Here is a 57,065-nt window from a genome sequence, read left to right on the forward strand (position 1 = left end):
CCTTTGCGTGGGCGAAAACGAGATGAAAGAGAATAAAATTTGGTATAAAAATTTAGAAACCAAAGATGAAAAAACGATACATTTAGATAATCTTGAAAAGGAGCTGGGATGAATGATTTTGGACTTAGCATTTGGGGTAATTCAAATTTTGTTATAGAAGATGGCAAAGTCTGTATAAATGCAGCCAGCAAACCAGCGATTATCGACATCGTAAAAGAGATAAGAGACGACGGATATAGAGGGCCACTACTGCTTCGCTTTCCGCACCTTATCCAAAAACAGATCGAGCAGATCCACGCAAGCTTTGCAAAGGCGAAGAAAGAATTTGCCTACAAAGGCAGCTTTAATGCCGTATTTCCACTTAAGGTCAATCAGTATCCTGGCTTTGTAAAAAACCTAGTTCGCCTTGGCAAACCTTATAACTACGGTCTTGAAGCTGGTAGTAAGGCTGAGCTACTTTTAACTATGGCTTACAATAACGAAAAAGCTCCCATAACCGTAAATGGCTTTAAAGATAAGGAGATGATAAATATAGGCTTTATCGCCGCTGAAATGGGGCATAACATCACGCTAACGATCGAGGGTCTAAACGAGCTTGAAGCGATAATCGCCATCGCAAAAGAGCGCTTTAAACCAAAACCAAAGATCGGGCTTAGAGTGAGACTACACTCGACAGGATCGGGACTTTGGGCAAAGAGTGGTGGCATACACTCTAAATTTGGACTAACATCAACCGAACTGATAGAAGCTGTAAAGATGCTAAAAAAGGCAAATTTACTTGAAAACTTCACGATGATACACTTTCACATTGGCTCTCAAATAAGCGAGATACATCCGCTCAAAAAGGCACTCATCGAAGCTGGCAATATCTACGCTGAGCTTAGAAAAATGGGTGCCTCAAATTTAAAAGCTATAAATTTAGGTGGTGGTCTTGCGATAGAATACTCGCAGTTTAAAGAAGAAAGCAGCAGAAACTACACACTAAACGAATATGCAAACGACGTTGTTTATATGCTCAAAACCATAAGCGAGCAAAAAAAGGAGATCGAGCCAGATATTTTTATAGAGTCAGGCCGCTACATCGCCGCTTCTCACGCGCTTTTGGTTGCCCCTGTGCTTGAGCTATTTTCTCAAGAATACACCGAAGAGAAGCTAAATTTAAAGAAAAATAATCCAAATTTAATAACCGAGCTAGTTGATCTTTACAAGTCAATCAAGCCTTCAAACGCCCTAGAATACCTACACGACGCCATTCACCACACCGAGAGCATCCTCACACTTTTTGACCTAGGCTATGTCGATCTGCAAGATAGATCAAACGCAGAGGTGCTTTTAAGGCTCATTAGCAAAAAAGCTGTCGTGATGCTTGGCAACAAGAGCAACTCAAGCGATCTAACTAAAATTCAAAAAGAGGTTCAAGAGAGATACCTGCTAAATTTCTCTATTTTTCAAAGCTTGCCTGACTTTTGGGGGCTAAAGCAAAATTTCCCTATCATGCCACTAGATAGGCTTGATGAGCGCCCTACTCTGCCAGCTTCGATCTGGGACATCACCTGCGATAGCGACGGCGAGATCAGCTATGATGACGAGAAAAACCCACTGCTTTTGCACGACGTGGATGTAGAGAAGGAGGATTATTTCTTGGGATTTTTCCTAGTTGGCGCATATCAAGAGGTGATCGGTATGAAACACAACCTCTTTACCCACCCGACAGAGGCCACGATAGAGCTTTCAAGTGATGGATACAAGATCACAAATTTACTAGAGAGCCAGTCGATCCTTGATATTATGGAGGATATGGACTATGATATTTACGAGATCCAAGACACTCTAAACGAGCGCTTAGTGAAATCAACTCTGATAAACGAAACACAAAAGAAGCAAATTTTGGGCGAACTTTATCTATTTTTAAACGACAATAGCTACTTAAAAACAATCAACTAAAAAGGACGAAAATGCAACTAGCAAACAGAATGCAAACATTAAGCGAATCAATCACAATCGCGATCAGCACAAAAGCCAAAGAGATGAAGGCTGCTGGTATCGATGTGATCTCGCTTTCAGCTGGTGAGCCTGACTTTATGACTCCAAAAAAGATAAGAGAAACTGTAAAAAACGCACTTGATAACGATAGCAAAAGCGGCAAATACACGCCAGTGCCAGGCCTACCTGAGGTGATTGATGCCATTAGAGCAAAGCTAAAAAGAGATAACGGGCTTGACTATAAAGCAAATCAAATCGTCACAAACATCGGCGCAAAACACTCACTTTTTAATGTATTTCAAGCGCTTATCAACCCAGGTGACGAGGTCATAATCCCTTCTCCATACTGGGTGAGCTACCCTGAGATCGTTAAATTTTGTGGCGGTGTGCCTATATTTATCGAGGCGGACGAGAGCACAAATTTTAAAATCACAGCCGAGCAGCTAAAAAAAGCGATCACACCAAAAACCAAAGTCTTTTCGCTAAATCATCCGACAAACCCAACTGGAGCTGTATATACAAAAGAGGAGATCGCGGCATTTGGCGAAGTTTTAAAGGGCACTGACATCATCGTTACAAGTGACGAAATTTATGAAAAAGTGATCTACGGCAAGAAATTTCACGCAGTTGCCTCAGTAAGCGAGGATCTTTTTAAAAGAACGGTTACGATAAATGGACTAAGCAAGTGTGGCGCGATGCCTGGCTGGAGATTTGGCTATATAGCAAGCTCGATGGACTGGCTAATTGCCGGTATCAAAAAGCTTCAAAGCCAAAGCACTAGCAACATCAGCTCGATCGTGCAAATCGGCGCTATCCCGTCACTTCTTGGCGAAACTGATGAAGATATCGAAAATATGAGAAAAGAGTATGAAAGAAGACGCAACGTGGCAGTTGAAATGATAAATGCTATCCCTGGACTAAGTGTCGTAAAGCCTGATGGCGCGTTTTATCTATTTGTAAAATGCAAAGAGGTAGATGGCGACTCACTTAGATTTTGTAAAAAGATGCTTGAAGAGGCGAATGTAGCGACTGTGCCAGGTGTGGGCTTTGGTATGGAGGGATACTTTAGAATTTCTTTTGCAACTGACATCGAGAGCATAAAAAAAGCGATCGAGAGGATCGCGAATTTTGTAAAAAGCTACAAAATTTAATGATCAAATTTAGCGTAAATGGCAAAATTTTCGAGCTTGAAAACGATATAAGCGTTTATGAATTTTTAGCTCAAAATGGCTATGAGCTTAAATTTATAGCCCTTGAGCGAGACGGAGAAATTTTGCCAAAAAAGCTTTGGCGTGAGCACTTAATGAGCGAAGGCAAAGCTTATGAGATCGTCACTTTAGTTGGCGGTGGATGAGGAGAAAATGATAGAGATTGTATTAAACGGCACAAAATTTAAGGTGCCAGTAAAAAGCCTTAGCGAGCTAAAGGAGCTTGCGCTTGGTGATAAAGAGAGTGAAATTTATAAATTTTTAGAGAAATTTAACGCGACAAAGCCAGACATTTTTATCATTGATGGCTTTGCTACAAAAGAAGATAGCGAGCTAAAAGATGGCTCAAACGTCGTATTTATAAGGCGTGGCGTGATGCCTGAGGGTGAGGTTTTACGCGCGATGATCGCTTCACGAAATAGCCCTGAGCTAAATTTAGCCCTAAGCAAAGCGGTGATCGGCGTGGCTGGACTTGGTGGCCTTGGCTCAAATATCGCACTAAGCCTTGCAAGAGTTGGCGTAAAAAAGCTAGTGCTTGCCGACTTTGACGTCGTTGAGCCAAGCAATCTAAACCGCCAGCAGTATTTCGTCCGCCACATCGGCTTAAAAAAGACACAGGCGCTTAAAGAGCTGATAAATGACGTCAATCCCTTTGTCGAGGTCGAGACTCACGATATATTTTTGGACGAAAAAAACGTGGCTAGCGTATTTGGCGAGTGCGAAATTTTATGCGAAGCCTTTGACAACGTTGCTGGCAAGGCGATGATACTAAATGAAGCTGGTGCTAGCCTAAAAGATAAAAAGATCATCGGTGCCTCTGGCATGGCAGGATACTTTAGCTCAAATCTCATAAAAACCATAAAATTTGCCAAAAATGTCTATCTTTGCGGCGACCTCACAAACGAGGCAAAGATCGGTCAAGGGCTAATGGCGCCGCGCGTCGCAGTCTGCGCAAACCACGAGGCAAATTTAGCCATTAGACTGCTTATGGGCTTGGAGGCGTAAGTGCAAAATGATAGTTTGATCCTTGGCGGCAAGGAGTTTCAAAGCCGCTTTATCCTTGGCTCTGGCAAGTACTCGCACGAACTCATCGACTCAGCCATAAACGAGGCTGGAGCGCAGATCCTAACCCTTGCTCTTAGGCGCATAAACGAGAGCAAAGAGCGAAATATACTTGACTTTATCCCAAAAGGCGTGGCGCTTTTGCCAAACACAAGTGGTGCTAGAAACGCCAAAGAGGCCGTTCGTATCGCCCAGCTCGCACGTGAGCTTGGATGCGGGGAGCTTGTTAAGATAGAGATTATAACTGACTCTAAATTTCTCTTTCCAGACAACGCTGAAACCATAAAAGCGTGCGAAGCCTTGGCAAATGACGGCTTTGTGCCAATGCCATACATGTTTCCTGATCTAAATGCCGCAAGAGCGATGCTAAGCGCAGGGGCAAGCTGTATAATGCCTCTAGCTGCGCCCATTGGCTCAAACCAAGGGCTAATTTTTAAAGATATCATTGAAATTTTGATAAACGAGCTTGATACGCAGATCATCGTAGATGCTGGCATCGGCAGGCCTTCACAAGCGTGCGAAGCGATGGAGATGGGAGCGGCTGCGATCATGGCAAACACAGCCATCGCCTCATCTAAAAATATCCCGCTCATGGCAAGAGCTTTTAAAGAGGCGATCATCGCTGGTCGCAACGCCTATCTAGCAGGCCTTGGCGCAAAGAGCAAAAGCGCAAACGCCTCATCTCCGCTCACTGGATTTTTAGACTGATGAAATTTACTAGAACCGACCACATGCAGCTACTACCTCACATGCAGGATGTTGGCAGCGACATTATGGATGAGATTTTAAAAGAGCGAGCAAGCTACAAGCCTGAAATTTACACCGAGGCTGACGTAAAAGCAGCTCTTAATGCAAAGCACTGCTCGCTTGAAAATTTAAAAGCCCTGCTCTCGCCTGCCGCAGCGCCATTTTTAGAGCCAATCGCCCAGCTTGCCCAGGCTAAGACAAGGGCAAATTTTGGCTCAAACATCACGCTTTTTACGCCGCTTTACATAGCAAACTACTGCGATAATCTCTGCGTTTATTGCGGTTTTAACGCTAAAAATAATATAAAAAGGGCAAAGCTAAGCGACGAGGAGATCACAAGAGAGCTAAAAGAAATTTCAAAGAGCGGCTTAGAAGAAATTTTAATTCTAACTGGCGAGAGCGAGACCAACTCAAGTGTCGCTTACATCGCAAATGCCTGCGCTTTGGCAAAGAAATTTTTTAAAGTCGTTGGGGTTGAAATTTACCCGCTAAACTCTGAGGGCTACGCCCTACTTCACAAAAGCGGCGCAGACTACGTGACCGTCTTTCAAGAGACCTACAATCCCACAAAATACGAAAAAATCCACCTTGGTGGCAATAAAAGAATTTTCCCATACCGCTTAAATGCGCAAGAGCGAGCGCTTCTTGGGGGTATGAGAGGGGTTGGCTTTGCCGCACTTCTTGGCATAGATGACTTTAGGCTTGACGCCTTTGCTACGGCACTTCACGCAAGCTTAGTTCAAAAAAAGTATCCGCACGCTGAGATCGCATTTTCATGCCCAAGACTTCGCCCTATCATAAACAACGACCGCATCAACCCGCGTGACGTGGGTGAGCGCGAGCTTTTACAAGTGATCTGTGCTTATAGAATTTTCATGCCAACAGCTAGCATAACGATCTCAACCAGAGAAAAGGCAAAATTTCGTGACAACGCCGTAAAGATCGCCGCAAATAAGATAAGCGCTGGCGTAAAAGTAAGCATCGGCGCTCACGGCGAAGAGAAAAAGGGCGACGAGCAGTTTGAGATAAGTGATAGCAGAAGCGTGGATAAGATCAAGGCTATGATAAAAGCAAACGGACTAGAGCCCTTAATGAGCGAGTATGTCTATGTTTAAAATTCTCTGCGTGGCTGATTTTGAAAGCTACGAGGGTGATGACTTTTTAAAGAGAATTCAGCTGCTTTGCAAGACTGGTGTGGATGAAATTTTGCTTCGTGCAAAGGGGCTAAACGAGACTGATTTTTACGATCTTGCTAGGGTTGTGGCTCAAATTTGTGAAAACTACCGCAAGAAATTTATCATTAATCAATTTTTTGACGTAGCTTGCAAGCTAAAGAGCGACTTTTGGCTCACTTCAGCACAGCTTGACTTTTTTAAAAATCACAGCATTTTTTTAGATGAATTTAGAAAAAAAGCTAAAATTTACGCCCCAGCTCACGACCTAGAGCAGGCTAAAATTTCAGCCTCTATCGCTGATGTGCTGGTTGCTTCTCATATATTTGCCACCTCTTGCAAGCCAAATTTAGAGCCAAGAGGGCTAAATTTTATAAGTGAGTTAAAAAGCTTTGATAAAGAAATTTATGCACTTGGCGGGCTAGACAGCGGGAACTACAAAGAGACCATAAAAGCTGGCGCAAACGGCATTTGCTTTATGAGCCTAGCAATGAACGGCGATATGGAGCTTATAAAAAAGATAGCAGAGAGCAAAAACGGCTAAATTTAGTATAAATTACATAAAATAATACGTAAAATTTTACTCATTTTTGCTAGCGATATATGTTTTTATATCAAATATAAGTAGCGTCACAAGCGATGGCAGCATATAGGAGTTTAGCACTAAAAGCAGCGACTTTGTCAAATTTGACTTTATTAAAGTCTCTATGTCAAGGCTGCTGTTGTAGTTAAAAAAATATAGCAAGGCAAACTCGCCAACAAGAACTATGCGAGAGATCTTTAGCAAGATGTCATTTCCCAGTCTTGCAAATTTATCATCGACCACAAGCGACAAAGTGATCCAGCCAAGCAGCCAAATTGAACAGGCTAAAGCATAAACAGTAATGCTTTCATCAAATTTTTCAAGTAGTAAAAATACCAAAGGTTGCAAAAATACAAGGCTAGCGATAAACCAAAGAAGTGAGCTAAAGGCTAGCAGGCAAATACAGCCAAAGATAGAAATGGCAGAGATAAAGCCAAAAACCTCTAACCCAAGATAGTAGGCCAGCGCATAGGATAAAAAAGAAAAAACAAGCCAAATTTTAATAACAAGTCGCCACCTATTTGCAAAGGCAGTGGCTTTTAAATTTAGGCTATCTGTCAAACTCATTTACGAGATTTTCTTTTGTTTTGGGCGGAAAACTTTCATCACGTTTTCATCAGTCTCGATAAATGCACCACCTATTAGATCGATACAATACGGCACCGCTGGAAAAACTGGCTCCAAGCACTCTTTTATCGCCTTTGGCTGGCCTGGTAAATTTATGATTAGCGCATGACCTCTGATACCTGCTGTTTGACGTGATAGGATCGCTGTTGGGACGTATTTTAAGCTAGTCGCTCTCATTAGCTCGCCAAAGCCTGGCATCATCTTCTCACAAACTGCCTCTGTTGCCTCTGGTGTAACGTCTCTCACTGCCGGTCCTGTGCCACCGGTAGTGAGCACAAGGTCGCAGCCAAGCACGTCCACCATGTACACAAGCCTCTCTTTTATCAGCTCAAACTCATCTGGTATAACCTCGTAAAAGTACTCACGCTCGCTCACTATCCAGCTGTCAAGCACCTCTTTGATCGCTGGACCTGATTTGTCCTCGTATGTGCCTTCGCTTGCACGGTCAGAAAGGGTTAATATGCCTATTTTTGCTTTCACTTTTTCTCCTTTAATAGTTTTCGTTTAAAATTTTTGCCAGCGTTTCTTTATCTACGCTCTCATATGCTAGCAGATATGAGCTTATCTTTGCGATTTGCTCATTTGTGCCTTTTAAAAAGGATGTGATCTCCTCTTTTGCTTGCTTTAAAATTTCTTCTACATCGTTTGGATTTGGCACAAAAGAGCTTCCCATGCCATATTCATAAACCATCTTTGAAGCGATCTCTTTGGCTAAATTTAGATCACTACTTGAGTTTGAAAAGATGTCGTTTTCATCTATCTCAAGCTTGCACATACCAGCGATGAGCACCTTGATACGAGATATCATCTGCGACTTTGACTCGATCTCTTGCTCTGTCGCCATAAACCTATCTTCTATAAGAGAAATTTTTTCAAATTTCACATCAAACCAGTAAGCACTTAGTGCCTTTGCTCCTTGATAGATGGCTTGAATTTTCTTCTCGTTTTCGCTATAGCTTAGCACCTTTTTCTTACCGAGCAAGACCTTGTTTAAAACAGCCTCAAAGTCTCTCATTTTAAGCACGCTCTCGCCGTTTCTTAGGGCATTTATCGCAGCTTCATTTACAAGCGTACTAAGTGCCGCACCTGAAAAGCCAACGCTCATTTTGGCGATATCCTCAGCGGCCACTTCGCAGTTTTTATCTTTTAGATATGTGTTTAAGATCGCCACCCTGTCGTTAAAATCAGGCATAGAAAGAAAAATTCTCCTATCAAAACGCCCTGATCTAAGTAGCGCCTCATCGATCATTTCGATCCTATTTGTAGCAGCTATGACGATGACGCCTGAGTTATCTTCAAAGCCATCCATCTCAGTTAGTAGCTGATTTAGCGTGGCTTCTCGCTCGTCGTTTCTAGTCCCGCCCCTACTCTTACCAACGGCGTCTATCTCGTCGATAAAGATGATTGAGGGCGCATAGGACTTGGCTCTACTAAAAAGCTCTCGCACTCTCTTTGCACCCATACCAACATAAATTTGAACAAAGCTTGCACCATTTTGATAAAAAAATGGCACATTTGCCTCGCCAGCAACTGCCTTTGCCACAAGCGTCTTACCAACGCCTGGAGGGCCTATCATCAGCACACCTTTTGGCATTTTGATACCAAAATTTCTATATTTTTGTGGATTTTTTAGAAAATCAACTATCTCGCTAAGCTCGCTTTTAACCTCACTAATACCAGCTACATCGCTAAATCTCACATTTGAGATGACTGGCATAGTGTTTTGATTTAGCACGCTCTCTATCTCAAATGCGCCCTCTTTTTTGCTAAGCAAGCTCTCCTCTTTTTTCCTGATGCTTCTAAAGATATAAGCGTACCAAAGCACAAAGCAGACAAAGATGATAAATCCCCAGATCATGCCAGGAGTGATGTATTGCTTAGTCTTTTCAACAGGCACTTTTTTGATAAGCTCTTTTAGATCGATGCCCTCTTTTATGATTGAAAAACGATTGTTTTGTGCATAAAGCACGACTTCATCGTCATCGATTACAGCGCGGTCTATAAAATTTCCATCCATTAGCTGCATATATTGCGAATATGTGATATTTCGTGGTTCTTTACTAACGGCAAATAACAGCACGCTGATTAATGCGACAGCTGCGATTATTAGGATATTTTTCTTATTAAATTTAAATTTTTGCATAATTGGCATCTGGCTTAACTTCATATTCGCTTACCTCCACCCACTCTTTTGTTATATCTTTTTGGCTTAAAATTTTAGCTTTGTTGTAAAACTGATCAAAACCTTCGTAAAACTCACTATTTTTTTGCTCGACTAAAATTTTCAAAGCTCCGTTATGCTTTTTTCTAAAATTTTCATTATTTTGCAAAGCTATGCCTTGTAAAATTTTTAGCCTACTTTTTGCCACATCGCCGCTAACATCGCTTTTTAGCGTAGCTGAGTGCGTATCACGCCTTGGCGAATAGACAAAAGCATGCAGATGTGTGATAGGAAATTTCTTAAAATTTTCCACAGCCTCTGCCCAAATTTCCTCACTCTCGCCTGGATGACCCACGATGTAGTCCGTACCAAGCGCAAAGCCAAGTGAGCTTAGCTCATTAAAAAGCTCCAGATCACTAAATGCGTTATTTCGTCTTCGCATTATCTTTAGCATCGCCTCGCTCGTGTGCTGAAGTGCGATGTGCAAATGACGCTCCAGCCACTCTTCTTTTAAAATTTCTCTAAAGCTCTCATCTATCTGGCTTGGCTCAATACTTCCAAGCCGAATACGTCTAATGCCAGAAATTTTACCTAAGTTTGCCAAAAGCTTACCAAGAGAGCTATTTGTATCTTTGCCGTAACTGCCTATATTTGTGCCGGTTAAGACAAGCTCATTATAGCCGTTTTGAGCCAAAATTCTTGCCTCTTTTAATATCATAGCCTCATCCATACTTCTAGCCTTACCACGAACTGAAGGGATGATGCAGTAGCTGCAGCTAAAGTTGCAGCCTTCTTGAATTTTTATAAAAGCCTTTGTGTGATTTTCGTAATTTGTAACTATATTTTTATCGACTGAGTTTAAATTCCCAAGCTCAAAAAATGGTTTTTCTTGCTTTAAAAGCTCATTTAGATCGCTCTTTTTGCTAGCTCCTAGCACACCAAATATACCACTATTAAATAGCTCTTTGCCCTTGCTAACCGCTCCACATCCAGTCAGTACCACCTTTGCCCCACGCCTTTTTACGCCGTTTATGTAGTTTCTGACACCGCTATCAGCAGAATTTGTAACAGTGCATGAGTTTATGACCACAATATCAGCAGCATCTTCATCATTTGTGATCTCGTAGTCCTTGATGTAGCTTTTTAAAAGCTCAGTATCATAGATATTTGTGCGACATCCAAATGTTTTAAAAAATATCTTTTGCATTAAGAATTTTCACTCTCTTGCTCGCTGTGAGCGGTATGATCGCTTGGATTTTCTTTTTTACCTATAAACATGGTTTGTGTTGGATAAGCGATCTTTATATCATCTTGAGCTAAAAATGCTTCTATTATCTCTGCGCTAATAGTACTTCTAAGAGCCAAAGTTGCATAAGAATTTGCCATATACCAGCATGAGACATTTATGCCATAAGGCTCAAAAAATGTATAAATTCTTGGCTCGACGTTTGGATTTTTGATGCTGTATTGACTTCTTAGTTTATTCATCTGGCGTTTTGCGATATCAGTGTAGCCTTTTGAGTATTTTTTAACGACATTTCTTGCTAGATACACAGCTTTTTTATGATTGCTATCAAAGCTTATCACGACATCTATGCCGTCCCAAACGGTCTTCATACCATAATGAGCATAGTTTGCGATGAGATCGGTAAAGATATAGTTATTTGGCACAAAGATAATTCTACCTGCACGGCGGTTCGTCTTATAAGTCGAGTAACTAACATCCTCAAAAACGGTCAGCCTAAGCAAAGAGATATCGATCACATCGCCCACAAATTCACTGCCATCATGAAGCACTCTGATCCTGTCACCCACATGTATAGAGCCACCAAACATGATCACCATCCAGCCAAGCATACTCATAAACATATCTTTCATCGCAATGGCGATACCAGCTGAAGCAAAACCAAGTACCGTTACAAGATAAGTGACATTTTCTATATACGAAAAAAGCAAGATTATGATAATAACAGTGATATTTAAAACGTTTAAAAATTTATTGACCGTGTAAAATCTCTCATTATCGGTAATTGTTCTTTTAACGATAAATTTAGCGATAAATGTTAGCCCGATCGTCAAAAGAATGATGATAGCCGTATAGCCCATACTTAAAAACTGGGCTTTTATATCAGAGGTGGTTAAATTTATAGCCTCATCAGCCCTTTTTTCATAGACATTATAAGTTGTATCAGCGATCTGTTTTGCCGCTTTGAAGTCGCCTATTTCTTGTTTTACCAAGTTTAGGCTTTCTCTATTTTGCTCATTTTCTTCTATCAAATTTAGTCTATTTAGTAAATTTTCTTTTGTTTCAAGCTTTTCTAAAAGCGTATCAAGCTCTTTTATATGCCTTTGATACTCGATCTTATCACTCTTTATCTTTTTGATATACGAAAAGCCAGATATAAGTGCAACAGGACTTGTTATCCTTGGTGGAGTATCCATTTCAGGGGCTGCTAGCATATTTGAAAATGGCGTTTTTTCATACTCTTTTAGTAAATTTATCTGCTCTTTTAGAGTTTGGATTCTCTTTATGATATCGCTGCCTCTTCTTGAGCTTTTGTCCAGTTTCTTTAGTTCATTTTCATTTTTTTCAAGCTCATCAATAAGCCTTTGATAAGTGTTATAGTTAGCATACCTTGTGATCCAGATATTGTTTTTTAGGGAGTTATCTAGATTTGAAATATCTTTTATAAGCTCGTTATTTTGTAAATTTTGCGAGCTATTTTGCTCAAGCGTAACGTTCTCCTCAGCATAAAGGGCAAAGCAAAAAAGTATTAAAACTAGGATCTTTTTCATTTAAATTCTCTTAAAATTTTTAAAACGTCTTCTTTTTTGACGTCATTTTTGATGATCGCACTGCCGATTTTATCTGCAATGATGAAATTTATCTTATCATCTTTTGTCTTTTTATCCATAAAGAATGCCTCGTAAAATGCATATTCATTTTCTATTTTGTAGTTCACTGGAAGGCCAAATTTTACCAAAACCTGTTTGATACCCTCTGCTTCTACCTCGCTCATGAGCCCTAGTCTTACGCTTAAACGATTTGCCATATTCATACCTATTGCCACCGCTTCGCCGTGTAAAAATTCTTTGTAATTTGTCTCATTTTCTATGACGTGAGCAAAGGTATGTCCGTAGTTTAGGATAGCTCTTAGCCCTTTTTCTTTCTCGTCTTGTTCAACCACTTTTGCTTTTAAAATTACAGACTTTTCGACTAGCTTGGCTAAATTTTCATCATCTAAATTTACGATCTTTAGCCAATCAAACATCTCTTTGTCAAAAGTTATCGCCATTTTTAAAGCCTCAGCCACGCCAGCTGCAAATTCTCTCTTTGGCAATGTCTTTAAGAAATTTATCTCGCAAAAAACTGCCTTTGGCTGATAAAATGAGCCTATTAAATTTTTGCCAAATTTGTTATTTACACCCGTTTTTCCGCCAACACTCGCATCGACTTGCGCTAGAAGCGTAGTTGGGATATTTATAAAATTTATCCCTCTTTCATAGATGCTCGCCGCAAAGCCAGTCATATCGCTTATGACGCCACCACCAAAGGCGATTAGCGTAGATGAGCGATCAAACTTACTCACAAAAAGCTGCTCCAAAATTTGCTCTAACGTCTTTAAATTTTTATACTCTTCGCCGTCAGGCACACTTATGATAAATTTCTCATCACACTTCAAAATACTAAGTAGCTTTTCAAGATGAAGCCCCGCTACTTTAGCGTTTGTAACTATGCCAACCTTGCCTTTTAGTTCTAGTCTTTCAAGCTCGTTTATATAAATTTTATAACCTGATGCTTTTTCTTTAAGATTTAAATTTATCTGCATTTTTACTCACTTACTGGCACAAAAAGCTGTGCATTTTGGCTTAGTTTTTTATAAAGCCTATTTAAATTTGTCGATAAAAAGGCAAATGCCCCACCATTTGCCACGCTTTTGCTAAACATCACAAAATGAAGCAAATCTTTTGTATTTTTTAGTTTTACAAGCGGATTTTTAAGATTGTGATTTTCTATCTTTATACGCTTAGAAAATAGCGCGCTAATGCTCTCAAAATGCTCTCTTAACGCTTCATCGTCGCTGTGTTTATTATCAAAATAGTAAAATTTCATCTCCAAATCAAGCTGTGCACAGCAGTCTGTTATCACAGCTGATTGATTCTCCACTTCTTGGCTTTTATCGCCTAGTATCACGCCCTCTTTTATATTTGAGAGCAAAATTTTGCCTGTTTTTAGCACTGGAAGTTTTAGCTCATAAAATACTTTTTTAAATTTAAAAAAGTATTTATCATCGCTTAAGATTAGGCCGATGTCGTGCTTTAACACATCATGTTTTATAGATTTGTTATCACTATTAAAATAATCCATCAAAACAATGATATTTTTCTCTTTTATCGCTTTTAAAGTATCTAAATTTTCACCTAAAGTTGGATTTATCACTCTAAAAAAAAGGCGTTTATTATTTAGTTTTGAATGCAAATACAAGCTATCCTTTATGAGCTTGCTAACACGTTCTTTGTCCATTGAGATCATATCGATCAGCACATAGATGTTGCTACCAAACGGGCTTGGAAACTGCCCACTTTCACGCTTAATCGAGCGGTAAACATTTTGAAGCACATTTGGATCACCAACGATCAGTAATATATCGCTTGGCTGTATCATTACATTTGGCTTTGGCAAGATGATCTCGCTGCCTCGATATATGAGGGCTATTCGCCATTTTTTTTGAGCTACTGAGCTAATGTGACGATACATATAAGAGCTACCTATTGGCACCTTAACTTCCATGATCTCACCCTCACTAAGTCCGATATTATCAGCTAAAACCGGCAAATCTGGTAAATAGTCCATAAGCCTTGATGCTGCAATATCTCTGATATCAACCACGCTTAAGTGTTTATCGCTTGCAAATATTTCTTTACATTTTTCATCAAGCTCCCATGAGCTCATAAAAACAGTCTCGGTCTTTGTGCTGATCTGTCTTAAATTTTCATAAACAGCAACCGCCTCATTTTTATCATCGCAAACTATACAAAACTGACTAAAATAGCCATCACTCACGCTTTTTAGCTTTGAGAGGCTAGTTGGGTCAAACTGGTAAAATGTAAAATTTTCATAATTTGATTTTTGGCTGTAATCCTCACTTGAAACAACGATATAGTGATGCAAATTTGATTTTGTTTCAAGCAGTCTGTTTAAAAAATTTCTTGCGAAAGTTCCATCTGCGATTATTAAAATTTTCTTCATCAATTCTCCGTATTTTAAAGCTCACATTATAACAAAAGGTCTTTAAAATAAGCTATTTTGGCTATAAATTTAAAATTTACAGCCAAGAAAATTTAAGAGATTATTTCAGAGATTAGCGTATCGATTGCTAAATTTGTAGCCTTATTTATCGTATCAAAAATAGTACTTGAGCTTGGATCTGGACAAAAAATTTCTTTCGTGATCATGCCAGATTTTAGCGAAGTGTTTGCATTAAACAGCTCATAAGCTAGTGAAACTTCGGCCTTGTCGCCTCTTATCTGAAGTGAGATGATGCTAACTTTTAGCCTAAGATCTTTTGCATTTGGCGAAAATATCGGCTTTGCAGCGCAGTTTGAATAAAGCCCTTTTACAAGCGATTTATAGACCATTTCGCTTGGCTCAGATACAAATTTAGCATCGCTTAGATATCTGATTTTATTATTTTCAGCTACGATCAAAATTTTTCTAGTATCGACCATATCAAGAGCACTTACATTTTCGATGAAGACATTTTTTAGCTCTTTTTGCTTGTTTTCAGCTGAGCAAGCCTTATTTGAATAGTGAATTTCATACATCGTTGCAACTGGCACATCCGTCTTTAGCGAGCAGCCAAGAAATAAAAGCGTAGCCGCTAGAAAGATTAAATTTCTCATTTTTTATCTCCTTTGTCGTTTGGCACTGGATTTGTAAAGAAAAACTCGTAAGGATTATCTTCAAGCCTTTGAAGCGCGCCTCTAAATTCGCGAAGCGTCTTGTCAAATCCATTTAAAAAATCACTCGCTTCTCTTAATAACGGCCCAACCGTATTTCTAAGATCGTATTCGCCATCTTTAGCCTTTTTGGCGATGAGCTCTTGCAGCGAATTATATCCAGTGATAGCCGAATTTGCCGATACAAAAACTTGGTTTGCATTTGAAATTAGTCTATTTAAATTTTTAACCAATTCTTTTGTATCGGTTTTGTTTAAAGTATCTGTAAAATTTTTCACATTTTTAACGATACTATCAACCTCACTTAGCCCCTCTTCGTCTGTTAAAACTTGTGTAAATTTATCAATATTTTTAAGGACTGACTCTACGTGAGCGATATTTTCAGGCGAGAAAAAGTTATCGACTTTATCAAGTGTCTGATTTATCTTTAAAGTAATGTTTTCAGCGTTGTTTCCAAGCTTTGAAAAGAGGCTCTCTTCAAGCTGCAAGATAGGCTTTTGACCTGATGTAAAGTCTTTTGTGCCACGGCTTATATTTATACTAGCCACACCGCTAATAGCCTGAACTTCAATACTTGCCACGCTATCGGCCTTTATCGGCAGGTCTTCTCTAATTTTCATTGTGATGTTTATAAGAGCATTTTTATCATCAACAAAATTTATATCACTAACACTTCCAGCTGGCACACCGATAAATTTAACCGTAGAATCAACCTTTAATCCACTTGGCAGCTCAGTCGTGTGGATGTAGTACTCTTTAAAATCAACCTTTGTATTATTTTTACTAGTCATCCACCAAATAAATATCGCAAATACTGTAAGGCAAGCCATAAAAAACATGCCAACAATGGTATAAGAATTTCTATTTTCCATCTACTTTTTCCTCATTTTAAATAGCTCTTCAAGTGGGTTGTTTTTAAGATATTCAAGCTCTTTTATATTTCCCTCAAAAGCTATTTTTTTGTTATCTATTATCAAAAATCTATCCAAAATATCAAAAATACTATCAGCATCATGAGTCACCATGACAACAGTCACGCCGATGCTATCACGAAGCTCTTTTATGAGTGCATCCATCTGACGTGAGCTAACAGGATCAAGGCCGCTGTTTGGCTCATCTAAAAATAGTACTCTAGGGCTTAGCACCAAGGCTCTTGCTAGCGCAGCACGCTTTTTCATACCGCCACTTAGCTCGCTTGGATAGAGCATTGATACCTCTTTTTTTAGCCCCACTTTTTGTATCCAAAACATCGCTATCTCATCGATCTGACGCTTGTTAAATTTAGAGTACTCATGAAGCAAAACGCCCACATTGTCAAGGATCGTCATAGAGCTATAAAGCGCTCCAAACTGAAACATCGTTCCACTTTTTAGCTTAATCTCTTGCTGCTCCTCTTGACTACTTTTCCACATATTGACGCCATCAAAAAATATATCACCCTCGCTTGGCTTTTTTAGATATATCATCGTCTTCATAAGCGTCGTTTTCCCAGCACCACTGCCACCTAAAAAGCCGTAAATTTCTGCCTCTTTAACGCTCCAGCTCACATTATCGTGCATTATCTTATCGCCATAACACGTAGTTATGTTTTTTCCAACTATTATCTCGTTCATATCTTTAGCCACATAAAAATTATTGCGAAAAACGCATCAAGCGCAATGACCCAAAATATCGCATTTACAACGCTAACTGTTGTCATTGCTCCAAGGCTTTGGGCGTTTTGGCTCACACCAAATCCCCTCATACACCCAATGATCGCTATTACCGCACCAAAAAATGGAGCTTTTATCATACCAACGGTAAAATGTCTAAGCTCGACCATCTCGCGAAATCTATTTAGATAGTCACTAAAGCTGATATCAAGTATCGTTTGACAAATGATCATCTGCCCCAAAATACTTATCGCATCAGCTATAAAGATAATGACAGGCACACAAAGCACCATGGCGATGATGCGCGGCAAGACCAAGAAGTTAAATGGCTCAAAACCCATCGTCTTCATCGCGTCTATCTCCTCAGTTAGCTTCATAGCACCAATTTGCGCGGTAAAGCTGGAGGCCGACCTGCCTGCCACAACGATAGCAGCGATGAGCGGTGCCACCTCTCTAAGCGTTAGCATACCCATGATCTCTACTATAAATATACTTGCCCCAAAGCTTGCAAGCATCGCACTACCAAGATATGCAAGCACGACGCCTATCAAAAAAGCGGTGAGCGATACGATAAAAACGGCATTTACACCGCCATCTTTTATGTAGTTACTAAATTCTCTAAACCTTAAATTTGCAGGATTAAGGAAAATTTTGACGCTTTTTATCAAAAACTCGCCCAAAAACGAGCCAAACTCAACTAAATTTACAAATCCCTCGCAAATTTTCTCACCGAGGCGTGAGAAAAAATTTAGGCTATTGTGCGGTGGCATATATCTAAAGTCGATCTTTTCGTCATTTAAAAGATCGCCCATCGCCTTTATCTTCTCGTCATTTGTGATGATCTCAAATTTCTTGCCATTTAGCGTGTTTTTTAAAAGGATCAAAACAGCGTAATCAATGCTCTTTAGCTCACTAAAGTCAAATTTAACATTGCCGTTAAGCTTTTGGATTTTTTTAAAAATGCTTTGTAAATTTTTAGCCTCTTTGTAGCTAAATTCGCCTGCAAATTTTATGGTCGCAGTGCCGTTTGCTTCGGTAAAAACGATATCATTTCTCTTTTGCAAAAAGTTCCTTTGCCTTAAAATTTCTGGATTATATTATAAATTTTGTTAAAATAAAAAATCAAAAAAAAATTAAGGACTTAGATGAAATTTGAAGTTATAAAAAAAGATGGCAACGCAAGGCGCGGCATCCTCACAACCGCTCATAGCGTGATACAAACGCCAGTTTTTATGCCTGTTGGCACGGTTGGCGCAGTTAAAAGCTTAGATGCCTTTGATATGAGTGAAATTTTAGACGCAAAGATCATTTTAGCAAACACCTATCATATGTATCTGCGCCCTGGCAGCAAGGTCGTGCGTGAGTTTGGCGGACTGCATGGTTTTTCTAAATTTGATCGCTCGTTTTTAACTGATAGTGGCGGATTTCAGGCGTTTTCACTTAGATCAAACACCAAAAACGACGATGGCGGGATAAAATTTAAAAGCCATATCGACGGCAGTACGCACTATTTCACACCAAGATCCGTCCTTGATACGCAGTATGACCTAGGCAGCGACATCATGATGATACTTGATGATCTAGTCGCCTTGCCTGCTGAGACAAAAAGGATCAATCTAAGCATAAAACGAACGATAAAATGGGCAAAAGAGGCGATTGATTATCACAAATTTATGCAAAGCAAGGGCGTTGGCTTAGAGCAAAATATATTTGGCATCGTTCAAGGTGGCACCGACTATGAGGCACGTAAATTTTGTGCGCAGGCCTTAAATGAGATGCCATTTGATGGCCTTGCGATAGGAGGACTAAGCGTTGGCGAGAGCAATGAGGCGATGTATGACACAGTTGAGGCGGTTATGCCATTTATGGATGAGCTAAGACCGCGCTATCTAATGGGTGTTGGCACGCCTGAAGATCTTGTAGAAAACGTGGAGCGAGGCGTTGATATGTTTGACTGCGTCATGCCAACAAGAAATGCAAGAAACGGCACACTCTTTACTAGCTTTGGCAAGATAAATATAAAATCAGCCAAATTTATAAACGACCACGCACCAATCGACCCGCAGTGTCAGTGCTATACCTGCAAACGCTACTCCAGAGGCTATCTAAACCACCTTTTTAAGGCTAGAGAGCTAACGTTTTTTAGACTAGCAAGTCTTCACAACCTGCATTACTATCTAAATTTAATGAAAGAGATGAGAGAGGCGATAGAAAGAGGCGAATTTGCCAAATTTAAGAAAAATTTTTATGCTAAAAGGGTAAAAAATGAGCTATAAAAGTTCAGTTTGTGGATATTTTTATGGCGATGAATACGACTATATTTTGCTTGTTTCTTTCACGCAAAAGCAAAGCTATAAATTTTTATTTAAAAATGGCAAGATTTATAAAGAAGATCTTAATCACGAATGCGATAAAAACGAGTTTGAAGCGGCCCTTAAAAAACTATGTAATGAATATGCAAACAAAATTTTAGAACATCAAGAAGAACTAAACGAGTATGAAAAAATTTACGCTAGTCGAAAGAACTTTAACAAATTTATCAAAAGACACCACTTTTTAAAATATGAGATTAGAAAATTTCAAAACAAGATATCTCACTTTTATGAGACACTTTCGATTTGTCAAAGTGAGCAACAAAATTTAAAAAAAGAGCTTAAAAATAGTACTCATGAGGCAAATGTTTTTAGAACAATGGCCAATGAGTATGCCTGCAGAATAGATGATATTTATACATTTATACAAAGTATAAAAAATGACAAAATCAATCAAAATATTTACATTTTGACAATGATATCAGCTGTAATGCTACCACTAAATCTGATAACTGGGTTTTTTGGCATGAATACACAAGGCTTGCCATTTAATGAAACTAAAAATGCTACTATAATAGTTGTATCAATAATGCTTGGAGTAATTCTTTGTTGTACTTCTTTTTTGTTTTGGTACACGAATAAGAAAAAGTAGAAAATAAATAAATTTAGTATATATTTTAAATTTTTATAGACTAGTGGTAAAAACAATAAAAATAAATAGATTTTTATTAATATTAAAACGATAAAAATATTTAATAGAAATTAGATTTAAAGAAAAGTTGAAAAGTCCTGAATAGGCTTCAGGACAGATAGTAGAATTATTTTCTAAGTTCGCGGATCTTAGCAGCTTTACCACGAAGATCACGTAGATAGAATAATTTAGCTCTTCTAACACGACCTTTTCTAAGAACTTTTATCTCTTCGATAGAATCACTAAAAATTGGAAAAATTCTCTCAACGCCAACACTATTAGCGCCAATTTTTCTAATGATAAATGTTTCACCAGTACCGCTACCACGTCTAGCTATACAAATGCCTTCAAAATTTTGAATTCTAGTTTTATCGCCTTCGTGAATACGAGTAGCAACACGCAATGTATCTCCTGCACGGAAGTCAGGAATATTTTTACTAGCAATTTGAGCATTTTCAAATGCTTCAATGTATTTATTTCTCATGTTTTTCCTTATTTATGTGGCTTAAGCTTTTGATATAAATCAGGGCGAAAGAACCTTGTTTTGCAGTGAGCCATCTTATTTTTTAAAGTGTGGATTTTAGCATGGTTACCCTTTAAAAACTCTGAAACCACAAAGATCGATCTAAAATTATCAGGCTTTGTAAAAGATGGGGCTTCAAGTAAATTATCCTCAAAACTCTCAACTTCAAGGCTCATATCGTTTCCTAAAACTCCAAGTACATTTCTTGATATTGCATCGCTCATACAAAGCGCAGGAAGCTCTCCACCAGTTAAAACAAAATCACCTATACAAAAAACTTCATCTGCCCAAAGCTCAACAACTCGTTCATCAAGGCCTTCATATCTACTGCAAACAAAACAAATGTGATTTTTTTTAGAAAGCCTCTTTGCATCATTTTGATTAAATTTTTTACCAGCTGGTGTCAAAAATATCACGTGAGTATTTTTATCTTTTGCTTTTAAAAATTTGATCGACTCATCCAAAGGCTGTGGAAACATTAAAAGCCCTGCTCCGCCTCCGATCATATAATCATCAACTTTACTATGCTTATCTTTAGTAAAATTTCTTGGATTTATAAAATCAATTTCAATAAATTTATTACCAATTGCACGTTTTAAAATAGAATCACAAAAATAAGGTTTAACTAAATTTTCAAAAAGTGTAATAAACGTAAATTTCATGAATTTTCTAAAATGGCTCTAGCACCTTTTACTAAAATCTCTCCACCATCCAAATTTACGCTTTCAATAAAATGCTCCAAATATGGAATGTAAAAATTCTTTGGTTTACTACCCAAGGTAAGCTCTTCATCTGTTTTTATATATAAAAGTGAATTTGCAAAATTATCTTGGATATCTTCTACAATACCCAAAATTTCACCATTTTCTATAACTTTTAAGCCAATAATATCAAACTGAAAAAATTCATTTTTTTTTAATTTGCAGTTTTTTCTAGTGAGCTCTTTTGTGGTATATATAGTTCTATTTACAAGCGTTTTAGCAAGATCTAAGTCATCAAAATTTTCAAATAAAACCAGCTCTTTTTGTCTATTATAGTCTTTTATGACGAGCTGATCATTGTTTTTGTCAAAAAAGGTTGCACCTTTTTTAAACTGTTCTGGGAAGTCGCTCTTATTGTGAAGCTTTAAGTAGCCCTTTAAACCAACACATCTTCCAATGGTAGCGACTTCAACAATATCACTATTCAATAGCTTTTACCGTTACCCTATAACTTGTATTATCTTTGGCTTTACAACCAATAATAACGGTCTTTATAGCATTTATCATTTTACCATCTTTACCGATAAGTTTTCCTGTATCAACCTTATCAGCACTTATAATTATCTCAGCAAAATTTTCACCAAGTTCCTGGCGATCAACACTTACTTTATCAGGAAAATCGGCAATCAACTTGGCATATTCGTATAAAAAATTTTTAACCATTATTTTGTAATTTGTGCAACTCTATCGCTAAGTTTAGCACCAACGCTTTTCCAGTAATCTAATCTCTCTTTGTTAAAATTTATAACATTTGGCTCAACCATAGGATTGTAATAGCCAATACTTTCTATCCAGCCACTATCACGTCTTTTTCTACTATCTGTAACAACTATACGATAAAAAGGTCTTTTCTTACGTCCCATTCTTGTTAGTCTTACTACTGTTGCCATATTATATTTCTCCTCTTGTTTTTAAATAAAGCTTAAATTTAGATAACAAATATCCAAATTTAAACCCTTTTATCAAACAGGTCTTTTTAAATTTGCTTGAGAAAGCATATTTGCAAGTCCTTTTGTTCCACCTTTTCCTGAAAATTTCTTAGCAAGTTTTGAGGCATTTTCAAACTGCTTTAAAAATCGATTCACCTCTATCTGAGAAAGTCCAGAACCAGCCGCTAAACGTCTTTTTCTACTATTATTCAAAAGTTCAGGATTTTCACGCTCTTTTTGCGTCATAGAGTTTATCATAGCCTTAATATGTAAAATTTCTTTTGAATTATCAAGGTCTATATCTTTTATCTGATTTGCAATATTTGAAAGTCCAGGTATCATACCCATCAAAGACTTCATGCTACCAAGCTTTTTAACGCTTTCCATTTGATCCAAAAAGTCATTAAAGTTAAACTGACCTTTTTTTATCTTTTGATTTAGACGCTTCGCCTCTTTTTCATCGATAATGGTCGATGTTTTTTCGACCAAAGTAGCTAAGTCGCCCTCGCCCATTATGCGGCTTACGATACGATCTGGTATAAAGCTCTCGATATCAGCTACTTTCTCGCCAGTACCGACAAATCTAAGTGGAATATTTAGCTGTTTTGCGATGCTAATAGCTACGCCACCCTTTGAGTCAGAGTCAAATTTAGAAAGAATAACTCCAGAAATTCCTAAAATTTCATTAAAACTTGCAGCTGTTTTTACAGCATCTTGACCACTCATAGCGTCAGCTACGTAGAAAATTTCATGTGGATTTATCGCATTTTTTACATCTTTTATCTCTTGCATCAACTTCTCATCGATCGCGAGACGACCAGCGGTATCCACTAAAAGCACATCGTAAAGACCAATTTTTGCTTTTTCTAATGCTTCTTTTGCCACTTTTATAGGATTATTTTCATTTTCTATATAAAAAAGATCGATCTCGTTTGCAACGCAGAGCTGTCTTAGCTGCTCAACCGCCGCTAATCTCTGCAAGTCACAAGCCGCAACTAAAACTTTTTTCTTTCTTAGTTTTAGATAGTTTGCAAGCTTGATAGTTGTCGTAGTTTTACCGCTACCTTGCAAGCCAGCCATCAAAACAATGGTCGGTGCAACTGGCGCATAGACAAAGCCTTGATTGCCAGGAGCTGTTAAGATAGTAGTTAAATTTGACTTGATCGCATCTAGGAAATTCTTTTGACCAACGCCAGTTTGCTTTAGTTCGCTTTCGATAGACGCGAGTAGATCTTTGGTGACTTTGTGGTGAACATCAGCTTTTAAAAGAGCTTTTTTGAGCACGTCAAGTGCGTTTTTTAGAGCTTTTTCGTCATCTACAAAACGTATCTTACTAACGGCTAATCTAAAAGACTCGCTAATTTGTTCGAACACTAATCACCTTCCTAAGTTGTTATTAAAGGGCGTATATTACTAAATAATTTCTTTATTGCTCTTTAAATTTCAAATTTATTAGATAGCTCAAATCCAAGAGAGTTAAATTCTCTTGGGATCGGCGCTTTAAATTTATAGTCTAAAAGAGCGATGTAATAGGCATGCAAGAACATTCTATTTGCCCTATTTTTGCCGTATTTCTCATCGCCAACGATAGGTAAATTTAAGCTAGCCAAATGCACTCTTATCTGGTGCGTCCTGCCTGTTTTTATAGCAACTTTTACAAGCGTTTTTTTACCCACAACCATAAGTGGTGAAATTTCACTGATCGCCTCTTTGCCATCTTTTGAGATCTTTGAAAAGGCGCCATTTTTATTTTTTATCGTTAAGATCGGCTCATTTACGACCACCTCCTCGCTCATGATACCCCTAACTGCGGCCACGTAAATTTTCTCAACCTTCATCTTTTTAAACTCATTTATGGCAAGGCTTGCAAATTCGTCATTTTTTACAAGAAGCAACACGCCACTCGTATCTTTATCGAGTCTGTGAAGGAGTGGAAATTTATACATTTGGCTGATTTTTTCACTAGTCACGGCAGCTGGTTTATTAATGGCTATTAAATTTTCATCTTCAAAGATAATGCTTGGCTTTGGCATCTCCTCGACGCTAAATTTAGTATTTTCACTCATTAGTGCACGAGCGATCATCACCTTTTGCCCCTTGGCATAGACTAGACCGCTATCTATTAGCTCCTTTGCCTCGTTGTTTGAGATGTTTTTTTGTTTGGCTAAAATTTTATACGCTTTTTCTTCACTCATAAAGTGCTCCTTATATCTTCCATGATCGCATCAGCGCTTGCGTGCACGGCGATCTTGCTCTTTTTGGCGTTACTTTCTATTATGCCACCGATCTCGCTTGCCTTTGCGATGTAGATGTTTTCAACTAGGCTAAATAACGCCTTTTGATTAAATATAAACTCACCGCTAATTATCACTGGGTTAAATTGTGCGCACTCGATTGGATTATGCCCACCGATATTTGGTACAAAACTGCCTCCAAGCACGACTACATCACTAATGGCATAGACATTTACAAGCTCGCCCAAAGTATCAAGTAAATTTACTTTAGCTTCAAATTTATACGTTTGACTAAATTTCGCAAAGCTAAAATCATGCTTTTTAGCGTACTCACTTGCTATCTTTTCAACATCTGCAAATCTCTCAGGATGGCGTGGTGCGATGATTAATAGATCGTTTTCTTTTAAATTTAAATTATCTAAAATCATCTCTTCTTCGCCCGCATGCGTGCTTGCTAGCACGATCACTCTAACTTTTGGCTTTTCATAAATTTTACTCACGCTTGGCAAAAACGCAGCTTTTATGTTGCCAACAACCTCTATTTCGCCTGCTCCAAGCGACTTTAACCGCTCTTTATCAAGCTCACTTTGGGTGTAAATCTTATCTATAAATTTAAAAAGATATCTATAAAAAAAACCAAATTTTAAGTAGCTTTTGTAGCTTCTATCTGAAATTCTAGCGTTTATCAGTATCACGCGGCTGCCTTTTAACTTCGCCATGAAAACCAGCATGAGCCAAAGCTCAGCCTCAAAAATGACTAAAATTTTGCTCTTTTTTAGCCAAAATGGCAAGAAAATTTCAAATGGCAAAAATCTCGTGTTAGAGCAAATTTTACTTGCCGCTTCAAAACCCGTATTTGTCACTACACTTATGGCTTTGCTATCAAATTTTTGCATCAAAGGTTTAAGCGCTTGTATCTCGCCAAACGAGCAAGCGTGAAAATGCACATCTGCATCTTGAAATTTAGGATTATTAAATAGAAAAAAACGTGCTGGAATCGACTTATGATACTTTTTTTTAAAACTTAAAAAAAATAAAAAGATAGCCCCAAAGAGATAGAGTATTGAGGCTAGAAAGTAATATATTATTATCACGAAATGTGTTATTGCTCTTGTTTGTATAAAATTCTGCCACAATGCGGACATGTAACGATATCTTCACCCTTGATAACAGCAGAGAAAGTTTTGTCGTTTATCTGCATAAAGCAACCATAACAAGCTTGTTTTTTTACAGGAACAACAGCTGTGTTATGAGCCCATTTTCTAATTTTTTCATAAAATGCGAGAATTTTTTGATTCATAGTGGCGATAAGCTTGTCTTTTTTAGCATAAACTTCTTCACGTTCTTTCCCGATATTTTCAAGCTCAGATGAAGTTTTGCTTTTTATATTTTTTAAATTCTCTTCAAGTTCAGCTTTTTTTGCACCAAGCTCATCTTTTTGACTATTTTTACTATCTATTAGCTTCTCAAGTCTAGCGATCTCCTCATTTGCAGCCTCAAGTTGCTCTTTTGCAATATCTTCTTCAAGACTTAGAGCTTTTATCTCCTTTTCACTTTTTGCACTTGAGCTTTTTTTAGCCACATCTTTTATCTTAGCACTAAACTCGGCTATATGAGCATTTGTTCCTGATTTTTGAGATTTTAAGTCACTTACCTCTTCATCTAGTCTTTCTATATTAACCGTTATAGTTTCGCACTCTTCTTCTATATTTTTATAAGCCTTTTCTATATCCTGAATGCGTGGTATAAAGCCATCTATTTGTTTATCAAGATCAGATAATTCAACTAATTGTTGTAAGTATTTATTCATAATGTTTCCTTTTTTGTTAGCAATATGTAAATGGATTTTTAGAATTGCGTATTATAACTTCAATTTTCAGATTTTGCAAATATTTTGCTAAAAAATCACCAAAATAACGTTCACTTTCATAGTGATTTATATCGATTAAATTTAGCCCATTTTCCTTTGCATAAAGAGCTTGATGATACTTTAGATCACCCGTTAAAAAGACATCTGCTTTGACATCTTGGATGAGATCTCCGCCACTTCCAGTGCAGATACAAATTTTAGAAATTTTATCTTTTGCATGAACCACTCTTAAATTTTCTAGCCCAAGCTTCTCTTTTACAAATTTGCAAAGCTCATTAAATTTCATCTTCACATCAGCGTAGATCAAAAAGCCCTCTTTGCTTGAAATTTCAAGCCCCAAAACCTGCGTTACAAATTTTTCATTTAAAAATGCAAGGTCAGCATTTGTGTGAAGCGAGATGAGCGAGATATTTTTTATCATCATCTCTCTTATGAGTGAGCTTGGATAAAGGCTGTAGTCCAGGCTCTTTAGCCCCTTAAAAATGAGTGGATGGTGGGTGATGATGAGCGAGTTTGGCAAGACATTTTGCAAAAGCTCGCTATCAAGATCAAGACTTAGATAAATTCGCTCAAATTCGCTATCAAATGAGCCAACTTGCAGGCCGCTATTATCCCAAGATTCTTGGCTCGCAAATGGACAAATTTCATCTAAATTTTTATAAATTTCAGCTATTTTCATCAAATTTTACTTTTGCTCTAAGCTCTCTTTATACGTTAGCGCGCACTCTTTTGCAAGCTCACGAATTTTTAAGATGTAGTCTTGTCTTTGTGTCACGCTGATCGCTCCGCGCGCGTCAAGCACGTTAAACGTATGAGCCGCAAGCATGCAGTAGTCGTAAGCTGGCAGTGAAATTTTAGCCTCCAAGCAGCGCTTGCACTCGTTAAATGCGTTTTCAAACTGGTTAAAGAGCATATCAACATTTGCCACTTCAAAGTTATATTTGCTCCACTCATACTCGCCTTGTTTGTGAACGTCGGCATAGGTTACGATGCTTCCATCCCTGTCGTCCCAAACGATGTCATAGACGCTATTTACATCTTGGAGATACATGGCCAAACGCTCAAGTCCGTATGTTATCTCACCAGAGATCAGCTCGCATGCGATGCCGCCCACTTGTTGAAAATACGTAAACTGCGTCACTTCCATACCATCTAGCCAGACCTCCCAGCCTAACCCCCAAGCACCTAGCGTCGGGCTTTCCCAGTTATCCTCGACAAAGCGAATGTCGTGATCTTTTAAATTTAACCCAAGCTTTTCAAGACTTTTTAGATAAAGCTCTTGGATATTTTCCGGACTTGGTTTTATGAGTACTTGAAACTGATAGTAAGCGCCTAGGCGGTTTGGATTTTCGCCGTATCTGCCGTCGGTCGGACGGCGGCTTGGAGCTACATATGCAGTCGCCCACGGCTTTGGTCCGAGGCTTCTTAAAAAAGTCGCTTGATGATAAGTACCAGCACCAGCAGGCATGTCGTATGGCTGAAGTATAACGCAACCTTGCTCTTGCCAATAGTTTTGAAGGGTTAATATTATTTGTGAAAATGTCATTGCTTTCCTTTTAAAATTTTACTTTACATAGTGTATAACTGCACCAGGTCCTAGCGGTAGATCAAAAATGTACCAAAACGACATTAGCGCTGTCCAAGAAATTAAAAATGCAACCGTATAAGGAAGCATAATAGAAACCACTGATCCGATTTTTAACTCTTTATTGTATTTTTGCATAAAAGCTACTATCAAAACAAAAAACGGCATCAAAGGCGTTATGATATTTGTAGTAGAGTCGCCTATTCTAAAAGCAGCCTGTGTAAGCTCTGGTGAAAGTCCAAGATTCATAAACATTGGTACAAAAATTGGAGCCATCATCGCCCACTTTGCAGAATCAACAGCTATAAATAAATTTATAAAAGCGATCAAGAAAATAAAAACTATAATAAGGCTAAGTCCGGTTAATCCAATCTCTTTTAGAAAAATAGAACCTTTGATAGAAAGCACTAGCCCAATATTTGAGGTATTAAAAAGATATGTAAATTGGGCTGCAAAAAATATCAAAACCAAAAACCCTGATAGCTCAGAAATAGATTGCTCCATAAATTTTATGGCATCATTACTACTTTTTATACTCCTAGCGCCTACACCGTAAGCTACACCTACTACTATAAAAAGCAACATCATAAAAACAACAATAGAATGCATAAAAGTAGATTTCATAAAGCTTTCATTGCCTTTTGCTCCAAATAAAGAGCCTGAAGGCAAAATAGCCACAAGCAATAAAACCACAAAAACAATCAACGCTATTAGTGAAAATTTTAAGCCACGTTTTTGCTCTGCACTTATCTCGCTATGCTCTTTTAGGCTAAAATCACCCAAAAAATCAAATTTGCCAAGCCTAGGCTCTACGATTTTATCCGTTACAAACCAGCCAACAAATACGATCAAAAATGTCGAAGCTATCATAAAGTACCAATTTGCAGTTGCTAATACCATATAATCCGGATTTAACACGCTAGCTGCTTGCATAGAAAATGCTGCAAACATAGGGTCATTTGTACCGATTAATAAATTTGCCGACCAGCCGCCGCTAACACCAGCAAAAGCAGCAGCTAATCCAGCAATTGGATGGCGACCAAATCCAGCAAATAAAATAGCTCCAAGCGGGATTAATACAACATAGCCAACTGAGGAAGCAACATTTGACATTACACCAAGAAAAATAACGATTGGGGTTACCCATATTTTGGAAGATTTTAAGGCAATCTTTGTCATAAGTGCTGATAAAAGTCCAGACTTGTCTGCAATACCAATACCTAGAATAATCGCAAAGACTACTCCCAAAGGATAAAAATTAGTAAAATTTTTAAGCACAGACGAAACAAAAGATCTAAGACTATCAGCAGAAAGCAAATTTATAACATTTGCATTAAGCTGTGATATTTGTCCATCTTTGATAGCCTGATAGCTTACGCCAACGCCCATTTTTTCTAACACAAATGATATTATTATCGTAATAATCGAAAGATATATAAAAAGCATAGTTGGATTTGGCAATTTGTTACCAAAATTTTCAATAAAACTTAAGATTGAACTATTGTTTTTTTTATTCATTTTTTTCTAACCTAAAATAGATATAAAAATTTTTATCTCGTCGCTGCTGTAAAGCTCAAAATCCGTTTCATAGGCTCTTTTTAGCTCACTACTTTCAAAATATTTCCAAATTTCTCCCCAAAATTTTGTAACATTTTGTGGCTCATTTGCAAAACTAAAAACGGCATATTTACCACTTTTTATCTCTAAAATTTCATCACTTTTGTGGCTTGATCTTGTGCCGATGAAGTTATCGTAATGTCCGTTAAGATCACTTTCGTAGTTACAGTAAACGCTATAAATTTCACTTTTGCCATCATGGTATTTACTCATAAATTTAGACCATAAAGCTGGAATTTTACCCTTGCCATCTATCTCATCTTTATTTTTAGTGCGAGTTTTTACACCGTAAATTTCAAAGCTATCATCTAAATTTATAATCTTCATAAACTACTTTTGTCCGTTAAAATTTTCAACCGCTTGGTTCCACATGAGTTTGTATTTTCGTTTTAAAAATTCAACTTCATCTTGTGAAATTTTAAGCTGTTTTGTAAGAGTCTCTACCGTTTTTCTATCTTCGTCATAGAGCTCTTGCATCGAAATAAGCGCCTCTTTTAAAAATTTATTCTCATTTCTTAGGGTTTCAAGCGTCTCATCCTTTGCGTCAAGCACCTTTTCGTGTAAATTTAATATCGTTCCAATCGTCTTTTCAACAAAGCTGATACCATCTTGGCCTTGCGGTTGCAAAGATAAATTTTGCGAAACACTAGGCACAACACTCATCGTTCCCTCGCTCGCTTCTATCAAAATTTCTCCATTTTCCTCTTTGGTTTTCAAAACGCCACGATTTATCATATCTTCGATAACTTCACGCTCCAAGTGCACAAGTTTGCAAAATTCATCAACTCCAAGATAGGTCTGCACCGCTTCTCCTTTTTACAGTATCACTTCAACCTTTGAAGAGTCTTCCTCTAAAGCCTTTATCTTTGCCTCTCTGTCAGCTTTTAGAGCACTTGCCAGACTATCATCTTCAAGCGCTAAAATTTGCACTGCCAAATAGGCCGCATTTATGGCACCGGCCTTGCCGATAGCTAGAGTTGCCACTGGCATGCCACTTGGCATTTGCACAGTTGAGTAAAGTGCGTCAACACCGCTAAGGGCCGAACCTGCCATTGGTATGCCGATCACTGGTTTTGTTGTATTTGCAGCAATCGCACCAGCTAGGTGAGCCGCCATACCAGCAGCTGCAATAAAGACTTTTGCGCCCTTTTTCTCAGCATTTGCGACGTACTCGCTCGTTCTTTTTGGGCTTCTGTGAGCTGAGCTGATTATCAGTTCATATTTTACGCCAAATTTTTCAAGAGTTTTTGCCACCTCGCTAACGATCTCATAGTCACTTTTACTTCCCATTATAATAGAAACAAATTTCATATTTTCTCCCTTAAAAAGCTAAATTTTGGTAGCTTAATACCAAGGTTTATCTCATTTTCATTGCCACTATGAATTTCACTCATAACTTTACCTTTTTTGGTGATGAGCTGCTTAAATTTAATAAATTTCTTGCCATCTTGTGAATAAACCTTTGAGATTTCATTCTCGCTATCATCTATGTGTGAGCCGATAGGCGCCACAATCTCGTAGCTATTGCCTGGAAAAATTTTATATTTACACTTAAAAAACTCACCATCTTCGCTTATTGCATTTACCTGATGTGTGCCTTCTTCTAGGCTGCTAACGTGATTTTGTGTATCGGTTCGTTCATAAGGTCTATGCACCAAGTAGCCATCCGTAAAGCCGCGGTTTTTCAACGTATTTATCTCATTCTCATAAATTTGTGCGTCAAATTTATCATTCATAGCATCATTTATCGCCATTTTGTAGGCTCTTGCTGTGCAAGCTGCATAGTACTCGCTCTTTGTGCGACCTTCTATTTTTAAGCTATCTATTACGCCACTATCAACGATCTCTTTGATGTGAGAGATAAGGCAAAGATCCTTTGAGTTCATAATATGAGTACCGTTTTCGTCCTCTTCTAAGCGGAAAAGCACACCACTCTCTTCGTTTTTAGCGTAAAGTTCATACTTAAACCTGCAGTCGTTGGCACAGCTGCCGCGATTTGACATACGTCCGCTTTGCACTGAGCTTACTAAGCACCTGCCAGAGTAAGCAAAGCACATCGAGCCATGTACAAAAATTTCAATGTCAAGAGTTGGAATTTCTTCTTTTATCTTTATAACATCTTTTAAATTCATCTCGCGTGCTACGACGATACGTTTTGCGCCCATATCGTGATAAATTTTTGCATCAAGTACGTTCATAACGTTTGCCTGAGTTGAGAGATGTATCTCGATATCAGGAGCGATGGCTTTTGCTAGACTCATAACGCCTGGAGTTGCGATGATAAAGGCATCTGGCTTCATCGCCGAGATAGTTTGCAAGTGCCTTTTTAGTGGCTCGATCTGAGAGTTAAAAGGAAAAGCATTTATGGTCGCATAAAATTTCTTTCCCTTTTCGTGTGTGTAGTCTATCGCCTCTTTGAATGTTTCAAGGTTAAATTCCCTTGCCGATCTAGTCCTTAGTGAAAAACTAGCCACTGAGCCATAAACAGCGTCAGCTCCATACTCAAGGGCGATTTTAAGTTTTGTTAAATTTCCAGCTGGAGATAAAAGTTCAGGCCTTTTTAGCACTATTTTTTACCCAAGCTTTCTATCAAGGCTTCGATATCGTCGTTGCTGACAAGATTTTCAGTCGTTGTATCACCAGCGATGTGAACAGCGGAGCTAACGCGCTTATCATCGTCAATTTTACCTTCAAACAAGGTATTCATATATTTGCTAAGTGCTCTCATAACGTTGATAACACGCTCGATCTTTTGTCTATGGATGTCTTGATACTGCATCATATCCATAGCCATCATGATCTCATCTTGTCCCATTTGTAAATTTCCGATGATATTATCGATCGTGCCAAGAAGCGAGTTGTTTTTCTCCAAAGCCTCACTAAATGCAGCGATATTTGGAAATTTCTCGCTTAGTGTCGTAAATAGCTCAATATTTGAGTTTATTGTGTCTTTTAGGCTATTTGAGTCGCTCTCAGCGTCCATAAAAAAGTTATTTATCGTCTCAAGCTTATCAAACATCTGAGTAGCTTTTTCTTCGCTATCTCTTGTCACATCGTCAAGCTGATGAACCATTTTGTGATCTTCCGTTGGTGGTGGTGGTGGCCAAACGCCATCTGCACTCACTCTGTAGTTTTCTGCATTCTTTGAATTACTTTCTGATTTTGACTGTGGCTCATCTTTAGTATCGATTGCTTCTGCAACTTCTGTTACCTCGTCCGTATCCTCTTTGACGTCCGCAACCTCTTGGTCAGCATCTTCTTTAGTATTATCTAACTCATCATCTAGCCCACCTGCCATAAGTGCGTCAAGTTCCTCTTGGGTCATAAAAGCTCCTAATAAAATTTGGCTTGATTATATAGGATTTAAATAAAAAATAAGTTTAAAGGCAATGCTTTTATCTTTAAATTTATAAATTTTTAGATAGCATTTTTAAAATAAACGACCTTAAAAGGCTAAAAATGACCGTCGATCTTCACAACCATACGCCACTTTGCAAGCACGCAGTTGGTGAGCCAAGAGAGTATGTACAAAACGCAATAAAAGCTGGCACAAAATACTTTGGTTTTAGCGATCACGCACCGATGAACTACGATGAAGCTTACAGAATGAGATTTGATGAAATGCAAGGCTATGAAGACGAAATTTTACATTTAAGAGATGAATTTAGCGGTGAGATAGAAATTTTGCTTGGCTATGAGATGGATTTTTTAGATGGGTTTATGGATGAGCGAGTTTTTGCTAGAAAAGTTGATTATCTAATAGGCTCTGTGCATTTTTTTAATGGCTGGGCATTTGACAATCCAGAATTTATCGGTGGCTACGAGGGCAAAGACTTGGATCAAATTTGGCAAGAGTATTTTGATAATGTAGAAAGATCAGCCAAGCTTGGCAAATTTGACATTATGGGGCATATCGATCTTTTAAAGCTTTTTAAATTTTTACCAAAAAAGGATGTTAGGATTTTAGCTAAAAATGCAGTAAATGCGATAAAAGAAGCAAATTTAGTTGTTGAGATAAATGCTGCTGGCTTTAGAAAGCCTATCGGCGAGCAATATCCAAGCGTAAATTTACTTGAACTAATAGCTGAAAAAGATATAACCATCACCTTTGGCTCAGACGCTCACGCAAAAGAAGATATCGGTAAAAATGGTGAAATTTGCGAGCAAATAGCTAGAGATTTAGGTTATTCAAAATGTGCTATTTTTAAAAATAGAGATAGAGAATTAGTAAAATTTTAGATTGGGTTCAAATAAAATATAAATTTAATCTTAAATATTATGTTTTATGATAGAATACGAAAAATTTAAAAATTAAAAGGAGAAAAAAGTGGGAAAATTCGTCCAAAATATAGATCATTTTTTTGATTTTTGTAAAGAAAATGAAGTCAAATTTGTAGATTTTAGATTTACTGATTTAGGTGGTGCTTGGCATAGCATTAGCTACAACATAAAGGCTGTTACGAAAGAAAATTTCACAAATGGCATCCCGATGGATGCTAGCTCTATGCATGGCTGGCAACCAATCGATAAGAGCGACATGATAATGAAACCAGAAGCTACAACTGCATTTTTAGACCCATTTACTTCTGATATTACAGTTGTTGTTTTTTGCGATATTTACGACATTTACAAGAGTCAAATTTATGAAAAATGCCCTCGCTCAATAGCTAAAAGAGCAATGCAGTACGTAAAAGATAGCGGTCTTGGCGATGAGGCATACTTTGGCCCTGAGAATGAATTTTTTGTATTTGACAATGTCAAAATCATCGACAGCCCAAACTGCGCGATGTATCAAGTAGATAGCGAAGAAGGCGAGTGGAACGATGCTACTGACTTCAAAGATAGCTACAACACAGGTCATCGCCCACGCAGAAAAGGCGGCTACTTGATGACTCAGCCGATAGATAGCATGGTAGATCTAAGAGCCGAGATGATGCAAGTTTTAGAGCAAGTTGGTCTTGAAGTCTTTTTAGGACACCACGAAGTCGCACAAGGTCAAGGCGAGATCGGCGTGAAATTTGGCAATCTAGTAGAAGCTGCCGATAATGTTCAAATTTATAAATATGTCGTTCGCATGGTGGCTCACCTAAACGGCAAGACAGTTACATTTATGCCAAAACCACTTTATGGCGACAACGGAAGCGGCATGCACGTTCATCAATCAGTCTGGAAAGATGGTAAAAATTTATTCTATAAAGAGGGCAACTACGCAAATTTAAGTGATTTCGCAAGATACTATATCGGTGGCGTTTTAAAACACGCAAGAAGCGTTGCAGCCTTTACTAACCCAAGTACAAATAGCTACAAACGCCTAATCCCTGGCTTTGAAGCACCATCTATCCTAACATACTCTAGCCAAAACCGCTCAGCAAGTATCCGCATACCTTATGGTTCAGGTGAAAAGTCGGTTAGAGCCGAGATGAGATTTCCAGATAGCACAGCAAACCCTTATCTAGCCTTCTCAGCGATGCTAATGGCGGGACTTGACGGCGTTAAAAATAAATACGAGCCAGTTGGTCCTATGGATGAAAATTTATTTAAACTTCATCTTGATGAGATTAGAGAGCGTGGCATAGAACAGCTTCCACACACACTTCGTGGTAGCCTTGAAGCGCTAATTCGCGATAATGAATACTTAAAACCAATAATGACCGATCTTTTCATAGATACATATCAACACTTCAAATTTGAAACTCAAGTTTGGCCTTACGAAGCGCGCCCAACCGCTTATGAGTTTAAAACCTGCTTCTCTTGCTAATCTAAAATTTTGAATTTTGCCTTGGCACACATGCCAAGGCTTTTTATATCAAACACAATTCATACAAAAATACAAAATATTTAACATAAAATTTTATGTATTTTTATTATAAATTTTAAATCTATACGGCTATGGATCATTATAAAAAGGGATATTTTTTATTTTTTTGCAAATGTACTAGAACTTTTATGCAAATCTATAAAAATTTATCCGCCCTCATTAAACTAAAATAAAAAATTTTAAAGCCAATTAAATATATAAATAATCATAAATTTATGCCTTTTTTTATAAAATCCTTGAACTTTATAAAAAGGATACCGCATTGCAAGCACTAGCTTTAAAATATCGCCCTAAAAATTTTGACGAGCTCATAGGTCAAGAAGCAGTTAGCAAAAGCCTAATACATGCACTTGACGAGGGTCGCATAAGCCACGCATATCTATTTTCTGGGCTTAGAGGCAGTGGTAAAACTTCAAGTGCCAGAATATTTTCAAAAGCTTTAGTGTGCGAAAAAGGACCTACTTCAAAACCATGTGAAGTATGCCCACAATGCATCATGGCAAATGAGTCAAGGCATATGGACATCATCGAAATGGACGCTGCTAGCCACAGAAAGATAGATGACATAAGAGAGCTGATCGAGCAAACAAAATATGCTCCAGCAATGGCAAGATATAAAATTTTTATAATCGATGAAGTGCATATGTTAACCAAAGAGGCATTTAACGCTCTTTTAAAAACGCTTGAAGAGCCACCAAGCTATGTAAAATTTATCCTAGCGACGACTGATCCATTAAAACTCCCAACAACGGTGCTTTCAAGAACGCAGCATTTCAGATTTAAACAGATAAGCAGATACAGCATCATTAAACATCTTGAGTTTATTTTAAGCAAAGAAGGCATTAGCTACGAAAAAGAGGCACTTGAAATTTTAGCAAGAAGTGGCGGAGGATCGCTAAGAGATACTTTGACGCTTCTTGATCAAGCTATCATTTACGGAGCAAATAATGTCACGGCAAATGGCGTAGCATCGATGTTAGGACTTCTTGATCCAGAAAAGATCGAGGAGATAATAGCTCATGTTTTAAATCACGATAAAAATGCTATCAGAGTGCTTGTAAGCGAACTTGAAAGCTATGATCTAGAGATGATAATAGATGAAATTTTGGCAAATTTAAAGCAAAAATTTATAGAAAACGACTCAAAAATTTCTCTACTTGTTTATGAGAGATTTTTTAGGATTTTAGCACAAGCTAAAGGTATGCTAAATGTAAGTAGCGACAATGGCTTTGTGCTAATGCTAATGCTTTTTATGATGATAGAAGCGCTAAATTTACAAGATATCGATGACGCTATAAATGAAGTGATCTCAAAAAATAGCGAAAATTCCACACAAATCACAGAAGTCATCACTCAAAAAAGCCAAGTAGCTCCTGCTAAAATGCAAGGTCCATACGAACTCTTCTTAACAAAAATTTATGATAGAAATTACGATCTTGGCGAGTTTTTTAAAGAATTTGTAGAATTTAGTTTCTTTAATAATAATGAGCTTGGACTGATAGTAAATGCAAAAGATGAAAATCTTGAATATTTTAAGAAAAATTGGAAAATTTTAAATGAGATATTGCGTACGCTTTTTGGACAAAATGCAAAGATAGTAAATGCAAAGAGAGATGAACAAAAAGCACAAACTAAGACGCCTAAAGCCTCTTTAGAAAATAATGAAAAAAGCGAACTAGACGAGCTTGATGAGGAAATTTCAAGACTAAATGCAAATAACGTTGAAACTAAAAATGAGCCAAAAACCGAAATAAAAAGCGAACTGCAAAACGAGAAAAACAGCTTTGCTTTAATGCTCAACAAAGAGCCAAAAACACCAGAAGAGCTTCAAAGGCAAAGAGAACAAGGTGTGCTAAAAGAGGCAAATAGGCTCTTTGGCGAGCCAACTATCGAGAGCTAGCCTTATCTTTACTGCTAGCCTCTAGCCTCTTTTTTAGAGCTTCTTTTTTGCGAAGCTCTAACTCATAAGCTTCATTTAGTGCATCTTCATCGTCCAAATTTGCTCCGTCTAAAAATTTTCGGTAGTCCTCAAATTGTTTATTTTTTATCCCCCAAAGCACGCCAAAAAGCAAAAATGCTCCCATCAAAACCGAGATAAAAACCAGCATCGCAAGTGTCGCGCTATCCATTATTTTTCCTTAAATTTTCTAACAATATAAAGCGAGTTTAAGATAACACTTAGCGAGCTAAGCGACATAAAAAGCGCAGCAAATAGCGGAATGACGTAGCCACATACGGCAAATGGCAGAGCAAGAACATTATAAAGAAGGCAAAAGAGCAAATTTTGCTTTATCGTTTTGTAAGTAAATTTCGAGATTTTTATGGCCTTCGCTAGACTTTTTAAACTATCATCAAGTAGCACTACATCGCTTCTTTCTAAGCTTATTGCCGCCCCGCTTCCCATACAAATGGCAACATGAGCAAGGCTAAGCGCTGCTGCGTCATTTATGCCATCTCCTGCCATTAGAACCTTTTTGCCCTGATCTTTTAGTTCGCTTATAAATTTAGCTTTCGTTTCAGGTAACATCTCTGCTCTAAACTCACTCACGCCAAGCTCATCTGCCACGTTTTTTACCACTTTTTGCACATCGCCACTTAAGATACACACTTTCATACCAGCGCTCTTTAGCTCGTCTATCAAGGCCTTTGCCTCGGGCTTTACACTATCTTTTAGGTAAAATTTCGCCACTAACTCACCATTAAGCCCCACAAAAAAGCTCACATTTTCTTCAGCTTCATCAAAGCTAATACCATTTTCAACTAAAAATCGCTTGCTTCCTGCATAAAATTTCTTACCTGAAATTTCAGCCTCAACACCCTTTGCCACGCTTAAATTTGTATTTTTAAGCTCTATTTTTCTTGCACCTTTTTGCTTTAGAAATTTAGCCACTACCACGCTTATTTGATGACTTGATATAAGAGCTAGCGAATAAATTTCATCTAAGCTTATGCTTTCTTTTATGAAAAAATCACTAACTTCAAATTCCGCCTTTGTGAGCGTGCCAGTCTTGTCAAATACTGCTACATCGCACTTTGCAAGGCTTTCAAAAAATTTAGCCTCTTTAAAAAGAACTCTATTTTTAAAAGCCACACCAAGAGCGCAAACACTACTAACTGGCGTGGCAAGCGCAAGCGCACAAGGGCAAGCGATCACGATGACGCTAACAGCTGTGACAATGGCTTCTGAAAAGCCAAATTTAAAGTACCAAAACCAAAATGTAAAAAATGCTAAAGTTAGCACGCTAAGAGAAAATTTAGAAGCGATTTTATTGACTACTAGCTCGATATTTGGCTTTTTTAGCTCTGCAGTTTGGAGCAAATTTATAAGCTGATTTAGATAAGAATTTTTAAAAATTTCCTTTGCTTCATAGATGATTTGTCCATTTTGGCAAATGACGCCACTTTTTACCTCTTGCCCCACTCCCAAGGTCACAGGCAGGCTCTCTCCCGTTAGACTTGAGCTATCCACGCTTGCCTCACCACTAAGCACCACTCCATCAAGTAGCGCCCTCTCACCAGATCTAAGCACGATCTTTTCGCCCAAATTTACATCTCTTGGCTCTTTTAAAACATCCTTGCCATCCTCTAAAATACATACCTTTGCAAGCAGCATATCATTTAAGAAATTTGAAGTCTCAAGCGCCTTTTTCTTACCCAAAATTTCTAAAAATTTACCGATAAAAACAAAGGTGATGATCATCGCAACTGAGTCAAAATAGCTCTCACCGCTTCTTGTAAACATCATATAAATCGAATAAATATAGGTAATGCTAGCTCCGGTGATAACAAGCAGATCCATATTTGGCGAAGCGTTTTTTATGGCTATCTTTGCCCCTTTGAAAAACTCGCTACCAGTATAAAAAAGTACAGGCGTTGCTAATACAAACTGCGCAAAGCTTAAAATATCTTTTATATCGCCTCTTATGCCACTAAAGTACCCGCTATATTGAGCGATGGCTAGCCACATAATGTTCATCGTAGCAAAGATACCAACTAGCGCTTTTGTGTAAAATTTTCTTCTTTTCTTAGCTAGCTCGTCCTCTTTTTGACTCGTAGCATATGGCTTTGGGACGTAACCAACGGCATAAATTTTTTCAATTATTTGCTCTACCAAAAGCTCTTGCTCATCAAAAACAATGACCGCTTTTTGATTAAGCGAGTTGATATTTACCTCCAAGACGCCCGGTAAGCTAAAAAGCGCCTTTTCAAGTAGCCAGATGCAAGCTGAGCAAGTGATACCATCGATTAAAAATGAAATTTGACTAAAGTCGCCCTCTTTTGTCACAAGCTCGCTAAAATTTGCCGCTAAATTTTTGATATTTAAACCGTTGCTCGCCGGTGTAAGTGTATTTTTACCAAGACGCTCATAAAACTCACTAAGCCCATTTTCATTTAAAATTTCATAAACGCCTTTGCAACCAACACAGCAAAATTTCAGTCCACTTTCATTTGAGATCATCACGTTTTCATCAAATTTTAATCTACAATGAGCACATCTACTTTGTGGCATTTTTACTTTCTTTTATCTAAAATTTTTACTAATATTATTGCATCATATGCCTATTACGCACCATATAAATTTGAAGCAGACAAACTGCAAAAATAGGCACAAATTTCTTTTTTTGTTACCGTTATAAAATGGCGAGATTATAGCAAATCAACCATTTTTGAGCAAAAATTTCATTTTATACCATTTCTTGACAACAAAGTTTTATTTTTATAAAATGCCAAAACTTTCAAAAACTTCTTTTTGAAACCTAGAAATTCTGCAAAATTATCCCCGCATTTAAAGAGGAAATATGGAAAATAACCAAACCGAGCAAAGTGCTTCTCAAAACACAAAAACTACAAAAAAACATCAAGTATCAAGAACACACATACCAGTAGATGGACACAAGATCGAAGAGCTAAGAACGCTTAGCTTAGATGAGCTAGTACAGATCGCAAATAGCGTTGGTGTCGAAAATCCACGCGAATTTCGTAGGCAGGATTTGATATTTGAGATACTAAAAACCCAGACAAAACAAGGCGGCTTTATACTATTTACTGGAATTTTAGAAATCACAAACGAGGGCTATGGCTTTTTAAGGGCTGTTGATGCAAATTTAAGCGATAGCTCAAACGACGCCTACGTTTCAAACTCTCAAATCCGCAAATTTGCACTTCGTGTAGGCGACATCATCACCGGCCAAGTAAGAGAGCCAAAAGATCAGGAAAAATACTACGCCCTTTTAAAGATAGAAGCAGTAAACTACATGCCTCTAGCAGACGCAAAAGAGAGGCCACTTTTTGACAACCTAACTCCACTTTTTCCAACTGAAAAGCTAAATTTAGAGTATGATCCGATGAAGTTAACGGGCCGTGTACTTGATCTTTTCACGCCTATTGGCAAGGGTCAACGTGGTCTCATCGTCGCACCTCCAAGAAGCGGTAAAACCGAGCTTATGAAAGAGCTAGCTCACGGCATCGCTAAAAATCACCCAGAAGCCCAGCTAATGGTGCTTTTGGTCGATGAGAGACCAGAAGAAGTTACTGATATGCAGCGCTGCGTAAAAGGCGAGGTATTTAGCTCAACATTTGACCTGCCAGCGCTTAACCACGTCCGCGTAGCAGAGCTAGTCATCGAAAAAGCAAAACGTCTAGTTGAGATGGGCAAAGATGTCATTATATTGCTTGATAGCATAACCCGTCTAGCACGAGCCTACAACACAGTGACCCCACCAAGTGGCAAGGTACTAACAGGCGGCGTGGACGCTAACGCGCTTCACAAGCCAAAACGCTTTTTTGGTGCAGCCAGAAACATCGAGCACGGCGGCTCTCTAACCATCATCGCAACTGCTCTAATAGACACTGGCTCACGTATGGATGAAGTAATATTTGAAGAGTTTAAAGGCACTGGTAACAGCGAGATCGTGCTTGACCGCAACATCTCAGACCGCAGAATTTACCCAGCTATCAACGTACTAAAATCAGGCACCAGAAAAGAAGAGCTACTTCAAAAACCTGATGAGCTTCAAAAGATTTGGGCTATCCGCTCTGCGATCGCCACAATGGACGACATCGAAGCGCTTAAATTCTTGTATGCAAAAATGTTAAAAACAAAAGACAACAAAGAGCTTCTCTCTATCCTAAACGAGTAAATTTAACTGAGCTTGAAGCAGTTGCTCTGAGCTCAAATTTCTTTTTTACACCAAATTTATCAATAAATATTTCATAAATTTATTAGTTTAATTTTTTCAGTTTTATTTTTTTTGTAAAATCCGAATTTTTAACTTTTATAAAAAGGAAAAATATGAAAACAAAAATCGTTTTTTCAGTCATTACAGCAACACTTACTTTTGCTCTAACTGGATGTGGTGAGCCAACTACTTTGGCTGAAATTTGTAAAGCTGATATGGGTAGTATCAAACATTTTAAAGGCGAAGTAAAGGTTTATAAAAGGGTAAATTTTGACTGGGAATATAATATAGAGACCAAGAAAAATGAATTAAAAGAAGATGGTATTAAAGGTTATCTGATAGTCGATAAAGATACAAAGGTTGATCTAGAAAAATTTAACGTAAAAGCCGTGGCTTTTAGTATGCCAAAAGGTAGCATACCCAAAAATACACCACATATGTATATCTTAAAAAAATATGATGACATAGGCGAAGGTAATAAAACAGAAGTTTTGGCAACACTAGAAACTTTAAATCCAAGATGTAATGTAGATGGTAGTCTAGAGCTTAAACAAAAAGATACAAAAATAATTGCAATAAAATAACAAAAGGTGGGCTAACCACCTTTTAAAAACTTATATCATCTCGCTTTAAATTTTATATAACATATCCCGCCTACAAGCATCTCACTCTGTTTGATAAGCTCATCAAATTTTGGACTAAAAGCTGGCTATGATTTTGATAGTTTTAGAGTTTATGGAGCTTACATTTACGACTTTCAAGCAAAAAAGTCACTTGGCGATGAAGACGGTACAGTAATAAAATGGAGTACACATAAATTTATAGTAGGCGCAGACTATACACCAGAGTTAACAAAGGACATAAAACTAGTTCTTGGTGGCTACACTGGCTACTTAAAGCTTGAAATGGATATATTTGACATTCATGATGGCTCGGAAAAAGCTAATACAAATGACTGGATACTAGGTGCAAGAATTGGTGCTGAATACTCTATCAATGAAAATAATGCAGTTGAGTTTGGTCTAAAAGCTGATAGAACTGACTATGGCAAGATCAGTAAATTTGATTTTGTTGACACAAAAGAGACAAATGTCGGTCTTTATATGGGATATACATATAAATTTTAATCACACACAAGCTCAAATTTCAAAGCAAATTTGAGCTTTTACTAGAAACTATAAATTTATAAGCTTTTCTAAATTTTCGCCGTCCAAGCGATAGTTTCTCCACTCAAGTGATTGATTTTTAGCACCCATACTTTCATAAAATTTAATACTTGGCTCATTCCAGTTTAGGCAGCACCACTCAAGCCTTTTTAAATTTTCATCCTTGCAAATTTGAGCTAAAAATTTAAAAAATGCCTTGCCGATACCTTGATTTCTAAACTCTTTTTTGACATAAATGTCCTCAAGATGGATCCCACCAAGTCCTAAAAATGTAGAAAATGTGTAAAAATAGATAGCATAGCCAATCACCTTACCCTCACTCTCGCAGACAAGGGCTTTTGCGTGATTTTTATTAAAGATAGAGTCTGCAAAAATTTCATTTGTAAAAGTGACTTGATCGCTTAAATTCTCATAGCTAGCAAGCTCTCTTACAAGCTCGCATATCACGTCTATATCGTCAATAGTTGCTTTTCTTATTTGAAATTTCATTAGTTATCACCAAAAAGCGCTTTTAAGTCTTTGATTGGCTCATTATTTTCTGCATTACTACTAGTTTTTGAGCCAAGCTCATTTAGCTCGATCTCATAGCCAGTTAGCATGCTTGCCAGGCGGATATTTATACCGTTTTTGCCGATCGCCTTGCTCTTTTGCTCGCTCGCAAGTGTCACGATCGCCTTGTTTTCTTCGATCTTTACTGATGTGATGATCGCAGGTGCCATAGCGCGAGCTACCAAGATCGCTGGCTCAGTGGTGTACTCGATCACATCGATGCTCTCACCATGAAGCTCTTTGCTTACGGCATTTATCCTAACGCCCTTTGTACCGACAGTTGCGCCGACTGGATCGATGTTTGGAGTGGTTGAGATGAGTGCTACTTTAGCTCTCTCGCCAGGGATCCTTGCACTTCCTTGAATGATGATGCCGCCATCTTTTATCTCAGGCACCTCTGAAGTTAGCAGCGCTTCAAGAAATTTAGGTGAAGTCCTTGAAAGTTCGACCTTTATGCCTAAATTTTTATCTGTAAAAACTTTTCTAATGACCGCTTTTACCACGTCGCCTACTTTAAATTTCTCGCCTTTTATGCGGTTTTTACGTGGTAAGATGGCACGAAGCTCGTCTATCTCGATAAAAGTGTTTTCATCGTTATCTACCCTAACAACTGGTCCAAAGACCATGTGTCCGCTCATCTCATTATATTTTTGTAAAATTTTCTCTTCTACTAGGCGCTGGATGTGATACTCAAGCTCTTTGTGAAGCGTTTGAGCTGCGGTTCTGCCAAGGTTATCAAGGCTTAGCTCGTAAGTGAGCTCATCGCCGATCTCTACGCCACTATCTATCTTTTTAGCCTCTTTTAAGCTTAAAAAGTGCTCATTGTCTTCAGCAAGCCTCTCATCGTCGTTTGCTACGATTGAAATTTTTTGATAAAGCTTTAAATTTTTATTTGCATCGATGCTCACGTCATACTCATAATTTTCGCCATAAACCCTTTTTGCAGTGTTTATCAAGGCTCTTATGACGCGCTCTTTTACATCTTCTATCTCTAAATTTTTCTCATTGGCAATTGACTCTATAATGTCTGATATTCTTTCCATTTTTTCTCCATTGTGACGATAAATTTCGGGGATTTTTCGTGAAGTTTTGAAATTATACATAAGCCATACTTTTAATAAGATTAAGCTTGTTATTAACTTTTATTTAATCCTTTTTTTATGATGTTTTGGATATATTGACCGATTAAAATTTAAGATTTTGAAAGGATTAAAAATGGAGCTAAAACTTGCAAGAGCCGAATTAGACGCAAAACCAAAAACGATTTCACTAGAAAAAATAGAGGCGGCTGTCGAAAAAGAGGGTCAGAAAATTTTCTATTTTGATAAAGAAAACACACACAAACAACTAATCGCCTTAGTCGAGCATTTTGAAGAAAAAGGGCTAAGCGTCTATCACAGAACCGTAAAATACGGACTTGATGATAGCGACTACATGTATGAAGTGCATATACTTTAATGAGCAAAAAACTCTTTATCCAAACTTTAGGCTGTGCTATGAATGTTCGTGACAGCGAGCATATCATAGCTGAGCTCTCACAAAAAGAAGACTACTCCTTAACACAAAATATAGAAGAAGCTGATTTAATCCTTATAAATACTTGCTCGGTTCGTGAAAAGCCAGTTCATAAGCTCTTTAGCGAGGTCGGAGCCTTTGAAAAAGCTAAAAAAAGAGGGGCAAAGATAGGCGTTTGTGGCTGCACTGCTAGCCATTTGGGTAGTGAAATTTTTAAGCGCGCACCTTATGTTGATTTTGTTCTTGGCGCAAGAAATGTCAGCAAGATCACAAAAGCTGTAAATACGCCTAAATTTATCTCAACCGACATCAATCACGACGAGAGCGAATACGCATTTGGCGAATTTAGAGGCTCGCCATATAAAAGCCACATCAACATCTCGATCGGCTGCGACAAAAAGTGCACCTATTGCATCGTCCCACACACCAGAGGCGATGAAATTTCCATCCCTTCAAGTCTCATCTTAAAAGAGGTAGAAAAGGCTGCAAACAGCGGCGCAAAAGAGATATTTTTACTAGGACAAAATGTCAATAACTACGGTAAAAGATTTTCAGGAGTGCAAGAAAATATCGATTTTAGTGATCTGTTAGTAAAGATAAGCGAGATAGATGGCGTTGAGAGGATAAGATTTACAAGCCCACACCCACTTCACATGGATGATAAATTTCTTGAAATTTTCACTAATAATCCAAAAATTTGCAAGTCTATGCACATGCCACTTCAAAGCGGAAATACCAAAGTTTTACGCGAGATGAAGCGTGGATACACAAAAGAGTGGTTTTTAGACCGTGCGCTAAGACTTAGAAAGATGTGTCCAGATGTGAGCATCTCAACTGATATCATTGTCGCATTTCCGGGCGAGAGTGATAGCGAGTTTGAAGATACAATGGATGTGCTTGAGCAAGTTAGATTTGAGCAAATTTTTAGCTTTAAGTATTCGCCTCGTCCGCTTACAAAGGCAGCTACTTTCACAAATCAAATAGATGATAAAACCGCTTCAGAAAGGCTTACTCGCCTACAAAATCGCCACAATGAAATTTTAGACGAGATCGTAGCGGCACAAAAAGATAAAATTTTTGATGTATATTTTGAAGAGCTAAGAGCAAATGGCGGCGTTGCTGGGCGAAGCTTTAATAACTTTTTAGTTCAAGTTGATGGAAGCGAAGAGCTTCTTGGCACTACACAAAAAATCAAGATCACAAACCCAAAACGAATGGTTTTGTATGGCGAGCTGCAAATTTAAAAATACCCTTGAAAAGCTCGCCCTAAATGTTGGCGTCTTTTTCATCTACATTTTGATGTGGCTCATTTTTCTAACTTGCAAAAAGAGCTACACTCCAAATTTCTTGCCACAAAATGGCTGTGTCGTCGTCTTTTGGCACGGCAGGCTTAGCTTTATGAGCTTTGCTTACAGGCGCTGGTGGAGCAAGCAAAATAGAAAACAAGGTAAGGTGATAATCAGCGATCACAAAGATGGCGAGCTAATCACTAGAATAATCAAATTTTTTGGTATCGGCACCATTAGAGGCAGTAGCTCAAAAGGCGGCGCAAGGGCGCTTATAGAAGCCCTAAGAGAGATAAAGCAAGGCTACGACGTCATCATTACACCAGATGGCCCACGCGGACCAAGGCACAGCGTGGCAGACGGAGCTGCTGTGATCGCACAAAAGTCATCTTGCGAAATTTATGCTCTAAATTTTGAAGCAAGCTCGTTTTTGGAGTTTAAAAGCTGGGATAAGATGATACTTCCAAAGCCATTTTCAACTATAAATTTTAGCCTCTCAGCCCCTTTTAGTGTGAAAAATTTGGAGCAAAAAGAGGCAAAAGAGAAGATACAAAACGAGCTTTGGCAAGCCTCGCAAAATGACGGCGGTAAGAGCGTGAAGCAAAACCAAGAGGATTTTAGATCAAATTTAAAAATTTGGTGGAAAAAATATGCGCATAAAAATCCACAAATAAGCGATGAGATAAAAGAAATTTTGGACGAAATTTATGAAAAATAAGCTATCTATCTTTATAGCCATCTTTCTAATTATTTTATTTGGGCTATTTTTTTATAGCGACAACTCCTATAAGCTCGCTCTTGAAGCAAAATTTTTATACGAAAACAAAGAATACGAAAAGGCCTTAAATTTAAGCCAAAAAGCACTTGATATAGATATTTATAACAAAATGGCAAATACTGTGCTAAACCAAAGCAAGGCTGCTATTAAATTTAACTCATACATAAAAAATGGCAAAGAGTATCTTGAGCGTATCAAAAAAATAAGCCAAAGTAGCGTCAGCAAGGCTGATAGTGAACGCATTAAGATGATGTGCGATGTGATGATAGATGGTTTTGACGACCTTAAAAACTTGGCCTTACTTGATAGTGAACTAAAAAATGAAGCTTTAAATACAAAAGAGATTTTCGTTAAACTTAAAAACGAGCTGTTTTAAACTTATTTAATCCCTTTTTAGCTACCATAACGAAAATTATGCACTAAATTTAGGAGATTTATGTCTTTTAGCGTTAAAAAGCTTTTTTCTAACCTTTTTTTAAGCGTCGTGTTGGAGGGCAATGATTGCATATTCTTCGGTCAGGTCTTTAGAAATGGCAAACTTTTAAAAACTATAAACGCTAAATTTACAGATATAAATATCGATAGTATCGATGAAAAAATCATAAAATACATAGAAGAGCAAGAAAAAGCATATTTTGGTGTATATGTTTCAGTTTTTTTTAACGACGACTCGCAAGGCGCGCTTCCTAGTGTTAGCTTTGATGAATACAAAAAATTTAATATAAATACTAAAAATCTTACAAGCCTTATCATGCAGGATAGCTGGAGTATTTATGCAAATTTAAATGCTATAAAAAAATATAAAAATTTATTTGGACAAGATAGTGTAGATCTCATCTACTCACCTATCGCCATACTCTTTTACGAGCTTTTAAAACGCGGAATTTCTCCAAAAACTACACTTTATCTTTATATCCATGCACATTCGTTTACACTTGCGATCTTTAAAGATAAACAAATGAAGTTATCCACTTTTTTAAATATGTCTGGCTTTGAAGAAACCAACCAGGAAGCTGAAAGCCTAAAAGAAGAAGATATAACAGATATTGACAACTTAATCATTAAAGAGGAAAATGACGCAACATCTCTTGATGATTTTAAAAGTTTAGACGATTTTTTAAGTGATGATAAACAAAAAGAATTTGAAGACCTAAATTATGAACTAAACATGCCAGCTTCTACAAATGTAGAAAAATCGGTTGCTATTTTTGGGTATGACATGAAGATGTTTGATTACATCGTAAAAGCCGTAAAAGAATTTTACGAAAATCCTCTCTACGGTGGTGATTTTATTGAGCAAATCATTGTTTTTGAAAATACGAAAACAAGTGCAACTTTTTTACAATATCTGCAATCTGAGCTTTTAGTGGAGACTTCAGTGTATCCAGTGAATACAAATCATATTATGAATGAAATCATGCAAGAAGAGATAATATTATGAGATTTAGCTTTATTTCTCCGGAACCAAGACCACTTATATCTATCTTTAGCAAAATTTGGCTAAGCCTTATAAGCTTTGTGTTTGTAGCTCTTTTGGCAACAAATTTCTTTATACTTTACAAAAATTATTCAATTGAAAAAAATATAAATTTTTTATCAAATGAGCAAAAAGAGCTTAGTCAAAAAATAGTCACAACAGATGAAATTTCAGCTAAACTAGCCGTACAAATAGAATCTGCAAATGATATCTTCACATCAAATTCTATTCTCAAGCAAAGCTTGCACAATCTTTTTGATCTAGTACCTGACAGTATAACGCTTGAAGAGGTTTTTATGGATAAAAGCTCGCTCATCATTCGCGGTATAACGCCGACAAAAGATGTATTTAATCAGCTTCTAGCTTCACCTTTAAGATCTATTTTTACGACTTCAAATACTAGCTTTTATCAAAGTAAAAACGGCTGGTATGGCTTTATAAGCACAAATAAAATTGATAATTCTGAGGGATATAATGAGTAAAAAAGATACGAGCTTAGAAAAAATAGATCCCGTTAAGCTTTTACTTTTTATATTTGCTTTTATTGTAGTTTGCTTTATTATGATATTTGGTTTTATCGTGCCAAATATAAAAGAATTTAAAAGCCTAACTAGACAAAATTATTCACAGACCTCATCTTATACAAAAGTAAAAAATGAATTTGAAGCTAAATTTAAAGCCCTTGAAGCAACTAAACAAAAAGATGGAGCTATCATTTCAGCTTTTGAGAATAAATTTGATAAAGATAAATTTATAGAATTTGCCTCTAAATTTTTTAGTGAAGTAAGCCTTAGTAAAATAGAAGAAGGTGATAATAATGCTAGTGAGAAATTTTTTAGATTTCGTCTAAATGTAACTAGCTCTCTAAGGACGCCACAAAAATTTTATGACTTTTTAGATGCGCTTAGCAGCTATGACAGTATCGTAAAGACTGAATTTCCTATCGTCATGAAAGGCGAAAAGGATAAAATCCATACTACTTTTAATATAAAAGTTTTTGGGTTGAAGTAAAAGCTTAAAGTCTACCATCAAGATAAAGTTTAACCAAAAACTCGCTATATCTTTTTCTGCCAAGATAGTTTAAATGATGCCCCATATCTGATAACTCATCATCGTTAATTTTAAAATTTGTTAGATCAATAACTTTAGCATTTTTAATAGCTGACATTATCTCGTTTATATCATATTTTATAGTGGCACCATCAAATATAGGTTCTAATATAACAACAACCTTTATCCCACTTTTTACAAGTGGATTAATTACATAATTTTGAAAATATTTTATAGTATTTTGATTCAACCCCTTTAGCTCGATCGTCCTACCATAATATTCTCTTGACAATCCATCCGAAAAAAGAATAATATCTCCATTGCTACATTTTACAAAGATAATTTTTTTATTTTTTGTGACATTTGAATTTATATCTTCTATGTTGACTAGATCACAATCACTATATGCCTTTACATCAAAAATACTTTTTGCTTCAAAATTGCTTGCTTTGGTTTTATTATCTGGAGCAAATTTTCCATAAAACCCAACTATCCTATTATAAATACCTTCAGAATATCTCAAGAACAGATGTATGCTTGCAAAAAAATCAGGTAGTGTTTTTAAAAAGACTATTTTATCTGTGCCAAAATTTGCTACAAATTCATCATTGGTATAAATTTTGATACCTTTTTCTGTATAATCCTCAAAAAGTTTATTAATTTCTATACTAAAAATAACTTCCTTTATATTAACTTTTTTAATAATTTTTGTAATAAAAGGGTAATCGCCTATAAAATTACCAGATACACCAAAATTATAAATACTGATATTATTTTCAGCAAAAATACTTGTTGATATATGATGAAGAGTTCTACTGCTTCCAACAAAAACGATATCCTTTTGCTTTTTGCTATTTAGTTTAAAGTGCTCCGCTTTTGAAATTTTATTATCAACGAAATTTGTCTTACTTGTTCTACTTTCTGCAAAAACATAAAGCACAACATCAAGCCCAACCATAGCAAAAGCCACTAAAAACAGGCATAGAAATACTTTTTTCTTAAAATCTAAAGTATAAAAATTCACTCGCATTATTAAGCCTAATTGCTAAGATTGATATAAACAAAAAGAAAGATGTTGCAAAAATTTGCCAGATAGTAAATTTAAATTTCTTATCAAATGCTATTTGCATAGAGTTTTTAAAAAGCAAAACAACCAAAAAAGCTAAAACGATAAAAAGTATCTCAAGATAGTTAACGTCTATCTTAAACTCACCAAAAAACATCCCTCGGATCACTTTCATGGCATCTTCAAAGCTTTTTGCCCTAAAAAATATCCATGTAAAATTTACAAAGTTAAAGGTGATGATCCAAGCAATGATTTTATTTAATTTAAAATTTAACTTTTGCCAACATCTGTGAATAACAATAGCAACACCATGTAAAGCACCCCAAACAACAAATGTCCAAGCAGCTCCATGCCAAAGACCGCCTATCAAAAATACCAAAAACAAATTTAGATAGGTACGGCTCTGCCCCCCCCTATTTCCTCCAAGTGGGATATATATGTAGTCTCTTAAAAAACGTGATAGTGTAATGTGCCACCTATGCCAAAAATCCTGAATATTTAAAGCCTTATACGGGGAGTTAAAATTTATGGGAAGCCTTATGTTAAAAAGCAGCGCAAGACCTATCGCCATATCACAATAACCACTAAAATCAAAATAAAGTTGAAAGGTATACGAAAGTGACGTCGCCCATGCTTGCAGAAAAGTCAAATTTCCTTCCATATCAAATCCAGCATTTGCAAAAATCGAAAAAGTATCAGCAACCACACTCTTCTTAAATAGCCCTATGCTAAAAACAAAAAGCCCAAGAGCTATAAATTTATAGTTTTTTATAAGATTAAATTTATTTGCAAACTGAGGCATCATTTCTTTGTGATGCACTATCGGACCAGCAATAAGCTGTGGAAAAAATGTTATAAAAAGGCAGTAGTTTAAAAAACTATTCTCTTTTGTCTGCTTGTTATAACTATCCACTAGATATGCTATTTGCTGAAATGTGACAAAACTAAGTGCTAGCGGCAAAGCGATATGAAGTAGACTTAAATTTGTATTTGCTATAGCGTTTAAATTTGAAATTAAAAAATCAGCATATTTAAAATATCCAAGTAAAGCGAGGTTGCAAACTATACCAAAAATCAAAATAGCTTTACTCTGATGTTTTGCAAGAAATTTTGAAATAAAGAAGTTAAAGATAATGCTTCCTAGTAAAATCGGCAGATAATAAACACTCCAATAAGCATAAAAAAATAAACTAGCACTTACCAAAAAAGCTTTTGCAAGATTGCTTAGTCTCTTTTTATTTAGAAAAAAATATACAAAAAATACAAGTGGTAAAAATACAAATATAAAGACATATGAGTTAAAAAGCAATTTTATCCCTTATTTTTTCTCTACACATTTACCAAGCTGACAGGCTCTTTTGTAAAGTGCGTCCGCCTTTGTTTCATCGCCGCTTAGCTTTGCAAGCAAAAAGCACGACTGAGCGTATTCAAGCTCGCAGCTCTTTGCCAAAAGCCTTAGCACTCTAGCCTCAGCCTTAGTTCTATCTATCTTATGAACTTTTAAATTTTCGCTTTCGATGTATGACTTTAGCCCCATTGCCTCGTTGTAGCAGCCAACACCATCGCCACTATCACAAGCTAGTTTATAAAGTTTTAGAGCTTTTTCCATATCTTTTTGCTCATCAATCAGCCCTTGCTCATAAATTTGACCCAAATTTGAACAAGCCGTCGCAAGCCCAGCATTGCAAGCTTTTTCGTAGTAGCCTTTTGCTTTTACAAAGTCTTTTTCGTTGCTAAAATTTACGGCTAAATTGTTGCAGTCGATGCTATTTCCATTCTCGCAGTTTTGCATCATCTTCTCTTTTTCAAGCTCAATACGCTCTGCCCTAGCCTCTTCATCACTTTGCCAAAAGCCAAAGCTTACCATCTTTTGCCAAGACCAGCAACCACTAAGCATAAAGCCCATGGCTAAAATAAGACTAAAATTTAAGACCTTTTTCACTTACATTCCTAGCTTTGTACCTAGTCTTTTCATCTGCGGGCATGCTTTGCTTAGCCCACGAAAGCAAGCGACTTTATAAATTCCATAAGCCCTTTTTTCGTCTTTATTAACACCAAGACCAAGCTCATACATCGCTCCGATATTGGCGCAACTTGGCAAATCGCCAGCATTGCATGCATTCGTATAAGCTTGCATTGCTAAGTAATAATCTCGCTTAACGATTTCGCCCTTTCTATAAGCATTGCCTAAGTGATAGCAAGCTTGCATGCCTCCGCCATTGCAACTTTCTTTATAAATAGAAATTGCCTTTTTTGGATTTTTTTTAACTCCAAGTCCAAGCTCATAAAGAGTGCCCAAATTTGCACAACCGACTTGTACTTTAGCATCGCAAGCTTTTTTATAATTTGTTAAAGCATTTTCATATTCTTTTAAAAGCTCGTAATTTACACCCAAATCATTGCAAGCTTCCGCATCGCCTTCTTCGCATTTTGGTATTAAAATTTCGATTGCATTTCTTGAAATTTGCTCTTTATTTTGCACTATTTTTTCATCCTTTGGTTGCTGCCACGAATCATCTTGTTTTTGTCCTACACCAATCACGTTTAAGCAGCCAGTGAAAAATAAAGCCGATAAAAGCAATAAATATTTTTTCATTCTTTTCCTTTTAAAATTGTCCAAATAAGTCATTTAGTGCTTCACTGATACTTGGGTGAGTGAAAATTTGATTTTTAAAGAAATTTGCGTTTGCTTTTAAATTCATCGCAATTGCGATTTCATTTATCAGCTCATTTGCATATATGCAGTGAAAGCTAGCTCCTAAAATTTCTCCACTTTGTGCATCAACGATAGCTTTTAGCATGCCTACATCGTGATTTAGTACTTTTGCGCCTGGTACTGTTGCCATGCTAAGTTTTAGCTCTTTAAAATTTAGCCCAAATTTGCTTGCTTCTTTGGCGCTCATTCCAACTCTTGCTAGCGGAGTGTCGGTAAATAGCACATTTGCGTGAATGCTTCTATTTTTAGTATTTCTCTTTTTATCACCAAAAATTTGTGAATAAACTATCCTAAAATCATCTAAGCTCGTATAAGTAAAAAGCTCTCCGCCGCGCACGTCGCCTACCGCATAGATGTTTGGTACATTTGTTTGAAGGTTTTCATTTGTCTTTATAAAGCCTTTTTCATTTAGCTCAACTCCAGCAGCTTTTAAATTTAAATCATCTACATTTGCCACTCTGCCAAGCGCGATCAAAAATGCATCAGCCCTAAGGCATCTTTGCTCGCCATTTTGCTTGAAATTTAATATATTTTCTTTAACGCACTCTATCTCGCAACCCTCTAAAATTTCAACGCCTTGGACTCTAAGAGCTTCTTTTACGCTATTAGCTATATCATCATCTTCATTTTTAAGTAGTTTTGAGCGCCCTATGATAGTCACTTTTGAGCCAAAATTTGCAAACATTGATGCAAACTCTATACCGATAAAACCACTACCGATAATGACAAAATGCTTTGGTAAATTTTTTAGATCAAGCAGCGTTTGGCTTGAAAATACATTTGAGTTTACAACCTCAAAAGGAACATCTGCCTCTTTTGAGCCGCTATTTATGATGATAAAGTCGCCCTCTATTATCTTTTTCTCGCCGTTTGAGGTTGTCACAAGAACGCTATTTTCACTAGCAAATGAGCCAACGCCGTCGATCACATCGATATTTTCTTTATCATTTAGCATCGCATAGTTTTTAGCATTCAAAGCTGAGATTAGTTTATTTTTATTTTCCACACTAAGCGTGTAATATTCGCTTTCAACGCTATTATTTACAAATTTTGCCTCTTTAGCGGCTGTTATTAGACGTTTGGTTGGTATGCAGCCAACATTTATGCAAGTGCCTCCATACATCTTTGGCGATCTCTCTACAAGAGCCACTTTTTTGCCAAGTGCGGCAGCTTTAACCGCTAGCGTTTTGCCAGCTTTTCCAAAACCAATAATTACAATATCATATTTCATTTTCAGTCCCTTATCTTTCCCATTAAATAATAAGTTGTTTCATTTATCTTTTTTAGCTCCATTTTATATTTATTAGCCCAGTTTTTTATAATCTCATCAACTCGCTCTTTTATTTCATTAACGGTAGCTACATTTTTTATCTTTAGTCTATCTTCACTTCCACTCATCGCCACAAAACAAAGGTGTGGCTTTAAATGATCGTTTAGTTCAATTATGCTCTTTGGCAAAAGACCATCAGTATTGTTTAAAATTCTACACATTTGAGCAGTGGTCGTTTCATTGACGTTATAGCCAAGCTGGATTAAAAGTGCATTATGATCCATATCGTTCCTTTTGCTTAAAATTTGCGGGCATTATAAGATAAAATTGGATAAAATCGCCTAAATTTTTAAGGACAAATATGAAAAAATTTATCATTTTTGTGTTTAGTGTTTTAATATTTTGGGGATGTTCGTTAGATCAAATTTCACAAAATTTTGGCCTTAGCGAGCCACCACTTGATCCAGAGGTCGAGCAAATAGCAGATGCCATCTATCTATACAATGAAGGCAACTATCCAAAGGCTTGCAAGAGGTTTTATGATTATGCAAAAGATGGCAATGTCCTTGCCATGCAGCAAACTGGCATTTGTTTTCGTGACGGCAAAGGCTTTAGCAAAGATATCTTAAGAGCACTCTTTTGGTTTGAGACAGCTGGCAGATATGGCAACATAGACGGACTAAGAAACGCTGGATATATCTACGAGTACGGTCTTGGGGTCAATAAAAATTTAGAAAAAGCGATATATTTTTACGAAAAAGCCACAAGCCTTGGCTCAAGCGAGGCCAGCTATGATCTAGGGCTTATCTATCTAGGCAAAAATGACTATAAAAAAGCGAGAATTTATCTTGATGAGGCTTGTTTTAAAGGCAAAGAAGAAGCTTGCACAAAGCTAAAAGAGATGAAATTTTAGCTCTCATCTCTTTTTATAAATTTATTACGCCTCAGCCTTTTGAGCAATCAAGACGCCTTCTATCATCTTTTTGATGTCACCATCAAGTATCGCATCAGTCTGTGAGTATGCCTCGCCGCTGCGGTTGTCTTTTACTTGCTGATATGGGAAAAGCACATATGATCTTATCTGATGACCCCAGCCGATCTCGCTCTTTTCGACGCTATTGCTCGCCTCTTGTTGTTTCATTAGCTCAAGCTCGTAAAGGCGTGATTTTAGCATTTTCATCGCTGTGGCTCTATTTTTGTGCTGGCTGCGGTCATTTTGGCACTGCACGACGATGCCAGTTGGTATGTGCGTGATGCGAATGGCAGATTCAGTCTTGTTTACGTGCTGACCGCCTGCGCCACTGGCTCTATAAGTATCTATCTTTAGATCTTTTTCCTCGATCTCGATCTCTATGTCATCATCTATCTCAGGGCTTACCATGACGCTAGAAAAGCTAGTGTGGCGGCGTCCTGCGCTATCAAATGGGCTTGTGCGAACGAGCCTGTGGATGCCATTTTCTGCTTTGAAATAACCATAAGCATTTTCGCCTTTTACGATAAAGCTCACATCCTTTAGCCCCGCCTCTTCGCCCTCTTGAAAGTCCAGAGTCTCGACCTTAAAGCCCTCACGCTCGCAAAATCTAAGATACATCCTATAAAGCATGCTCGCCCAGTCGTTACTCTCAGTGCCACCAGCTCCAGGGTGTATCGATACGATCGCGTTTTTGCCGTCATCCTCGCCACTTAAAAGCATAGAAATTTCTAAATTTACTATCTTTTCATCTAAATTTTTAGCATCTTCAAAGAGAGAATTTATAGTCTCCTCGTCATTTTCAGAATTTGCTAGCTCAAAGAGCTCTTTTGCGTCGCTAACTGCTTGGTGAGCGTCACTAAATTTAGCAAGCATGTTTGAAATTTTTGTCTTTTCTTTATTTAGCGCCCCAGCTTTAGCGATATCTTGCCAAAAGTCAGGGTCTTGCTCAGTGTCCTCGATCTCTTTTAGCTTAGCCTTTATCTCGTCAGGCTTTACGATAGAGCCTATGTTTTCAACTTTTGTTTGTAGCTTCTTTAAAAGCTCGTTGTATTCGTAACTATCCAAGTTTTTCTCCATAAATTTTTGCCGATTTTAGCCAAAAGTTGCTTACATTTTTAAATTTACGCCCTTTTAATCCTTTTTTGTTACAATGCCAAGTTAAAATTTAGATAAAAAGAGTCAAATATGCAGATCATAAGAACTATAAAAGAGCTTGAAAATTTTGTCCAAAATGCAAGCGGCAAGATCGGTTTTGTGCCGACAATGGGCGCACTTCACAACGGACACGTTAGTCTTATAAAAAAATGTGTAAGCCAAAACGAGACAAGCATCGTCTCAACGTTTGTAAATCCAACTCAATTTCTACCAGGTGAAGATCTGGACAAATACCCAAGAAAAGAGCAAAGCGACATCAAAATTTGCGAGCAAAACGGCGTTAGCGCTATCTTTATCCCAGATGCTAATGAACTTTACTTTGAAGATGAGCCGCTCATCGTCGCTCCAAAGAAATTTTCAGCCATCTTAGAGGGCAAAACTAGACCTGG

Annotated in this window: 64 protein-coding genes (2 of these 64 running past the window's edge); 25 read left to right on the forward strand and 39 right to left on the reverse strand. The window is 37.3% G+C overall.

Going from position 1 to position 57,065, the window contains the following annotated elements; all coding sequences use genetic code 11:
- The 8 genes in view from hisS to CVT13_RS00880 are tightly spaced (at most 11 nt apart) and all read left to right on the forward strand, a layout consistent with a single transcriptional unit that may run on beyond the window.
- On the forward strand, positions 1-112 hold the 3' portion of the coding sequence (gene hisS, locus CVT13_RS00845) for a histidine--tRNA ligase (RefSeq protein ID WP_107811271.1). It extends 1,115 nt beyond the left edge of the window; the window shows 112 of its 1,227 coding nt (coding positions 1,116-1,227); its start codon lies off the left edge, out of view; it ends in the stop codon at positions 110-112.
- A complete protein-coding gene (gene speA, locus CVT13_RS00850) occupies positions 109-1,944 on the forward strand; it encodes a biosynthetic arginine decarboxylase (RefSeq protein ID WP_107793028.1) in 1,836 nt (611 codons plus the stop codon). The genes hisS and speA overlap by 4 nt, the downstream gene beginning before the upstream one ends.
- Before the next feature lie 11 nt (positions 1,945-1,955).
- A complete protein-coding gene (locus CVT13_RS00855; RefSeq protein WP_107811272.1) occupies positions 1,956-3,134 on the forward strand; it encodes a pyridoxal phosphate-dependent aminotransferase in 1,179 nt (392 codons plus the stop codon).
- Positions 3,134-3,337: a sulfur carrier protein ThiS gene (gene thiS / locus CVT13_RS00860; protein ID WP_107811273.1), complete on the forward strand. Its 204-nt coding sequence runs from the start codon at positions 3,134-3,136 to the stop codon at positions 3,335-3,337. The genes CVT13_RS00855 and thiS overlap by 1 nt, the downstream gene beginning before the upstream one ends.
- Positions 3,338-3,344: 7 nt before the next feature.
- Positions 3,345-4,196, forward strand: coding sequence for a sulfur carrier protein ThiS adenylyltransferase ThiF (gene thiF / locus CVT13_RS00865; RefSeq protein WP_107811456.1), 852 nt, complete (start codon positions 3,345-3,347; stop codon positions 4,194-4,196).
- Positions 4,197-4,961, forward strand: coding sequence for a thiazole synthase (locus tag CVT13_RS00870; protein WP_107811274.1), 765 nt, complete (start codon positions 4,197-4,199; stop codon positions 4,959-4,961).
- Positions 4,961-6,115 (forward strand): 2-iminoacetate synthase ThiH, encoded by a 1,155-nt coding sequence (thiH, locus tag CVT13_RS00875; RefSeq protein ID WP_107811275.1) that lies wholly within the window; start codon positions 4,961-4,963, stop codon positions 6,113-6,115. Before CVT13_RS00870 ends, thiH begins: the two co-directional genes overlap by 1 nt.
- Positions 6,102-6,716 (forward strand): thiamine phosphate synthase, encoded by a 615-nt coding sequence (locus CVT13_RS00880; RefSeq protein WP_234411943.1) that lies wholly within the window; start codon positions 6,102-6,104, stop codon positions 6,714-6,716. Before thiH ends, CVT13_RS00880 begins: the two co-directional genes overlap by 14 nt.
- Before the next feature lie 36 nt (positions 6,717-6,752).
- Here the strand turns inward: CVT13_RS00880 and CVT13_RS00885 are convergent, their stop codons facing one another.
- The 11 genes from CVT13_RS00885 to CVT13_RS00935 all read right to left on the reverse strand — a co-directional run bounded on the left by CVT13_RS00885 (position 6,753) and on the right by CVT13_RS00935 (position 18,220).
- Positions 6,753-7,322 carry a nitrogen fixation protein NifR gene (locus CVT13_RS00885; protein WP_107811276.1) on the reverse strand — a complete coding sequence of 190 codons (570 nt, stop codon included), beginning with the start codon at positions 7,320-7,322 and terminating at the stop codon, positions 6,753-6,755.
- Positions 7,323-7,862, reverse strand: coding sequence for a molybdopterin adenylyltransferase (gene mog, locus CVT13_RS00890; RefSeq protein WP_107811277.1), 540 nt, complete (start codon positions 7,860-7,862; stop codon positions 7,323-7,325).
- A gap of 10 nt (positions 7,863-7,872) precedes the next feature.
- A complete protein-coding gene (locus tag CVT13_RS00895) occupies positions 7,873-9,525 on the reverse strand; it encodes an ATP-dependent metallopeptidase FtsH/Yme1/Tma family protein (protein WP_107793212.1) in 1,653 nt (550 codons plus the stop codon).
- Positions 9,512-10,750: a tRNA (N(6)-L-threonylcarbamoyladenosine(37)-C(2))-methylthiotransferase MtaB gene (gene mtaB, locus CVT13_RS00900; RefSeq protein ID WP_107811278.1), complete on the reverse strand. Its 1,239-nt coding sequence runs from the start codon at positions 10,748-10,750 to the stop codon at positions 9,512-9,514. The genes CVT13_RS00895 and mtaB overlap by 14 nt, the downstream gene beginning before the upstream one ends.
- Positions 10,750-12,339, reverse strand: coding sequence for a mechanosensitive ion channel domain-containing protein (locus CVT13_RS00905; RefSeq protein ID WP_107811279.1), 1,590 nt, complete (start codon positions 12,337-12,339; stop codon positions 10,750-10,752). The genes mtaB and CVT13_RS00905 overlap by 1 nt, the downstream gene beginning before the upstream one ends.
- Entirely contained in the window at positions 12,336-13,373 is a 1,038-nt protein-coding gene (gene aroB, locus CVT13_RS00910; RefSeq protein ID WP_107811280.1) for a 3-dehydroquinate synthase, read from the reverse strand. The genes CVT13_RS00905 and aroB overlap by 4 nt, the downstream gene beginning before the upstream one ends.
- Positions 13,374-13,375: 2 nt before the next feature.
- Complete coding sequence (locus CVT13_RS00915; protein ID WP_107811281.1) at positions 13,376-14,794, reverse strand: COG3400 family protein; 1,419 nt, start codon at positions 14,792-14,794, stop codon at positions 13,376-13,378.
- Positions 14,795-14,886: 92 nt separating this feature from the next.
- The gene (locus CVT13_RS00920) at positions 14,887-15,447 is read right to left on the reverse strand and encodes an ABC-type transport auxiliary lipoprotein family protein (protein ID WP_107811282.1); all 561 of its coding nucleotides are present in this window, start codon (positions 15,445-15,447) and stop codon (positions 14,887-14,889) included.
- Complete coding sequence (locus CVT13_RS00925) at positions 15,444-16,376, reverse strand: MlaD family protein (protein WP_107811283.1); 933 nt, start codon at positions 16,374-16,376, stop codon at positions 15,444-15,446. Before CVT13_RS00925 ends, CVT13_RS00920 begins: the two co-directional genes overlap by 4 nt.
- Positions 16,377-17,117: an ABC transporter ATP-binding protein gene (locus CVT13_RS00930; protein WP_107811284.1), complete on the reverse strand. Its 741-nt coding sequence runs from the start codon at positions 17,115-17,117 to the stop codon at positions 16,377-16,379.
- Entirely contained in the window at positions 17,114-18,220 is a 1,107-nt protein-coding gene (locus CVT13_RS00935; protein ID WP_107811285.1) for an MlaE family ABC transporter permease, read from the reverse strand. The genes CVT13_RS00930 and CVT13_RS00935 overlap by 4 nt, the downstream gene beginning before the upstream one ends.
- 81 nt (positions 18,221-18,301) lie before the next feature.
- Between CVT13_RS00935 and tgt the strand changes: the two genes are divergently transcribed.
- Both tgt and CVT13_RS00945 read left to right on the forward strand, forming a co-directional pair.
- Complete coding sequence (tgt, locus tag CVT13_RS00940) at positions 18,302-19,432, forward strand: tRNA guanosine(34) transglycosylase Tgt (RefSeq protein WP_107811286.1); 1,131 nt, start codon at positions 18,302-18,304, stop codon at positions 19,430-19,432.
- Positions 19,422-20,120, forward strand: a complete 699-nt coding sequence (locus tag CVT13_RS00945; RefSeq protein ID WP_107811287.1) for a CorA family divalent cation transporter — start codon at positions 19,422-19,424, stop codon at positions 20,118-20,120. The genes tgt and CVT13_RS00945 overlap by 11 nt, the downstream gene beginning before the upstream one ends.
- Before the next feature lie 166 nt (positions 20,121-20,286).
- On the opposite strand, the gene rplS is transcribed toward CVT13_RS00945, so the two are convergent.
- From rplS to CVT13_RS01030, 17 genes are all read right to left on the reverse strand, one after another.
- A complete protein-coding gene (gene rplS / locus CVT13_RS00950) occupies positions 20,287-20,643 on the reverse strand; it encodes a 50S ribosomal protein L19 (protein ID WP_021090978.1) in 357 nt (118 codons plus the stop codon).
- An 8-nt stretch (positions 20,644-20,651) separates the two neighbouring features.
- A complete protein-coding gene (trmD, locus tag CVT13_RS00955; RefSeq protein ID WP_107793043.1) occupies positions 20,652-21,344 on the reverse strand; it encodes a tRNA (guanosine(37)-N1)-methyltransferase TrmD in 693 nt (230 codons plus the stop codon).
- Complete coding sequence (rimM, locus tag CVT13_RS00960; protein ID WP_107811288.1) at positions 21,341-21,871, reverse strand: ribosome maturation factor RimM; 531 nt, start codon at positions 21,869-21,871, stop codon at positions 21,341-21,343. Before rimM ends, trmD begins: the two co-directional genes overlap by 4 nt.
- Positions 21,864-22,106: a KH domain-containing protein gene (locus CVT13_RS00965; protein WP_072594183.1), complete on the reverse strand. Its 243-nt coding sequence runs from the start codon at positions 22,104-22,106 to the stop codon at positions 21,864-21,866. The genes rimM and CVT13_RS00965 overlap by 8 nt, the downstream gene beginning before the upstream one ends.
- A complete protein-coding gene (rpsP, locus tag CVT13_RS00970; RefSeq protein ID WP_009293992.1) occupies positions 22,106-22,333 on the reverse strand; it encodes a 30S ribosomal protein S16 in 228 nt (75 codons plus the stop codon). Before rpsP ends, CVT13_RS00965 begins: the two co-directional genes overlap by 1 nt.
- Before the next feature lie 72 nt (positions 22,334-22,405).
- The gene (gene ffh, locus CVT13_RS00975; RefSeq protein WP_107811289.1) at positions 22,406-23,746 is read right to left on the reverse strand and encodes a signal recognition particle protein; all 1,341 of its coding nucleotides are present in this window, start codon (positions 23,744-23,746) and stop codon (positions 22,406-22,408) included.
- Between the two features lie 62 nt (positions 23,747-23,808).
- Positions 23,809-24,567: an RluA family pseudouridine synthase gene (locus CVT13_RS00980; RefSeq protein ID WP_107811290.1), complete on the reverse strand. Its 759-nt coding sequence runs from the start codon at positions 24,565-24,567 to the stop codon at positions 23,809-23,811.
- Entirely contained in the window at positions 24,564-25,700 is a 1,137-nt protein-coding gene (gene waaA / locus CVT13_RS00985) for a lipid IV(A) 3-deoxy-D-manno-octulosonic acid transferase (RefSeq protein ID WP_107811458.1), read from the reverse strand. Before waaA ends, CVT13_RS00980 begins: the two co-directional genes overlap by 4 nt.
- A gap of 8 nt (positions 25,701-25,708) precedes the next feature.
- The gene (locus tag CVT13_RS00990) at positions 25,709-26,416 is read right to left on the reverse strand and encodes a zinc ribbon domain-containing protein (protein ID WP_107811291.1); all 708 of its coding nucleotides are present in this window, start codon (positions 26,414-26,416) and stop codon (positions 25,709-25,711) included.
- A gap of 16 nt (positions 26,417-26,432) precedes the next feature.
- On the reverse strand, positions 26,433-27,155 hold the full coding sequence (locus tag CVT13_RS00995; RefSeq protein ID WP_107811292.1) for a Nif3-like dinuclear metal center hexameric protein: 723 nt from the start codon (positions 27,153-27,155) through the stop codon (positions 26,433-26,435).
- A gap of 6 nt (positions 27,156-27,161) precedes the next feature.
- Positions 27,162-28,022: a glycine--tRNA ligase subunit alpha gene (glyQ, locus tag CVT13_RS01000; protein ID WP_107708584.1), complete on the reverse strand. Its 861-nt coding sequence runs from the start codon at positions 28,020-28,022 to the stop codon at positions 27,162-27,164.
- An 18-nt stretch (positions 28,023-28,040) separates the two neighbouring features.
- Complete coding sequence (locus CVT13_RS01005) at positions 28,041-29,579, reverse strand: AbgT family transporter (protein ID WP_107811293.1); 1,539 nt, start codon at positions 29,577-29,579, stop codon at positions 28,041-28,043.
- Between the two features lie 6 nt (positions 29,580-29,585).
- A complete protein-coding gene (locus tag CVT13_RS01010) occupies positions 29,586-30,005 on the reverse strand; it encodes a GyrI-like domain-containing protein (RefSeq protein ID WP_107811294.1) in 420 nt (139 codons plus the stop codon).
- A gap of 3 nt (positions 30,006-30,008) precedes the next feature.
- Complete coding sequence (locus CVT13_RS01015) at positions 30,009-30,482, reverse strand: DUF3972 domain-containing protein (protein WP_084041391.1); 474 nt, start codon at positions 30,480-30,482, stop codon at positions 30,009-30,011.
- Positions 30,483-30,494: 12 nt separating this feature from the next.
- On the reverse strand, positions 30,495-30,989 hold the full coding sequence (purE, locus tag CVT13_RS01020) for a 5-(carboxyamino)imidazole ribonucleotide mutase (RefSeq protein ID WP_103582742.1): 495 nt from the start codon (positions 30,987-30,989) through the stop codon (positions 30,495-30,497).
- Entirely contained in the window at positions 30,986-32,245 is a 1,260-nt protein-coding gene (locus CVT13_RS01025) for a peptidase U32 family protein (protein ID WP_107811295.1), read from the reverse strand. The genes purE and CVT13_RS01025 overlap by 4 nt, the downstream gene beginning before the upstream one ends.
- Positions 32,245-33,003: a chemotaxis protein gene (locus CVT13_RS01030; RefSeq protein WP_107811296.1), complete on the reverse strand. Its 759-nt coding sequence runs from the start codon at positions 33,001-33,003 to the stop codon at positions 32,245-32,247. Before CVT13_RS01030 ends, CVT13_RS01025 begins: the two co-directional genes overlap by 1 nt.
- A gap of 134 nt (positions 33,004-33,137) precedes the next feature.
- On the opposite strand from CVT13_RS01030, the gene CVT13_RS01035 reads away from it, so the two are divergent.
- The 3 genes from CVT13_RS01035 (at position 33,138) to CVT13_RS01045 (ending at position 37,396) form a co-directional block, all read left to right on the forward strand.
- Entirely contained in the window at positions 33,138-33,917 is a 780-nt protein-coding gene (locus CVT13_RS01035) for a histidinol-phosphatase (RefSeq protein ID WP_107811297.1), read from the forward strand.
- A gap of 88 nt (positions 33,918-34,005) precedes the next feature.
- Entirely contained in the window at positions 34,006-35,436 is a 1,431-nt protein-coding gene (gene glnA / locus CVT13_RS01040) for a type I glutamate--ammonia ligase (RefSeq protein WP_107811298.1), read from the forward strand.
- A 322-nt stretch (positions 35,437-35,758) separates the two neighbouring features.
- A complete protein-coding gene (locus CVT13_RS01045) occupies positions 35,759-37,396 on the forward strand; it encodes a DNA polymerase III subunit gamma/tau (protein ID WP_107811299.1) in 1,638 nt (545 codons plus the stop codon).
- Here the strand turns inward: CVT13_RS01045 and ccoS are convergent.
- Positions 37,383-37,625: a cbb3-type cytochrome oxidase assembly protein CcoS gene (ccoS, locus tag CVT13_RS01050; RefSeq protein WP_084041397.1), complete on the reverse strand. Its 243-nt coding sequence runs from the start codon at positions 37,623-37,625 to the stop codon at positions 37,383-37,385. The two genes, CVT13_RS01045 and ccoS, sit on opposite strands and share 14 nt — an antisense overlap.
- Positions 37,625-40,006: a heavy metal translocating P-type ATPase gene (locus CVT13_RS01055; RefSeq protein WP_107811300.1), complete on the reverse strand. Its 2,382-nt coding sequence runs from the start codon at positions 40,004-40,006 to the stop codon at positions 37,625-37,627. Before CVT13_RS01055 ends, ccoS begins: the two co-directional genes overlap by 1 nt.
- A gap of 289 nt (positions 40,007-40,295) precedes the next feature.
- Here CVT13_RS01055 and rho point away from each other — a divergent pair, with 289 nt between their 5' ends.
- From rho to CVT13_RS01070, 3 genes are all read left to right on the forward strand, one after another.
- Positions 40,296-41,636 carry a transcription termination factor Rho gene (gene rho, locus CVT13_RS01060; RefSeq protein WP_107811301.1) on the forward strand — a complete coding sequence of 447 codons (1,341 nt, stop codon included), beginning with the start codon at positions 40,296-40,298 and terminating at the stop codon, positions 41,634-41,636.
- 152 nt (positions 41,637-41,788) lie between these two features.
- Positions 41,789-42,259: a hypothetical protein gene (locus tag CVT13_RS01065; protein WP_103640693.1), complete on the forward strand. Its 471-nt coding sequence runs from the start codon at positions 41,789-41,791 to the stop codon at positions 42,257-42,259.
- A 90-nt stretch (positions 42,260-42,349) separates the two neighbouring features.
- Positions 42,350-42,802 (forward strand): porin family protein, encoded by a 453-nt coding sequence (locus CVT13_RS01070; RefSeq protein ID WP_234411944.1) that lies wholly within the window; start codon positions 42,350-42,352, stop codon positions 42,800-42,802.
- A 48-nt stretch (positions 42,803-42,850) separates the two neighbouring features.
- Here CVT13_RS01070 and CVT13_RS01075 read toward each other — a convergent pair whose 3' ends face one another.
- Both CVT13_RS01075 and nusA read right to left on the reverse strand, forming a co-directional pair.
- Positions 42,851-43,330: a GNAT family N-acetyltransferase gene (locus CVT13_RS01075; RefSeq protein WP_107811303.1), complete on the reverse strand. Its 480-nt coding sequence runs from the start codon at positions 43,328-43,330 to the stop codon at positions 42,851-42,853.
- Positions 43,330-44,433, reverse strand: a complete 1,104-nt coding sequence (nusA, locus tag CVT13_RS01080) for a transcription termination factor NusA (protein ID WP_107811304.1) — start codon at positions 44,431-44,433, stop codon at positions 43,330-43,332. Before nusA ends, CVT13_RS01075 begins: the two co-directional genes overlap by 1 nt.
- A 172-nt stretch (positions 44,434-44,605) precedes the next feature.
- On the opposite strand from nusA, the gene CVT13_RS01085 reads away from it, so the two are divergent.
- From CVT13_RS01085 to CVT13_RS01115, 7 genes are read left to right on the forward strand one after another with little or no spacing between them, the layout of a single operon-like run.
- A complete protein-coding gene (locus tag CVT13_RS01085; protein ID WP_002941786.1) occupies positions 44,606-44,848 on the forward strand; it encodes an HP0268 family nuclease in 243 nt (80 codons plus the stop codon).
- Entirely contained in the window at positions 44,848-46,149 is a 1,302-nt protein-coding gene (gene miaB / locus CVT13_RS01090) for a tRNA (N6-isopentenyl adenosine(37)-C2)-methylthiotransferase MiaB (RefSeq protein WP_107811305.1), read from the forward strand. Before CVT13_RS01085 ends, miaB begins: the two co-directional genes overlap by 1 nt.
- Complete coding sequence (locus tag CVT13_RS01095) at positions 46,130-46,909, forward strand: lysophospholipid acyltransferase family protein (protein ID WP_107811306.1); 780 nt, start codon at positions 46,130-46,132, stop codon at positions 46,907-46,909. Before miaB ends, CVT13_RS01095 begins: the two co-directional genes overlap by 20 nt.
- Positions 46,899-47,345 (forward strand): hypothetical protein, encoded by a 447-nt coding sequence (locus CVT13_RS01100; RefSeq protein ID WP_107811307.1) that lies wholly within the window; start codon positions 46,899-46,901, stop codon positions 47,343-47,345. The genes CVT13_RS01095 and CVT13_RS01100 overlap by 11 nt, the downstream gene beginning before the upstream one ends.
- Before the next feature lie 60 nt (positions 47,346-47,405).
- Positions 47,406-48,410, forward strand: coding sequence for a hypothetical protein (locus CVT13_RS01105; RefSeq protein ID WP_107811308.1), 1,005 nt, complete (start codon positions 47,406-47,408; stop codon positions 48,408-48,410).
- On the forward strand, positions 48,407-48,928 hold the full coding sequence (locus CVT13_RS01110) for a hypothetical protein (protein WP_107793066.1): 522 nt from the start codon (positions 48,407-48,409) through the stop codon (positions 48,926-48,928). Before CVT13_RS01105 ends, CVT13_RS01110 begins: the two co-directional genes overlap by 4 nt.
- Complete coding sequence (locus CVT13_RS01115; RefSeq protein WP_107811309.1) at positions 48,921-49,457, forward strand: hypothetical protein; 537 nt, start codon at positions 48,921-48,923, stop codon at positions 49,455-49,457. Before CVT13_RS01110 ends, CVT13_RS01115 begins: the two co-directional genes overlap by 8 nt.
- Positions 49,458-49,461: 4 nt before the next feature.
- Here the strand turns inward: CVT13_RS01115 and CVT13_RS01120 are convergent, their stop codons facing one another.
- From CVT13_RS01120 to CVT13_RS01145, 6 genes are read right to left on the reverse strand one after another with little or no spacing between them, the layout of a single operon-like run.
- Entirely contained in the window at positions 49,462-50,526 is a 1,065-nt protein-coding gene (locus CVT13_RS01120) for a hypothetical protein (RefSeq protein WP_107811310.1), read from the reverse strand.
- Complete coding sequence (locus tag CVT13_RS01125; RefSeq protein ID WP_107811311.1) at positions 50,495-51,871, reverse strand: MBOAT family O-acyltransferase; 1,377 nt, start codon at positions 51,869-51,871, stop codon at positions 50,495-50,497. The genes CVT13_RS01120 and CVT13_RS01125 overlap by 32 nt, the downstream gene beginning before the upstream one ends.
- Before the next feature lie 9 nt (positions 51,872-51,880).
- Positions 51,881-52,504, reverse strand: coding sequence for a tetratricopeptide repeat protein (locus tag CVT13_RS01130; protein WP_107811312.1), 624 nt, complete (start codon positions 52,502-52,504; stop codon positions 51,881-51,883).
- Entirely contained in the window at positions 52,505-53,158 is a 654-nt protein-coding gene (locus CVT13_RS01135; RefSeq protein ID WP_021090816.1) for a tetratricopeptide repeat protein, read from the reverse strand.
- Between the two features lie 10 nt (positions 53,159-53,168).
- Positions 53,169-54,509 carry a dihydrolipoyl dehydrogenase family protein gene (locus CVT13_RS01140; RefSeq protein ID WP_107811313.1) on the reverse strand — a complete coding sequence of 447 codons (1,341 nt, stop codon included), beginning with the start codon at positions 54,507-54,509 and terminating at the stop codon, positions 53,169-53,171.
- A 2-nt stretch (positions 54,510-54,511) separates the two neighbouring features.
- Positions 54,512-54,832: a type II secretion system protein gene (locus CVT13_RS01145; protein ID WP_087585814.1), complete on the reverse strand. Its 321-nt coding sequence runs from the start codon at positions 54,830-54,832 to the stop codon at positions 54,512-54,514.
- Between the two features lie 77 nt (positions 54,833-54,909).
- Here CVT13_RS01145 and CVT13_RS01155 point away from each other — a divergent pair, with 77 nt between their 5' ends.
- On the forward strand, positions 54,910-55,461 hold the full coding sequence (locus CVT13_RS01155) for a tetratricopeptide repeat protein (protein ID WP_107811314.1): 552 nt from the start codon (positions 54,910-54,912) through the stop codon (positions 55,459-55,461).
- 24 nt (positions 55,462-55,485) lie between these two features.
- Here the strand turns inward: CVT13_RS01155 and prfB are convergent, their stop codons facing one another.
- A complete protein-coding gene (gene prfB / locus CVT13_RS01160; protein ID WP_107811315.1) occupies positions 55,486-56,586 on the reverse strand; it encodes a peptide chain release factor 2 in 1,101 nt (366 codons plus the stop codon).
- A gap of 120 nt (positions 56,587-56,706) precedes the next feature.
- Between prfB and panC the strand changes: the two genes are divergently transcribed.
- Positions 56,707-57,065, forward strand: the 5' end (the start) of a protein-coding gene (gene panC / locus CVT13_RS01165) for a pantoate--beta-alanine ligase (RefSeq protein ID WP_107811316.1). 463 nt of this gene lie beyond the right edge of the window; only the first 359 of its 822 coding nucleotides appear in the window; the start codon lies at positions 56,707-56,709; its stop codon lies off the right edge, out of view.

The organism is Campylobacter concisus (assembly GCF_003049085.1).
Classification (GTDB): domain Bacteria; phylum Campylobacterota; class Campylobacteria; order Campylobacterales; family Campylobacteraceae; genus Campylobacter_A; species Campylobacter_A concisus_H.

Excerpts from the sequence above, each read along its gene's own strand:
- CVT13_RS00885 (WP_107811276.1), bottom strand. The coding sequence starts at position 7,322 with ATGAGTTTGACAGATAGCCTAAATTTAAAAGCCACTGCCTTTGCAAAT.
- CVT13_RS01010 (WP_107811294.1), bottom strand. The coding sequence starts at position 30,005 with ATGAAGATTATAAATTTAGATGATAGCTTTGAAATTTACGGTGTAAAA.
- thiF (WP_107811456.1), top strand. The coding sequence starts at position 3,345 with ATGATAGAGATTGTATTAAACGGCACAAAATTTAAGGTGCCAGTAAAA.
- aroB (WP_107811280.1), bottom strand. The coding sequence starts at position 13,373 with ATGCAGATAAATTTAAATCTTAAAGAAAAAGCATCAGGTTATAAAATT.
- CVT13_RS01095 (WP_107811306.1), top strand. The coding sequence starts at position 46,130 with ATGGCGAGCTGCAAATTTAAAAATACCCTTGAAAAGCTCGCCCTAAAT.
- mtaB (WP_107811278.1), bottom strand. The coding sequence starts at position 10,750 with ATGCAAAAGATATTTTTTAAAACATTTGGATGTCGCACAAATATCTAT.
- CVT13_RS00895 (WP_107793212.1), bottom strand. The coding sequence starts at position 9,525 with ATGCAAAAATTTAAATTTAATAAGAAAAATATCCTAATAATCGCAGCT.
- thiH (WP_107811275.1), top strand. The coding sequence starts at position 4,961 with ATGAAATTTACTAGAACCGACCACATGCAGCTACTACCTCACATGCAG.
- CVT13_RS01105 (WP_107811308.1), top strand. The coding sequence starts at position 47,406 with ATGTCTTTTAGCGTTAAAAAGCTTTTTTCTAACCTTTTTTTAAGCGTC.
- CVT13_RS00965 (WP_072594183.1), bottom strand. The coding sequence starts at position 22,106 with ATGGTTAAAAATTTTTTATACGAATATGCCAAGTTGATTGCCGATTTT.
- CVT13_RS00980 (WP_107811290.1), bottom strand. The coding sequence starts at position 24,567 with ATGAGTGAAGAAAAAGCGTATAAAATTTTAGCCAAACAAAAAAACATC.
- CVT13_RS01065 (WP_103640693.1), top strand. The coding sequence starts at position 41,789 with ATGAAAACAAAAATCGTTTTTTCAGTCATTACAGCAACACTTACTTTT.
- CVT13_RS00930 (WP_107811284.1), bottom strand. The coding sequence starts at position 17,117 with ATGAACGAGATAATAGTTGGAAAAAACATAACTACGTGTTATGGCGAT.
- CVT13_RS00945 (WP_107811287.1), top strand. The coding sequence starts at position 19,422 with ATGAGCTATAAAAGTTCAGTTTGTGGATATTTTTATGGCGATGAATAC.
- trmD (WP_107793043.1), bottom strand. The coding sequence starts at position 21,344 with ATGAAATTTACGTTTATTACACTTTTTGAAAATTTAGTTAAACCTTAT.
- CVT13_RS01075 (WP_107811303.1), bottom strand. The coding sequence starts at position 43,330 with ATGAAATTTCAAATAAGAAAAGCAACTATTGACGATATAGACGTGATA.
- tgt (WP_107811286.1), top strand. The coding sequence starts at position 18,302 with ATGAAATTTGAAGTTATAAAAAAAGATGGCAACGCAAGGCGCGGCATC.
- thiS (WP_107811273.1), top strand. The coding sequence starts at position 3,134 with ATGATCAAATTTAGCGTAAATGGCAAAATTTTCGAGCTTGAAAACGAT.
- CVT13_RS00995 (WP_107811292.1), bottom strand. The coding sequence starts at position 27,155 with ATGAAAATAGCTGAAATTTATAAAAATTTAGATGAAATTTGTCCATTT.
- CVT13_RS00990 (WP_107811291.1), bottom strand. The coding sequence starts at position 26,416 with ATGAATAAATACTTACAACAATTAGTTGAATTATCTGATCTTGATAAA.
- CVT13_RS01115 (WP_107811309.1), top strand. The coding sequence starts at position 48,921 with ATGAGTAAAAAAGATACGAGCTTAGAAAAAATAGATCCCGTTAAGCTT.
- purE (WP_103582742.1), bottom strand. The coding sequence starts at position 30,989 with ATGAAATTTGTTTCTATTATAATGGGAAGTAAAAGTGACTATGAGATC.
- nusA (WP_107811304.1), bottom strand. The coding sequence starts at position 44,433 with ATGGAAAGAATATCAGACATTATAGAGTCAATTGCCAATGAGAAAAAT.
- rho (WP_107811301.1), top strand. The coding sequence starts at position 40,296 with ATGGAAAATAACCAAACCGAGCAAAGTGCTTCTCAAAACACAAAAACT.
- CVT13_RS00855 (WP_107811272.1), top strand. The coding sequence starts at position 1,956 with ATGCAACTAGCAAACAGAATGCAAACATTAAGCGAATCAATCACAATC.
- CVT13_RS01140 (WP_107811313.1), bottom strand. The coding sequence starts at position 54,509 with ATGAAATATGATATTGTAATTATTGGTTTTGGAAAAGCTGGCAAAACG.
- CVT13_RS01055 (WP_107811300.1), bottom strand. The coding sequence starts at position 40,006 with ATGCCACAAAGTAGATGTGCTCATTGTAGATTAAAATTTGATGAAAAC.
- CVT13_RS00880 (WP_234411943.1), top strand. The coding sequence starts at position 6,102 with ATGTCTATGTTTAAAATTCTCTGCGTGGCTGATTTTGAAAGCTACGAG.
- CVT13_RS01005 (WP_107811293.1), bottom strand. The coding sequence starts at position 29,579 with ATGAATAAAAAAAACAATAGTTCAATCTTAAGTTTTATTGAAAATTTT.
- CVT13_RS01035 (WP_107811297.1), top strand. The coding sequence starts at position 33,138 with ATGACCGTCGATCTTCACAACCATACGCCACTTTGCAAGCACGCAGTT.
- CVT13_RS01110 (WP_107793066.1), top strand. The coding sequence starts at position 48,407 with ATGAGATTTAGCTTTATTTCTCCGGAACCAAGACCACTTATATCTATC.
- rplS (WP_021090978.1), bottom strand. The coding sequence starts at position 20,643 with ATGAGAAATAAATACATTGAAGCATTTGAAAATGCTCAAATTGCTAGT.
- CVT13_RS01120 (WP_107811310.1), bottom strand. The coding sequence starts at position 50,526 with ATGCGAGTGAATTTTTATACTTTAGATTTTAAGAAAAAAGTATTTCTA.
- glyQ (WP_107708584.1), bottom strand. The coding sequence starts at position 28,022 with ATGACATTTTCACAAATAATATTAACCCTTCAAAACTATTGGCAAGAG.
- CVT13_RS01100 (WP_107811307.1), top strand. The coding sequence starts at position 46,899 with ATGAAAAATAAGCTATCTATCTTTATAGCCATCTTTCTAATTATTTTA.
- miaB (WP_107811305.1), top strand. The coding sequence starts at position 44,848 with ATGAGCAAAAAACTCTTTATCCAAACTTTAGGCTGTGCTATGAATGTT.
- rpsP (WP_009293992.1), bottom strand. The coding sequence starts at position 22,333 with ATGGCAACAGTAGTAAGACTAACAAGAATGGGACGTAAGAAAAGACCT.
- CVT13_RS01145 (WP_087585814.1), bottom strand. The coding sequence starts at position 54,832 with ATGGATCATAATGCACTTTTAATCCAGCTTGGCTATAACGTCAATGAA.
- CVT13_RS01085 (WP_002941786.1), top strand. The coding sequence starts at position 44,606 with ATGGAGCTAAAACTTGCAAGAGCCGAATTAGACGCAAAACCAAAAACG.
- CVT13_RS01030 (WP_107811296.1), bottom strand. The coding sequence starts at position 33,003 with ATGACCCAAGAGGAACTTGACGCACTTATGGCAGGTGGGCTAGATGAT.
- CVT13_RS00905 (WP_107811279.1), bottom strand. The coding sequence starts at position 12,339 with ATGAAAAAGATCCTAGTTTTAATACTTTTTTGCTTTGCCCTTTATGCT.
- speA (WP_107793028.1), top strand. The coding sequence starts at position 109 with ATGAATGATTTTGGACTTAGCATTTGGGGTAATTCAAATTTTGTTATA.
- ccoS (WP_084041397.1), bottom strand. The coding sequence starts at position 37,625 with ATGGATAGCGCGACACTTGCGATGCTGGTTTTTATCTCGGTTTTGATG.
- CVT13_RS00925 (WP_107811283.1), bottom strand. The coding sequence starts at position 16,376 with ATGGAAAATAGAAATTCTTATACCATTGTTGGCATGTTTTTTATGGCT.
- CVT13_RS01135 (WP_021090816.1), bottom strand. The coding sequence starts at position 53,158 with ATGAAAAAATATTTATTGCTTTTATCGGCTTTATTTTTCACTGGCTGC.
- CVT13_RS01155 (WP_107811314.1), top strand. The coding sequence starts at position 54,910 with ATGAAAAAATTTATCATTTTTGTGTTTAGTGTTTTAATATTTTGGGGA.
- CVT13_RS00920 (WP_107811282.1), bottom strand. The coding sequence starts at position 15,447 with ATGAGAAATTTAATCTTTCTAGCGGCTACGCTTTTATTTCTTGGCTGC.
- CVT13_RS00915 (WP_107811281.1), bottom strand. The coding sequence starts at position 14,794 with ATGAAGAAAATTTTAATAATCGCAGATGGAACTTTCGCAAGAAATTTT.